General features: G+C 72.1%; 50 protein-coding genes and 3 tRNA genes (1 of these 53 cut by a window edge). 22 read left to right on the top strand and 31 right to left on the bottom strand.

All coding sequences use genetic code 11. The annotated features are described in order from the left end of the window. Nucleotides 1-204 carry the 5' portion of a YtxH domain-containing protein gene (locus ACZ7J0_RS06900; protein WP_469118409.1) on the bottom strand. 96 nt of this gene lie to the left of the window's left edge, so 204 of the gene's 300 nt are visible here — the first part of the coding sequence; its start codon is at nt 202-204; the stop codon falls past the left edge of the window. Nucleotides 205-394: 190 nt separating this feature from the next. On the opposite strand from ACZ7J0_RS06900, the gene ACZ7J0_RS06895 reads away from it, so the two are divergent. From ACZ7J0_RS06895 to ACZ7J0_RS06885, 3 genes are all read left to right on the top strand, one after another. Then, nucleotides 395-467 (top strand) — tRNA-Asn (locus tag ACZ7J0_RS06895). Nucleotides 468-472: 5 nt separating this feature from the next. Next, nucleotides 473-545, top strand: a tRNA-Asn gene (locus ACZ7J0_RS06890). 166 nt (nt 546-711) lie between these two features. Next, nucleotides 712-785 (top strand) — tRNA-Ile (locus tag ACZ7J0_RS06885). 134 nt (nt 786-919) lie between these two features. On the opposite strand, the gene ACZ7J0_RS06880 is transcribed toward ACZ7J0_RS06885, so the two are convergent. Next, the gene (locus ACZ7J0_RS06880; RefSeq protein ID WP_468705609.1) at nt 920-1,333 is read right to left on the bottom strand and encodes an organic hydroperoxide resistance protein; all 414 of its coding nucleotides are present in this window, start codon (nt 1,331-1,333) and stop codon (nt 920-922) included. A gap of 100 nt (nt 1,334-1,433) precedes the next feature. On the opposite strand from ACZ7J0_RS06880, the gene ACZ7J0_RS06875 reads away from it, so the two are divergent. Both ACZ7J0_RS06875 and ACZ7J0_RS06870 read left to right on the top strand, forming a co-directional pair. After that, nucleotides 1,434-1,934, top strand: coding sequence for a MarR family winged helix-turn-helix transcriptional regulator (locus ACZ7J0_RS06875; protein ID WP_470884709.1), 501 nt, complete (start codon nt 1,434-1,436; stop codon nt 1,932-1,934). Between the two features lie 315 nt (nt 1,935-2,249). After that, entirely contained in the window at nt 2,250-3,500 is a 1,251-nt protein-coding gene (locus tag ACZ7J0_RS06870; RefSeq protein ID WP_470884708.1) for an MFS transporter, read from the top strand. 148 nt (nt 3,501-3,648) lie between these two features. Here the strand turns inward: ACZ7J0_RS06870 and ACZ7J0_RS06865 are convergent, their stop codons facing one another. Next, nucleotides 3,649-4,992 carry a carboxyl transferase domain-containing protein gene (locus tag ACZ7J0_RS06865; protein ID WP_470884706.1) on the bottom strand — a complete coding sequence of 448 codons (1,344 nt, stop codon included), beginning with the start codon at nt 4,990-4,992 and terminating at the stop codon, nt 3,649-3,651. Then, nucleotides 4,985-6,433: an acyl-CoA synthetase gene (locus ACZ7J0_RS06860; RefSeq protein ID WP_470884704.1), complete on the bottom strand. Its 1,449-nt coding sequence runs from the start codon at nt 6,431-6,433 to the stop codon at nt 4,985-4,987. The genes ACZ7J0_RS06865 and ACZ7J0_RS06860 overlap by 8 nt, the downstream gene beginning before the upstream one ends. A 121-nt stretch (nt 6,434-6,554) precedes the next feature. Between ACZ7J0_RS06860 and ACZ7J0_RS06855 the strand changes: the two genes are divergently transcribed. After that, nucleotides 6,555-7,244, top strand: a complete 690-nt coding sequence (locus tag ACZ7J0_RS06855) for an esterase/lipase family protein (RefSeq protein WP_470884702.1) — start codon at nt 6,555-6,557, stop codon at nt 7,242-7,244. 13 nt (nt 7,245-7,257) lie between these two features. Here the strand turns inward: ACZ7J0_RS06855 and ACZ7J0_RS06850 are convergent, their stop codons facing one another. The 4 genes from ACZ7J0_RS06850 to ACZ7J0_RS06835 form a co-directional block, all read right to left on the bottom strand. Continuing rightward, complete coding sequence (locus ACZ7J0_RS06850) at nt 7,258-8,478, bottom strand: MFS transporter (RefSeq protein ID WP_470884700.1); 1,221 nt, start codon at nt 8,476-8,478, stop codon at nt 7,258-7,260. A gap of 58 nt (nt 8,479-8,536) precedes the next feature. After that, nucleotides 8,537-10,132, bottom strand: a complete 1,596-nt coding sequence (locus ACZ7J0_RS06845) for a GAF domain-containing protein (protein ID WP_470884698.1) — start codon at nt 10,130-10,132, stop codon at nt 8,537-8,539. A gap of 53 nt (nt 10,133-10,185) precedes the next feature. Further along, the gene (locus ACZ7J0_RS06840) at nt 10,186-11,235 is read right to left on the bottom strand and encodes a rod shape-determining protein (RefSeq protein WP_470884696.1); all 1,050 of its coding nucleotides are present in this window, start codon (nt 11,233-11,235) and stop codon (nt 10,186-10,188) included. Nucleotides 11,236-11,362: 127 nt separating this feature from the next. After that, nucleotides 11,363-11,932, bottom strand: a complete 570-nt coding sequence (locus ACZ7J0_RS06835; protein ID WP_470884694.1) for a hypothetical protein — start codon at nt 11,930-11,932, stop codon at nt 11,363-11,365. 122 nt (nt 11,933-12,054) lie between these two features. On the opposite strand from ACZ7J0_RS06835, the gene ACZ7J0_RS06830 reads away from it, so the two are divergent. Further along, nucleotides 12,055-12,867, top strand: a complete 813-nt coding sequence (locus ACZ7J0_RS06830; protein ID WP_470884692.1) for an SCO2400 family protein — start codon at nt 12,055-12,057, stop codon at nt 12,865-12,867. A 104-nt stretch (nt 12,868-12,971) separates the two neighbouring features. Here ACZ7J0_RS06830 and ACZ7J0_RS06825 read toward each other — a convergent pair whose 3' ends face one another. Then, complete coding sequence (locus tag ACZ7J0_RS06825) at nt 12,972-13,400, bottom strand: MarR family winged helix-turn-helix transcriptional regulator (RefSeq protein WP_470884690.1); 429 nt, start codon at nt 13,398-13,400, stop codon at nt 12,972-12,974. Between the two features lie 89 nt (nt 13,401-13,489). Between ACZ7J0_RS06825 and ACZ7J0_RS06820 the strand changes: the two genes are divergently transcribed. Next, on the top strand, nt 13,490-14,509 hold the full coding sequence (locus ACZ7J0_RS06820; protein WP_470884688.1) for an NADP-dependent oxidoreductase: 1,020 nt from the start codon (nt 13,490-13,492) through the stop codon (nt 14,507-14,509). Nucleotides 14,510-14,572: 63 nt separating this feature from the next. Further along, the gene (locus ACZ7J0_RS06815) at nt 14,573-14,995 is read left to right on the top strand and encodes an organic hydroperoxide resistance protein (RefSeq protein WP_468705584.1); all 423 of its coding nucleotides are present in this window, start codon (nt 14,573-14,575) and stop codon (nt 14,993-14,995) included. A gap of 177 nt (nt 14,996-15,172) precedes the next feature. Here ACZ7J0_RS06815 and ACZ7J0_RS06810 read toward each other — a convergent pair whose 3' ends face one another. Continuing rightward, complete coding sequence (locus tag ACZ7J0_RS06810) at nt 15,173-17,710, bottom strand: M14 family zinc carboxypeptidase (protein ID WP_470884686.1); 2,538 nt, start codon at nt 17,708-17,710, stop codon at nt 15,173-15,175. An 89-nt stretch (nt 17,711-17,799) separates the two neighbouring features. On the opposite strand from ACZ7J0_RS06810, the gene ACZ7J0_RS06805 reads away from it, so the two are divergent. Beyond that, nucleotides 17,800-18,597: an EI24 domain-containing protein gene (locus ACZ7J0_RS06805; RefSeq protein ID WP_470884685.1), complete on the top strand. Its 798-nt coding sequence runs from the start codon at nt 17,800-17,802 to the stop codon at nt 18,595-18,597. A gap of 172 nt (nt 18,598-18,769) precedes the next feature. On the opposite strand, the gene ACZ7J0_RS06800 is transcribed toward ACZ7J0_RS06805, so the two are convergent. From ACZ7J0_RS06800 to ACZ7J0_RS06790, 3 genes are all read right to left on the bottom strand, one after another. Then, the gene (locus tag ACZ7J0_RS06800) at nt 18,770-19,486 is read right to left on the bottom strand and encodes a carbon-nitrogen hydrolase family protein (RefSeq protein WP_470884683.1); all 717 of its coding nucleotides are present in this window, start codon (nt 19,484-19,486) and stop codon (nt 18,770-18,772) included. A 170-nt stretch (nt 19,487-19,656) separates the two neighbouring features. Then, nucleotides 19,657-20,898: a pyroglutamyl-peptidase I gene (locus ACZ7J0_RS06795; RefSeq protein WP_470884681.1), complete on the bottom strand. Its 1,242-nt coding sequence runs from the start codon at nt 20,896-20,898 to the stop codon at nt 19,657-19,659. A 75-nt stretch (nt 20,899-20,973) separates the two neighbouring features. After that, nucleotides 20,974-21,561, bottom strand: coding sequence for a TetR/AcrR family transcriptional regulator (locus tag ACZ7J0_RS06790; protein ID WP_470884679.1), 588 nt, complete (start codon nt 21,559-21,561; stop codon nt 20,974-20,976). Nucleotides 21,562-21,664: 103 nt separating this feature from the next. Between ACZ7J0_RS06790 and ACZ7J0_RS06785 the strand changes: the two genes are divergently transcribed. After that, nucleotides 21,665-24,163: a glycoside hydrolase family 3 protein gene (locus ACZ7J0_RS06785; protein WP_470884677.1), complete on the top strand. Its 2,499-nt coding sequence runs from the start codon at nt 21,665-21,667 to the stop codon at nt 24,161-24,163. A 47-nt stretch (nt 24,164-24,210) separates the two neighbouring features. Here the strand turns inward: ACZ7J0_RS06785 and ACZ7J0_RS06780 are convergent, their stop codons facing one another. After that, a complete protein-coding gene (locus ACZ7J0_RS06780) occupies nt 24,211-25,140 on the bottom strand; it encodes an aldose epimerase family protein (RefSeq protein ID WP_470885163.1) in 930 nt (309 codons plus the stop codon). 8 nt (nt 25,141-25,148) lie between these two features. Further along, nucleotides 25,149-26,060, bottom strand: coding sequence for an SGNH/GDSL hydrolase family protein (locus tag ACZ7J0_RS06775; RefSeq protein ID WP_470884675.1), 912 nt, complete (start codon nt 26,058-26,060; stop codon nt 25,149-25,151). A 260-nt stretch (nt 26,061-26,320) separates the two neighbouring features. Here ACZ7J0_RS06775 and ACZ7J0_RS06770 point away from each other — a divergent pair, with 260 nt between their 5' ends. Beyond that, entirely contained in the window at nt 26,321-26,815 is a 495-nt protein-coding gene (locus tag ACZ7J0_RS06770; protein ID WP_468705566.1) for a DUF3145 domain-containing protein, read from the top strand. Between the two features lie 204 nt (nt 26,816-27,019). Here ACZ7J0_RS06770 and fabF read toward each other — a convergent pair whose 3' ends face one another. From fabF to fasR, 5 genes are all read right to left on the bottom strand, one after another. Next, a complete protein-coding gene (fabF, locus tag ACZ7J0_RS06765) occupies nt 27,020-28,282 on the bottom strand; it encodes a beta-ketoacyl-ACP synthase II (RefSeq protein ID WP_470884673.1) in 1,263 nt (420 codons plus the stop codon). Between the two features lie 63 nt (nt 28,283-28,345). Then, nucleotides 28,346-28,594 (bottom strand): acyl carrier protein, encoded by a 249-nt coding sequence (locus ACZ7J0_RS06760; RefSeq protein ID WP_468705563.1) that lies wholly within the window; start codon nt 28,592-28,594, stop codon nt 28,346-28,348. Between the two features lie 68 nt (nt 28,595-28,662). Continuing rightward, entirely contained in the window at nt 28,663-29,664 is a 1,002-nt protein-coding gene (locus ACZ7J0_RS06755) for a beta-ketoacyl-ACP synthase 3 (protein ID WP_470884672.1), read from the bottom strand. A 16-nt stretch (nt 29,665-29,680) separates the two neighbouring features. Then, a complete protein-coding gene (locus ACZ7J0_RS06750) occupies nt 29,681-30,643 on the bottom strand; it encodes an ACP S-malonyltransferase (RefSeq protein ID WP_470884670.1) in 963 nt (320 codons plus the stop codon). Between the two features lie 89 nt (nt 30,644-30,732). Further along, nucleotides 30,733-31,914 (bottom strand): fatty acid biosynthesis transcriptional regulator FasR, encoded by a 1,182-nt coding sequence (gene fasR, locus ACZ7J0_RS06745; RefSeq protein WP_469118378.1) that lies wholly within the window; start codon nt 31,912-31,914, stop codon nt 30,733-30,735. A gap of 85 nt (nt 31,915-31,999) precedes the next feature. Between fasR and ACZ7J0_RS06740 the strand changes: the two genes are divergently transcribed. Further along, on the top strand, nt 32,000-32,653 hold the full coding sequence (locus ACZ7J0_RS06740) for a pirin family protein (RefSeq protein WP_470884668.1): 654 nt from the start codon (nt 32,000-32,002) through the stop codon (nt 32,651-32,653). A gap of 5 nt (nt 32,654-32,658) precedes the next feature. Here ACZ7J0_RS06740 and ACZ7J0_RS06735 read toward each other — a convergent pair whose 3' ends face one another. Further along, nucleotides 32,659-33,849 (bottom strand): L,D-transpeptidase, encoded by a 1,191-nt coding sequence (locus ACZ7J0_RS06735; RefSeq protein WP_470884666.1) that lies wholly within the window; start codon nt 33,847-33,849, stop codon nt 32,659-32,661. A 197-nt stretch (nt 33,850-34,046) separates the two neighbouring features. Here ACZ7J0_RS06735 and ACZ7J0_RS06730 point away from each other — a divergent pair, with 197 nt between their 5' ends. The 5 genes from ACZ7J0_RS06730 (at nt 34,047) to ACZ7J0_RS06710 (ending at nt 39,962) form a co-directional block, all read left to right on the top strand. Then, nucleotides 34,047-35,243: a lipid II:glycine glycyltransferase FemX gene (locus ACZ7J0_RS06730; RefSeq protein ID WP_470884665.1), complete on the top strand. Its 1,197-nt coding sequence runs from the start codon at nt 34,047-34,049 to the stop codon at nt 35,241-35,243. Further along, a complete protein-coding gene (murJ, locus tag ACZ7J0_RS06725) occupies nt 35,240-36,952 on the top strand; it encodes a murein biosynthesis integral membrane protein MurJ (RefSeq protein WP_470884663.1) in 1,713 nt (570 codons plus the stop codon). Before ACZ7J0_RS06730 ends, murJ begins: the two co-directional genes overlap by 4 nt. A gap of 75 nt (nt 36,953-37,027) precedes the next feature. Continuing rightward, a complete protein-coding gene (locus ACZ7J0_RS06720; RefSeq protein ID WP_470884661.1) occupies nt 37,028-37,711 on the top strand; it encodes a response regulator in 684 nt (227 codons plus the stop codon). Further along, complete coding sequence (locus tag ACZ7J0_RS06715) at nt 37,708-39,312, top strand: ATP-binding protein (protein ID WP_470884659.1); 1,605 nt, start codon at nt 37,708-37,710, stop codon at nt 39,310-39,312. Before ACZ7J0_RS06720 ends, ACZ7J0_RS06715 begins: the two co-directional genes overlap by 4 nt. A gap of 11 nt (nt 39,313-39,323) precedes the next feature. Then, nucleotides 39,324-39,962, top strand: coding sequence for a hypothetical protein (locus ACZ7J0_RS06710; protein WP_470884657.1), 639 nt, complete (start codon nt 39,324-39,326; stop codon nt 39,960-39,962). Between the two features lie 2 nt (nt 39,963-39,964). Here ACZ7J0_RS06710 and ACZ7J0_RS06705 read toward each other — a convergent pair whose 3' ends face one another. Further along, nucleotides 39,965-40,783, bottom strand: a complete 819-nt coding sequence (locus ACZ7J0_RS06705) for a serine hydrolase domain-containing protein (RefSeq protein WP_470884655.1) — start codon at nt 40,781-40,783, stop codon at nt 39,965-39,967. Nucleotides 40,784-40,835: 52 nt separating this feature from the next. On the opposite strand from ACZ7J0_RS06705, the gene ACZ7J0_RS06700 reads away from it, so the two are divergent. Next, nucleotides 40,836-41,282, top strand: a complete 447-nt coding sequence (locus ACZ7J0_RS06700; protein WP_470884653.1) for a MerR family transcriptional regulator — start codon at nt 40,836-40,838, stop codon at nt 41,280-41,282. Nucleotides 41,283-41,287: 5 nt separating this feature from the next. Then, on the top strand, nt 41,288-42,307 hold the full coding sequence (locus tag ACZ7J0_RS06695) for an aldo/keto reductase (RefSeq protein ID WP_470884651.1): 1,020 nt from the start codon (nt 41,288-41,290) through the stop codon (nt 42,305-42,307). 128 nt (nt 42,308-42,435) lie between these two features. Here ACZ7J0_RS06695 and ACZ7J0_RS06690 read toward each other — a convergent pair whose 3' ends face one another. The 7 genes from ACZ7J0_RS06690 to ACZ7J0_RS06660 all read right to left on the bottom strand — a co-directional run bounded on the left by ACZ7J0_RS06690 (nt 42,436) and on the right by ACZ7J0_RS06660 (nt 50,060). Beyond that, a complete protein-coding gene (locus ACZ7J0_RS06690; RefSeq protein ID WP_470885161.1) occupies nt 42,436-43,632 on the bottom strand; it encodes an acyltransferase family protein in 1,197 nt (398 codons plus the stop codon). 11 nt (nt 43,633-43,643) lie between these two features. Continuing rightward, entirely contained in the window at nt 43,644-44,639 is a 996-nt protein-coding gene (locus tag ACZ7J0_RS06685; protein WP_470884649.1) for an alpha/beta hydrolase, read from the bottom strand. Between the two features lie 226 nt (nt 44,640-44,865). Further along, a complete protein-coding gene (locus ACZ7J0_RS06680; protein ID WP_470884647.1) occupies nt 44,866-45,546 on the bottom strand; it encodes a response regulator in 681 nt (226 codons plus the stop codon). Continuing rightward, complete coding sequence (locus ACZ7J0_RS06675; protein WP_470884645.1) at nt 45,543-46,919, bottom strand: sensor histidine kinase; 1,377 nt, start codon at nt 46,917-46,919, stop codon at nt 45,543-45,545. Before ACZ7J0_RS06675 ends, ACZ7J0_RS06680 begins: the two co-directional genes overlap by 4 nt. Nucleotides 46,920-47,070: 151 nt before the next feature. Beyond that, on the bottom strand, nt 47,071-47,925 hold the full coding sequence (locus ACZ7J0_RS06670; RefSeq protein WP_470884643.1) for a DUF4429 domain-containing protein: 855 nt from the start codon (nt 47,923-47,925) through the stop codon (nt 47,071-47,073). A gap of 106 nt (nt 47,926-48,031) precedes the next feature. Further along, on the bottom strand, nt 48,032-49,243 hold the full coding sequence (locus tag ACZ7J0_RS06665) for an alpha/beta hydrolase (RefSeq protein WP_470884641.1): 1,212 nt from the start codon (nt 49,241-49,243) through the stop codon (nt 48,032-48,034). A gap of 88 nt (nt 49,244-49,331) precedes the next feature. Then, nucleotides 49,332-50,060: a TetR/AcrR family transcriptional regulator gene (locus ACZ7J0_RS06660; RefSeq protein ID WP_470884639.1), complete on the bottom strand. Its 729-nt coding sequence runs from the start codon at nt 50,058-50,060 to the stop codon at nt 49,332-49,334. 116 nt (nt 50,061-50,176) lie between these two features. Here ACZ7J0_RS06660 and ACZ7J0_RS06655 point away from each other — a divergent pair, with 116 nt between their 5' ends. Next, the gene (locus ACZ7J0_RS06655) at nt 50,177-51,787 is read left to right on the top strand and encodes an MFS transporter (protein ID WP_470884637.1); all 1,611 of its coding nucleotides are present in this window, start codon (nt 50,177-50,179) and stop codon (nt 51,785-51,787) included. A gap of 150 nt (nt 51,788-51,937) precedes the next feature. Next, entirely contained in the window at nt 51,938-52,315 is a 378-nt protein-coding gene (locus tag ACZ7J0_RS06650) for a peptidase inhibitor family I36 protein (protein ID WP_470884635.1), read from the top strand. Here the strand turns inward: ACZ7J0_RS06650 and ACZ7J0_RS06645 are convergent. Both ACZ7J0_RS06645 and aceE read right to left on the bottom strand, forming a co-directional pair. Continuing rightward, complete coding sequence (locus ACZ7J0_RS06645; RefSeq protein WP_470884633.1) at nt 52,296-53,072, bottom strand: potassium channel family protein; 777 nt, start codon at nt 53,070-53,072, stop codon at nt 52,296-52,298. The two genes, ACZ7J0_RS06650 and ACZ7J0_RS06645, sit on opposite strands and share 20 nt — an antisense overlap. A 41-nt stretch (nt 53,073-53,113) precedes the next feature. Continuing rightward, complete coding sequence (gene aceE, locus ACZ7J0_RS06640; protein WP_470884631.1) at nt 53,114-55,861, bottom strand: pyruvate dehydrogenase (acetyl-transferring), homodimeric type; 2,748 nt, start codon at nt 55,859-55,861, stop codon at nt 53,114-53,116. Between the last annotated feature and the right edge of the window lie 285 nt (nt 55,862-56,146).

Here is a 56,146-nt window from a genome sequence, read left to right as displayed (position 1 = left end):
GACCTTGTCGCTGACCGCGTGGAACGCCTTGCCGGCCACATCCCGGCTCGTGTGCGCCGCCGTCTCGGCGGCATTGCGGACGGCCGGGTTGTGCGAGAGCTCCCGGGCCGACTTCTTCAACTGCTCGTAGCGCTCGCGCCCGGCCCGTGTGCCGAGGACGTAACCGAGGGCCAGTCCGGCGACGAACGTGAGCTTGTACCGCATGGCTGCCACCCTTCCCTGATGTCGGTGCAGGTGCAGGCCGCCTACCCTGCGGGGCCCGTGATCACCCGGGCTGAAACCCATGGGGATACCGATTGGCGGAGCACCCCCCTGCTTGCGCTAATGTATGTGTCGCAGCGAACGCGCGCCGCCCGGGACACCGGAGATGAGTGCGTTCGAGGCAATGCAGCAATCCCCTGTAGCTCAATTGGCAGAGCAGCCGGCTGTTAACCGGCAGGTTACTGGTTCGAGTCCAGTCGGGGGAGCGCGGTCCCCTGTAGCTCAATTGGCAGAGCATTCGGCTGTTAACCGGAGGGTTGCTGGTTCGAGTCCAGCCGGGGGAGCGGAAAAAAAGAGGACCCTTCGGGGTCCTCTTTTCTATGCCCGGGAACCGCCCGGCGCGCAACGGCAGTCCTCTTGGGCGTGCGTTGCCACATCCGGAGCAGGAGATCGTATGAGCGGCTATGCTGCGGCAGACGGCGCGCACACATGTACGCGCCACGCCGTAAAGGGGCGGTAGCTCAGCCGGTTAGAGCAGCGGACTCATAATCCGTCGGCCGTGGGTTCGAGTCCCACCCGCCCCACTGCGGGTCGCGCATGCAGGAACGTTTCCACCTGCCGCGACAAGAATGCCCCCGGAGTGACGTACACCACGTACGACACGCCGGGGGCATTCGTGTGACCGTGGCGCGTCCGAAGTGACACGCCCGACGGCTCGTTACTCGACGACGAGCTCCACCTGGATGTTGCCGCGGGTGGCCTTCGAGTACGGGCAGAAGGCGTGCGTCTTCTCCAGGAGGTCGCGGCCCGCCTCGCCCTGGAGGTGGTCGGGGAACTCCGCGCGCATGACGACCGCGAGGCCGAAGCCGCCGTCGGTGTCCTTGCCGATGCTGACCTCGGCAGTGATCGAGGCGTCCTTGACGTCGATCTTCTCCTGGCGGGCGACCAGGCCCATCGCGCTGGCGAAGCAGGCCGCGTAGCCGGCGGCGAAGAGCTGCTCGGGGTTGGTGCCCTGCCCGTTGCCGCCGAGCGCCTGGGGGTGGGCCAGCGGCAGGTCGATGTGGCCGTCGGAGCTGACGGCGCGGCCCTCGCGGCCGTTGGCGGTGGCGACGGCGGTGTACAGCGCGTTCATGGGATTCCTGTCCTCTCGTCCTGCGGTGCGACCCTCTATTGGTACCGCACAATTCAGTTGTGCACAACTGAATGGCTCACGTGTGACGTAACCTGGAGGCATGGAGACGACGCTCGGCACCGTGCGGGACGAGGACTTCCTCCGTCTCGACCACCAGATCTGCTTCTCGCTGCACGCCGCGTCCCGCGCCTTCAACGGCGTGTACCGCGGCGCGCTCAGGGACCTCGGCCTCACCTATCCGCAGTACCTGGTGATGCTGGTGCTCTGGGAGCACGGCGAGCTGCCCGTCAAGAAGATCGGGGAGCATCTGCGGCTGGACTCCGGCACCCTGTCCCCGCTGCTCAAGCGGCTGGAGGCGGCCGGGTACGTCGAGCGGCGGCGCAGCGCCGAGGACGAGCGGTCCGTGAGCGTGCGGCCCACGGAGGCCGGGGTGGACCTGCGCGAGCGGGCCCTCGGGGTGCCGCGCAGGATCGCCGCCGCGACGGGTATGCCGCTGGAGGAGATCCGCGAGCTGAGGGACCGGCTCAACGCGCTGTCCGCGCGGCTCGACGCCGTCGACCTCGACATCGAGTGCCTGGCGGACGGCGACGGGACCGCATGACCGAGCGCCCCTCCACGGGTGCCGGTGTCCCTCGCGGTCGGCGCGTGGGAGTGCGGGGTGGCGGGGGCCGGCCTCTGGCGGGGAGCGTGGGCCCTTGGCCGGGAGCCGGATGGCGGGTGCGACCGGGAGCCGTTTGGCGTAGGTGGAAGCCACTCGTCGGGAGCCGGGGCCGGGAGCCGGATGGCGGGTGCGGCGCGGGTGGAGCCCGGCCGGGCGTGGGCACCGTGGCGGCGTAAATGTAAGGGACCGCTCCAGCGAACGCTCCTATACTGCGCGCATGTCCATACCCTTCAGACGCGCCGGCCGGGTCGGCCGGTGACCGCCGCCGACGCGCCCGCGCGGCGGCGGGTCCTCGCCGATCTCACGCCGCTCAGAGGCTCCCTGCACTACCGGCGGCTCTGGTTCGGGAACACCGTTTCCTGGGTCGGCCAGGGCATGACCGCGCTCGCCATTTCCCTCCAGGTCTACGCGATCACCCGGTCGCCCTTCGCCGTCGGGCTCGTCGGGCTCTTCTCGCTCGTACCGTTCGTCGTCTTCGGGCTCTACGGCGGCGTCATCGCCGACACCGTCGACCGCCGCAAGCTCGGACTCGCCAGCGCCTCCGGATCCGCCACGCTCTCCGTCGCGCTCGCGGCCGCCGCGTTCGCCGGGTTCCACCAGGTCTGGTTCCTGTACGCGATCGTCACCCTCCAGGCGGTGTGCGCCGCGCTCAACTCCCCGGCGCGCAGCTCGATGATCCCGCGCCTGCTGCCGCCCGAGCAGCTGCCCGCCGCCAACGCACTCAACTCCATGACGGTCACCTTCGGCATGCTCGTCGGCCCGACCCTCGGCGGCGTGATCGTGGGCCTCGGGGGCTATCAGATCGCCTACTCCATCGACGCCCTGGCCTTTGGCGCCGGGCTGTACGCGATGTGGCGGCTGCCCTCCATCCGGCCGGACCGGACCACCGCGAAGCGTCCCTCCGTACTGGACGGGCTGCGCTTCCTCGCCGGGCGTCCCAATCTGCGGATGACGTTCTTCTCGGACCTCTGCGCCATGATCCTGGCGCAGCCGCGTTCGCTGTTCCCGGTCGTCGCCGTCGTCTGGTACGGCGGCGACGCCCGCACCACCGGCCTCCTCGTCGCCGCCCCGGCCGCGGGCGCGCTGCTCGGTGGAGTGCTGTCCGGATGGCAGGGCCGGATCCACCGGCAGGGCCTGGCGGTCGTTCTCGCCGTCGCCGCCTGGGGCGCGGCCATCGCGGTCTTCGGTCTGACCCGGAACGTCTGGCTCGGGGTGGTCTTCCTCGCCCTCGCCGGATACTCGGACACCGTTTCCATGGTCTTCCGCAACACCATGCTCCAGGCCGCGGTCCCCGACGAGATGCAAGGGCGGCTCCAGGGCGTCTTCATCGTGGTGGTCGCGGGCGGGCCGCGCCTGGGCGAGTTCCTCGCCGGCTCGGCCGCCGACCTCACCTCCCCGACCGTCGCCCTGACCGGCGGCGGCATCCTCTGCGCCTTCACCGTCTGGCTGCTCGCCCTGCGCTTCCCGGGCTTCGTCCGCTACGACGCGCGCACCCCCACGACCTGACTGGTTTGTTGGGCTCAGTTCGCCTTTGGGGGCTTTCAGCGTTCGCCGACGGTCGATCGTGCTCGACTGCTCGTTCCTCGCAGTCGCCGCGCCGCCCCCGCCTTCGGCGGGGGGACCCCCATCCTCTCGACACCGCGCCCCCTTCGGCTCACTCGCCGGGCGTCACGATTCCGCGGACGACCCCCAGCTCCAGCAGGTCCTGAGGCCGCAGCCGGAGTTGTCCGGCGGTTGCCGGGGCCTCCTCGGGCGGGCGCTTGAGGATGGCCGCGGCCAGCTCCGGTGCGATTACCGAGAAGTAGCTGTCCGGCGTGGCCCAGGTGTTGCCGGGGGCCGCCAGTGCCAGGGCGCCGCCCGAGCCGCCCTCGCCGATCAGCAGCGTGGTCACCGGGACCCGCGCCGCCGCGACGGCCGCGAACGTCTCGGCGATCGCGGCGCCCGCGCCGGACCGCTCGGCCTCCGCGTCGTTGGCCGCTCCCGGGGTGTCGACCAGGGTCAGGACCGGGATGCCGAGCCGGTCGGCGAGCCGCAGCAGCCGGGCGGCCGTCCGGTAGCCCGCGGGGCGCGTCGCCGTCCCGCACTGGGCGGCGTACGCGACGACCTGCCCGCCCCGCAGACCGAAGCCGCAGAGCATTCCCTCGTCCGTGCCACCGCAGCGGTCGCCGCGGATGTCCCGCCGGACGTCGAAGTACGCGTCCAGATACGCCCCGGCGCGGGGCCGTCGCGCGTCCCGGGCCCGCTCCACGGCCTCCCACCCGGTGCCGGGCGGGGGAGTGTCGGCGAGCGCGGCCGGCGGGGGCGCGGGATGGGCCGCGCCGCCCGTGAGCAGCGTCAGCCACAGCCCGGCCGTCTCGCGCAGCTCCCGCGGCTCGACGATCGCGTCGATGTGGCCCGCCGCCCACTGGCCCTCCGCCGTATAAGCCGACGGGTCCGCGTCGGCGGGCCGCACCCGGGACCCGGCGAAGCCGATCTGGGCGCCGGGCAGGGCGATGACCACATCGGCGCCCGCCCCGACCGTCGCCCAGCCGCCGCCGGTCGCCGGATCGCGCAGGATTGCCACATGCGGCAGGCCCGCGTCCCGCAGCAGTACCGACTCCCGTGCCACGCGCTGGAGTTGGGTCAGTGCGATCATGCCCTCCTGCATCCGGCTGCCGCCGGTCGCGACCAGCGACACCAGCGGGAGCCGGCGTTCACGGGCCGTGCGGTAGGCGGCGACCAGCAGATCACCGGCCCGCTCGCCCAACGAGCCGCCGAGGAAGCGGAATTCGAAGGCGACGATCACGCACGGCCGGCCGCCGACGACGGCGGTGCCGTGGACCACGGACTCCTCCTCACCCGTGCGCTCCACCGCCCGGGCGTGCGAAGTGTCGTAACCCGCCCAGGCCACCGGCCCGTCCGGGGCCGCGGCCGGGGCGGTGACCCACGGCGCGTCCGTGAAGTCGTCCGTGAGCAGCGCGATCGCCTCGCGCGCGGTGAGCCTCGGCACGTCAGCCATGGAGATCCCGCTTCATGATCTTGCCCATGTCATTGCGCGGCAGGGAGTCGAGAAAACGCACCGTCCGGGGCCGCTTGTGCGGCGCCAGCTGCGCGGCGACATGGTCCGTCAGCTCCGTCACGGTCGGCGGCGCCGCCGGATCCGCCGCCACCACCCAGGCGACGATCCGCTCACCGAGATCGGGGTCCGGTTCGCCCGTCACGGCGGCCTCCCGCACGCCGGGGTGGTCGAGCAGCGCGTTCTCGATCTCACCGGCGCCGATCTTGTAGCCGCCGCTCTTGATGAGATCGGTGGCCTTGCGGCCCACGATCCGTACGTACCCGTCGGGGTCGCGGACCGCCATGTCGCCGGTCCGGAACCAGTCGCCGTCGAAGGCCGCCGCGGTGGCGTCCGGCCGGTTCAGATACTCGGTGAAGAGGTTCGGCCCCCGCACCTGGATCTCGCCCACCGTCTCCGCGTCGTACGCCTCGATCGGCGTGCCGTCCTCCTCCACCAGCCGCAGTTCGACGCCGGGCAGCGGCAGCCCCACGGACCCGGGCCGGCGCTCCCCGTCGACGCGGATGCTCGTGTTCATGAGCGTCTCCGTCATCCCGTACCGCTCGACGACCCGCCGTCCGGTCGCCGCCGTGATCCGGGCGTGGTCATGGAGGGGCAGCGCGGCCGACCCCGACACCAGCAGTCGCGCCCCGGCCATCGCCCGGGCCAACTCCTCGTCGGTGTCCAGGACTTCAGCCAGCCGGTGATACATCGTCGGTACGCCGAAGAGCATCGTTCCGCCGTTCCCGAGCTCCCGTGCCACGCCCTCGGTGGAGAACTTGCCGAGGTGCCGCACCTCCCCGCCCCGGCGCAGCGGGCCGAGGACGCCCAGGATCAGGCCGTGCACATGGAACAGGGGAAGGGCGTGCACCAGGACGTCGTCGGCCGTCCACGCCCACGCGTCCTCCAGCGCGTCCAGCGAGGCGGCGACGGCCCGCCGGGGGAGGACCGTGCCCTTCGGCGGTCCCGTCGTCCCGGAGGTGTAGACGATCAGGGCGGGATGTTCGGGTCCGGGTTCCTCGGGAAGAGTGGCCGTGGCGGTCTCGTCCGTGTCCGTGACCTGCAGGTCCAGGCGCTTCAACTCCCCGAGACCCGCGGGTAGTTCGTCCGAGGGTCCGGCCAGGACCATGGACGGGGCGCTGTCCCCGAGGATGTGCGCCAGTTCCCGCTCGCCGGTCCTGGGGTTGAGCGGCACGGCCGGCACTCCGGCCAGCAGCGCCGCGACCACCGCGACCGCCGTCTCCAGTGTCGGCGTGGCCCAGACGGCGACGCGCCCCGCCCCGTCGATCCTGGCCGCGGCCGAGCCGGCCGCCGCGGCGAGTCCGCCGTAGGTCAGAGCGCGGTCGCCGAAGCGCAGGGCGGGCCGGTCCGACCCGGGGGTCAGGGCCGGGAAGAGTGAGCTCACCCGTCGTCCTCCTCGTGTCGCGGCAGAAGGTGCCGCATGGGGCTGTTCATTCGCACGCACAAGCCCCAGCATTCTCCCCACACCTCGCGTACTCGTGCGTAACTTCGCCGAAGGGGAAGCGATGCAGGCCCTGTCCAGACGATTGATCCCGCTCCTCGCCACGCTGCTGACTCTGCTGATCCCGGCCACCGTGGCGAGCGCCGCGGCGCCGCGTGCCGCCCGCAACCCCGTGGTCCTCATCCACGGCTACAACGCCGACCCGGGCGTCTGGGGCGGTCTGCGCGACGATCTGAAGGCGGACGGCTACACGGACGCGGAACTGTTCTCCTGGAGTTACGACACCCACCAGTCGGTCAACGAGACCCTCTCCGGCCGGCTCGCCGCCTATGTGGAGGAGGTCCGCCGGCAGACCGGGGCCGCCCGCGTCGACCTCGTCGCCCACTCCTTCGGCAGCCTCGTCGGCCGCTGGTACGTGAAGCACGGCGGCGGGTCCGCGACCGTGGACCGCTGGGTCTCGCTCGCCGGCCCCAACCACGGCACCAGTACGGCGTGGGCCTGTGCCCTGTGGGACCAGGCCTGCCGGGACATGACCCCCGGCTCCTACGTCCAGAAGGGCCTCGCGGAAGGGGACGAGACCCCGGGCGCGGTCCGGTACGCCACCTGGTGGTCGAACTGCGACGAGATCGTCAACCCGGACAACAGCGTCCCCCTGAGCGGCGCCGCCAACCACGCGGCCGGCTGCCTTGACCACAACGCCCTCCTCGGTGACGACGGGGTCTCCCAGGGCGTCCGCGCCTTCCTCAGGAGCTGAGGGCCACGGCTCCCTAGGACGCGCTCGGCCGGATGTTCCGCATCCGGCCGTACGCGTACACACAGCCGGCGAGCGCCAGGTCCGACAGCAGCATGAAGCCGATCGAGTACGAGTCCTTCGCGCTGTAGATCGCCCCCATCACCAGCGGCGGCACGAACCCGCCGAGCCCGCCCACCGCGCCGACGATGCCGGTCACACTGCCCACGCGGGGCTCTGGGGTCACCTGTGACACCAGAGCGAACACGCTGCCGCTGGCGGTGCCCAGACCCGCCGCCATGCAGAGCAGCGCGAGCGTCCCCACCGGGCCCAGGTCCGGGTCGAAGGCCTGGACGATGGCGAACAGCGCGACGAAGCCCAGCGCCGCGGCGGTGACGACCGCGGGATGGAGCCGGTCCGACAGCCAGCCGCCCAGCGGCCGGAACACCACGGTCACCAGCGCGAACCCGGCGGCCTTGGTCCCCGCGTCGGTCGGCGAGAGCGCGTACCAGGTCTTCAGATACGTCGGCAGATAGACGCCGAACGCGACGATGCCGCCGAAGCCGATCGCGTACAGCGCCGACAGCTCCCAGGTGACCCGCAGCCGCCCGGCCTGCCCGAGGCGCTCTCCCAGCGAGGCGGTCGGCACCGGCCGGTCGGGCCGGTCCGTGATCAGCAGCGCGGCGAGGGCGGCGTACGCGACGAGCGCCACAGCCACCACGAAGAAGGGGAGGTCGGCGCCGTGCTTGGCGATGCGAGGCGTGAAGTACCCGGACAGGGCCACACCGCCCATGCCCATGCCGAAGACGCCGAGCGCGAATCCCCGTTTGGCGGGCGGGAACCACGAGTTCACCAGGGGAATGCCGATGGCGAAGGTCGTCCCGCCGAGACCGAGCAGAAAGCCGACCACCAGCATCAGACCGTACGACTCCCCGGCCGGAACCAGCAGCAGGACCGGCACCACCGTCAGCGCGGAGACCAGCGGGAACATCAGCTTCGCTCCGAACCGGTCGGTGAGCGCGCCCACCGGGATCCGGCCCAGCGACCCGACGATCACCGGCACGGCGACGAGCAGCGACTGCTGGAAGGAGCTCAGCCCGAGCCGGTCCTTGTAGTCGCTGCCGAGCGGCGCGATCAGGGCCCAGGCCCAGAAGGTGAGCGTGAACCCGAGGGTGGCCACGGCGAGGTTGCGGTACGCGGTGGCGGAGGGCTTCGCGGCGGTGGGGTCGGCGGCGGAGGTTTCGGCGACGGTGTCCACGGACCCAGTGAAGAACCCCGTCGCCGCCCGAGCGCGCCGGACTGGGCCGTACGGGCGGTCAGCCCGGCAGCTCCCACGACCAGGAACCCGCGGACTCCCGCCCGGCGTCCCCGCTCGCCCCGCCATCTCCCTTCTCCCCGCCGTCCTTCTCGCCGTCGTCCGACACGCGCAGGTCGGCGCGCCCCGGGGCGGCCGTGATCTCGACGTCGATCAGGGAGACGCCCGGGCGCCGGTGCGCCGCCGCCAGCGCGCCGCGCAGGGCGGCCAGCAGTCGGCCGGCGACGGGCTCACCGATCAGCGTGTCCACCGCACCGGAGAAGTGCACGGACGGCTGGAAACCCAGCAGCGCCGCCGCGCCGCCCGTCTCCCGCAGGACCCGGCCCCGGAAGGAGGCCGGCGCCTCGGCCGGCGGCTGCTGGAGCGCGAAGATGGCGGTGCGGACCTCCTGGATGGTGGAGTCGAGCTCGTCCACCGCCCGGCCCAGCAGACCGTCGTCGGCGGACGGGGCGGCCGCCCGGCGCCGGGTGGACTCCAGCATCATCTCCGTGGCGAACAGCCGCTGGACGACGAGATCGTGCAGATCGCGGGCGATCCGGTCACGATCCTCGTACACCGCCAGCTGCTCCCGGTCGTGCTGGGCGTCCGCGAGGACCAGGGCAAGCGCGGCGTGGGAGGCGAACCGCGAGGCCAACAGCCGTTCCACGGCCGTGTAGGGCGCGCCGCCTCGCCGCCGGGGCAGGGCGAGCGTGCCGATGAGCTTCCCGCCGCTCTGCAGCGGCAGCATCATGGAGGGCCCGAACCGGGACCGTACCGCCGTCGTCATCCTGGGATCGGTCGCCGAGTCGTCGATGAACACCGGTTCGCCGCCGAGGAGTTGCTCCAGTACGGGTGAACCCGGTGCGATCGTGGTGCCGACCAGGTCCCCAGGATCGTCCTTCGTCGAGGCGGCGACGATCTCCATGCCGCCCTCGGCGGTCGGCTGGAGGACGACACCGGCCGAGGCGCCGGCCAGCAACCGGGCCCACTCGGCGACGGTCATCAGCGCGTCGGCGGCCGGCTCACCGGCGAGCAGCGCCGTGGTGACCGCGGCCGCGCCCTCGATCCAGCGCTCGCGCTGCCGGGCGGTCTCGTACAGACGGGCGTTGCCGATCGCGATTCCGGCCTGGGAGGCGAGGACCCGCACCATGGCCAGGTCCTCCTCGGTGAAGGCACCGTCGCGCTTGTCGGTCAGGTACAGATTTCCGAACACCTGGCTGTGGACCCGGATCGGGACGCCCAGGAAGGACCGCATCGCGGGGTGGCCGCTCGGCACGCCCGAGGAGCGCGGGTCCGCGGTCAGGTCGTCGAGCCGCAGCGGCCGGGGGTCCTGGATCAGCGCGCCGATGAGGCCGGTGCGGCCGTCGGGGAGCCGGCCGATCCGCTGCCGCTCGGTGTCCGTCATTCCGGCGGTGAAGAGCTCGGTGATCAGGCCGCGCTCGGGGTCGAGGACCCCGAGCGCCGCGTACCTCGCCGCGGTCAGCTCGGCGGCGGTGTCGACGATGTGCTGGAGGGTGGTCCGCAGTTCGAGGTCGCTGCCGACACCGAGGACCGCCTCCAGCAGCATCGGCAGCCGGGGGGCGAGGTCGGGTCCGTCCGGGGGGCCGGCCGGCTCCATCGCCCTCACCCCCTTCTCGAACACGTCGTACGTCGGGGGCGGGGCCGGCGGGGTCACTCCGGGGTTTCGGACTTGAGCGGGGCCAGCGTCATGGGCTGGATCCGGCCCTCCAGCATCGCGCCGAGCCCCAGGACGGCGCAGACGTCGGGCCGTTCCGCGATGTGCACCTCCATGCCGGTCGCCTCGCGCAGCATCTGGTCGAGGCCGGGGAGCAGCGCGCTGCCGCCGACCATCATGATGCCGCGCTCGCCGAGGTCGGCCACGAGGTCGGGCGGGCAGTCGCGCAGGATCTTGCCGATGCCGTCGAGGACGGCCGTCAGCGGGGTGTGGATGGCGTCGCGCACGGCGGCGGTGTCGACCCGGACCGAGCGGGCGAGGCCGGTGGCGACGTCACGTCCGTGGATCTCCGTCTGCTCGGGGCCCTGGACGGTGAGGCCGTTGCCCCGCAGCGCGAGCTGGAGCGGGCGCACGGACTGGCTGGGCAGCATCAGCTCGTGCTGGTGGCGCAGGTGCTGGATGACGGCGTGGTCGATGGCGTTGCCGCCGACCGGGATCCGCTCGGCGGTGACGATCGCCCCGAGGGACAGGACCGCGACCTGGGTGGTCGCCGCGCCGCACACCATGATCATCGTCGCGGTGGGCTGTTCCACGGGCAGCCCGCAGCCGACCGCGGCCGCGATCAGGGTGTCGACCAGTTCGACCCGCCGGGCGCCGAGCCCCACCAGCGTCTCGGTGGTGGCGCGCTGGGCGAGCGGGTCGGCGTCGTGCGGGGTGCAGGCGGCGGCGCGCAGCCGGGGCTTGCGGCGCAACTGACGGCGGAGCTTCTCGCCGAGAAGGTGGCGGAGCATGCGCTGGGCCATCTCGATGTCCACGACGGTGCCGCCGGAGACGGGGCGCACGACCCGGATGTAGTCCGGCGTACGGCCGGTCATCTTCTCCGCCAGCGCGCCGACGGCGATCAGCGCACCGGTGCGGGTGTTCACGGCGGCGACACTCGGCTCGTCCACGACAAGACCGGCTCCCTTGACGAAGACCCGGGTCCTGGCGGCTCCCAGGTCCACAGCGACATGGCAGCGGCGCAACTGCTCGAGACTGACGGTCACGGCGATCCTCCCAAGAGGCGGTAGTTGTTCGCATCGTCGGGTCGCGGAGCGCCGGGCGCGCGCTGGGCTGCGCCGGTCGGGGGTGCGGAGAGCTGACGGTGCGCCAGACGGGTTGTGGTCCCCCGGGTCACAGCACGCGCTGCAGCAGCCCCCAGGTGAACTCCGCGACGCAGGACGGCCCGTCCGGCGGGGTGAACGCCAGCCGCCACCGGGTGGGCGCGCTGCCCTCCATCGGCCGGACCGGCGCGAAGGCCTTCGCCACCTCGTCCACCGTGCACGACCAGGGCCGCAGATCCGCCGTTCCGCGCAGCTCGGGGCCGGGCACGCCCGGGGCCCTGACCAGCCATTCGTTCCATACGGCACCGCCCGGGGCGACCAGAACCTCGAAACGCAGATCCGGCCACAGCGGTACGGGCCACAGGAGCGCGTCGCACTCCAGGTCGCCGATCCGGCGGTGGGCGCGGGACTCGGGGTCGCCCAGGACCGAGCGGTACCGGCGGAGCGCCCCTCGGCCGCGCGGCGCACGCACCATGGCCTGCCAGCGGCGATTCGCCTCGCGCATGTCGGCGAGCGAGACGCCCAGTTCGTGCCGTGCGTCCTCGACGAGCCCCGCTTGGTGGTCGGCCATCCGGCGCAACAGGACCAGTTGGAAGTCGAGCGGTCCGAAAGGGGCCGGTTTCGGCGCGGCTGTGTTCATACGGCCATCCTGCCCGGCGCCCTGTCATCGAGTGGGCGCGCCGTGACGGAACGGAGTCCACACAGGATCCACACAGTCCCGGGTATCTCTGTTGTCCCGTGCCCGCATAACCTGCGGGCGCCATGGATTACTGCCTCCAGTGCCGACGGCATCTCAACGGAGCCCTGGCCTGTGCCGGGTGCGGTACCCCCGTAGAGGAGCTCCGGTACCACAGCCCCCTCGCGCCCGAGGCCGGCGCGGCGCCGTCAGGCCCGCCACCGGCCGAGGTCTTCGAGCTGGATCCGGTCGAGCGGCCGTCCGCCGGTCACCGCCGGCCCGTGTCGCGCGCCGACGCGCGCCGCGCCCGCGGCCCGGTGCGCGCCCGCCGTGCCCGGCGCAGACGCGGCCGCAAGGTACTCATCGGTACGGTCGGGCTGCTGATGGCGGCCGGTGCGCTGAGCCTGGCCGAGCTGGCCTTGGAGCATCCCGGCGAGGGCGGTCCCGCGACCGCCGTACGGCAGGAGGACGTCGTCGAGACGGAGCCCCTGCCGGAGCCGTCGGGCGACACGGACCTCCCCGAGGGTCCGAGCCCGGTGGACGAACCCGCCGCGGCGACCTCGTCGGCCGCCCGTCCCACGGCGACCGGCACGGCCCGCGCCGGCGCTACGGCCGAGGGTACGGGCGACCCGGGCACTGCCCCCGGCGCCGGAGACGGCAGACCCGGCGGGGACGGCCCGCCCGCCCCCGGCGGTGAGGCCTCCGGGCCGGCGGCCTCCGAGCCCGCCCCGGGCCCCAGCAGCTCGCGCCCCCCGGCCGGGAACCCCTCGTCCACGCCGCCGGGGAACCCGCCGCCGAACCAGCCCCCGCCGAGCCAGACCGCGGGCAACCCGCCGCCGCCGAACCCGCAGCCGAGCCCGACGCAGACGTGCAGCTGGTTCCTCTGGTGGTGCGTCTAGGCCTTCCTGGCCGGCGCACGCGGTCCGTCCCGGCGCCGAGGGGCTCCCCGCGCTTCGCGCCGCCCGCCACAGGTCCCGGAGCGTGTCTTTTGGATCTTGCCGGGCTAGCCCTCGCCCAGCATCCGCTTCAGCAGATCCCGCAGGACCGTCCGCTCGTCCTCCGAGAGCTGCGCGAGCGGCTCGCGGGCGAAGCCCAGTGATTCCCGCAGCTCCCGTGCGGTCCGGCGGCCCTCGTCGGTGGCCGCGGCGAGCTTCACCCGCCGGTCGGCGGGGTCCGGGCGGCGTTCGACCAGGCCACGGGTCTCCAGGCGGTCGACGATTCCCGTCACGTTCGACGGCTCGCACTTCAGCTTCTGGGCGATCCTGCGCATGGGGACCGGCTCCAGGGACAGAAGCCCGAGGACCCGCGCCTGCGCGCCGGTCAGGGCGTGCTGGGCGGCCGCCTGCTCGTACTCCTCGTAGTAGCGGGCCACGACTGCGCCGATGAGCTCGACGACCTCGAGGGTCAGGGGATCCGTACGTGTGCTGGCCATGGGTAGAGGATACCCAGATACTTGACAACATGAAATATCCAGGAGCATGGTTGTTTCAGGTAGTGAAGCTTTTTTAGGAGGCCCCGCACATGTCCGCACTTCCCGCGTCCAGCCGTGAATGGCACCTCGTCGCCCGCCCGCACGGCTGGCCCACGCCGGAGGACTTCGCCCTTCGCGAGGCGCCGGTGACCGCGCCCGCCGAGGGCCGGATCCTTGTTCGCAACCTGCACTTCTCGGTCGATCCGTACATGCGCGGCCGGATGAACGACGTGAAGTCGTACATTCCGCCCTTCAAGCTCGACCACCCCATGGACGGCGGAGCCGTCGGCGAGGTCGTCGCCTCCAACGCCGAGGGCTTCGCGGTCGGCGACCACGTCCTGCACGGCCTCGGCTGGCGCGAGTACGCGGACGTCCCGGCGCAGCACGCCACCAAGGTCGACCCCGACCTGGCGCCGCTCTCCGCCTACCTCGGCGTCCTCGGCATGACCGGTCTGACCGCCTACGCGGGCCTCTTCGAGGTCGCCTCCTTCAAGGAGGGCGACGCGGTCTTCGTCTCCGGCGCGGCCGGCGCCGTCGGCAGCCAGGTCGGCCAGATGGCCAAGCTCAAGGGCGCGTCCCGGGTGATCGGCTCGGCCGGCTCCGACGAGAAGGTCAAGCTCCTCGTCGAGGAGTACGGCTTCGACGCCGCCTTCAACTACAAGAACGGCCCGGTGCGCGACCAGCTCCGCGAGGCCGCCCCCGACGGCATCGACGTCTACTTCGACAACGTCGGCGGCGACCACCTGGAAGCCGCGATCTCCTCGCTCAACGTGCACGGCCGCGCCACCATCTGCGGCATGATCGCGCAGTACAACGACACCGAGCCGGTCCCGGGCCCGCGCAACATGGCCATGATCATCGGCAAGCGGCTGCGCCTCCAGGGCGTGCTCGTCGGCGACCACGCCGCCCTCCAGTCGCAGTTCGTCCAGGAGGTCGGCGGCTGGCTGCGCTCGGGCGAGCTGAAGTACCGCGAGACCTTCGTCGAGGGCATCGAGAACGGCGCCGAGGCCTTCCTCGGACTCCTCCGTGGCGACAACACCGGGAAGATGATCGTTTCGGCGACCAGCTAGTCTCGTTCCCAGCCGTCGCGATCGTGGGCGCGAGTCGCGGCGAACCACAGGAGGAAATCCCAGATGTCCATCCAGCACACCGACGTCCTGTACACCGCTGTCGCCACCGCGGAGAACGGCCGTGACGGCCGGGTCGCCACGGACGACGGCCAGCTCGACGTCGTCGTGAACCCGCCGAAGGCCATGGGTGGCTCGGGCGCGGGCACCAACCCGGAGCAGCTGTTCGCCGCCGGCTACAGCGCCTGCTTCCAGGGCGCGCTCGGTGTGGTCGCCCGCAACGAGAAGGCCGACATCTCCGGCTCGACGGTCACCGCCGAGGTCGGCATCGGCAAGAACGACGACGGCTTCGGCCTCATCGTCAAGATCTCCGCGACCATCCCGAACGTGGACGTGGAGACCGCCAAGAGCCTCCTCGAGAAGGCCCACCAGGTCTGCCCGTACTCCAAGGCGACCCGCGGCAACATCACCGTCGAACTGGCCGTCTGAGCCGGTCCGCCGAAAAGCGCCGAAGGGCCGCACCCCGACCGACCGGGGTGCGGCCCTTCGGCGTTCCCACCGTCTAGCGGTCGTGTCCGGAAAGTCTTGCCTGGCGTGCGACGCCCTGCACGCACCGGACGCCGTGCGCCCCGCCTTCGGGCGGACGGCCATACCTTCCGGACACTCCTAGCGGGCCAGCAGCGCCCGGCCCACCTGGGCGAACACGCCCTTCGGGTGGTCCCGGAACAGCGGCTCCGTACCGAAGAGCACCACCGGGACGCCCTTCGCCCGGCCGCTGATCACGGACGCCTTGCCGGCCGCGTCACGGGGACCGCCCTTCCCCTCGGCGTCCGCCCGCCAGTGCCCCGAGACGAGCGGGCTGCCCGAGCCGTACGACTGGTCGGCGCGCACACCGGCACCCAGACCCGTGAACCAGAGCGGCGAGTAGACGAACGTGTGCGCCGGAGCGCCACCCGTGACGAGGCCGCCCGCGTTCCGGACCCGTACGACACCGTTCGCGTCGCCGTTGCCCGCGACCGCCGTCGCCTTCAGCAGCCCGGCGGCCTCGTTGAACGCGGCGCCGGCCGCGCCGAGCCCCACGACACCGACCCCGCTCGCCCCGAACGCCTGCCGCGCGGCGGGCGTCAACTCCGCGTGGTCCAGGCCCTGCGACACGTACAGCACATCGGCCCGCGACCAGTCGAAGCCCGCGTTGAGGATCTCCGTCGACACCGGTACGACCTCGAACCCCATCTCCCGCAGCGCGAACAGCTCACCGGCCGTCACCGCCGCCGCGACCCTGGTCCGCCTCAGCGGTGTCACGCCGCGCTCCTTCGTGGCCGTGAAGGCCACTCCGAGCCGGTCGGCCAGAACCCGCGCCGCGCCGCGCGCCGACGCCGGCACGATCGCCGCCCCGTCCGCCGTGGCGCGCACCAACACACCCTGTGCGAGCAGGGAGTTGACGGCTGCCAGTTCCTTCGGGTCGTCGAGCCGCAGCCGCAGATCGCCACGCGGCGCCACGTACCCGGTCGGCGCGGCCGCCCGTACCCGCGGGCCCGTCACCTTCAGCTCACCGCGCGCCACCTTCTCGACGCTCGCGCCCCACAGCAGCCCGAGGGACCACCCGGAGATGTCGTACATCGTGGAGACGTCCGCGCTGATGTCCCGGCCCTCGGCCAGGATCACATTGGCCAGACCGCGCTTCGGCTGGCGCATGTCGACGACGTACGACCCGGCGGAGTAGGAACGCCCGCCCAGCGTGAAGCCCCTGGCCGCCCGGACCACCCGCACGTCGTTGGTGACCAGATGGTCCACGAGCCGGGCCGCCGCCGTCGCCGAACGCTGCGCGCGCCCGGCCGGAATCACGTACGCGCGCGGGAACGAGGTCGTGTACACATCCTCCGGACCGATCCCGGGCACGCCCGGAACGGTCTTCTCGGACACCGGCCGCTGGGCCTCGCCCGCCGCGGCCCGCCGGAACGTCTCGATCTGGTCGGCGACCACCGAGGCGCGGTGCGCGTACGTGTAGTCGAGGGCGGCCGTCATCGCCGCGCCCGCGATGGCCGTGTTGATGACGGCCCTGCGGCGCAGCTCGGCGACGGGCAGGGTGTCGTACTCCTCGTTGTTCACCGTCATCGGGAACTCGACGGTGTGCGCGGCCACCGCGCCCTGGAACGGCATGTACTGGGGCGTGAAGATCGGCGGCCAGTCGTCCCAGCCCTCCTTCTGGTCGCGGAACGGGATGATCGCCGGTTCGACGCCGTCCTTCGCGGGCGTGTAGCCGAGGCCGTTGACGGCCTTCTCCATGCCCAGCGCGTTCGCGTAGGAGTTCTTCAGGAAGAGGTCGTACTCGTAGTTCTCGCCGTGCGGCGGGGTCGTCGGCTCGATCAGGGTGCCGTTGACGTACCCGTGCAGATCCAGCATCACGGCGGGCTGCTTGTCGATGGCGATCCGCCGGATCGCGCGCGCCTCGGGCTGGGAGCCGGTGATGAAGTCCCGGTTGAGGTCGAAGCCGTTGCCGTTGGCGCGGGTGCCGGCGATGCGGCCGTCCGGGTTGGCCGTCACATTGAGATGGATCCGGGTGCGGCCCAGCAGGTCGGCCGTCCTGCGGTCCTTCGCCTTCGCCAGCCGCTCGATGAGCTTGAGGGCGGCGTCGGTGCCCTCCCACTCATTGCCGTGGATGTTGTTGTTGAAGAACACGGGTGTCTTGTACGCGGCCTTCACGCGCCGGTCCTTGGCAGCGGCCGCGGGCGCGTTCTCGATGAGCTCCCGCATCCGCTCCTGCTCACGCGCGGCGGCGGCGCTCTCCGGCGCGGTGACCGTGACCAGATACAGCTCGTGCCCGGCGGCCGAGTGCCCGGCGACCTCGACGCTGACCCGGTTGCCCAGCCGCTGCAGGGCGTTCAGCCGTGGGGCGAGCGAGTGGTACGGCGCGAGGCCCAGCTTGATGGACTTGTCGGCGGGGTTCACGGGCGGGGCGGTGAGAACCGTCCTGCGCGGATAGCCGGTGTCCTTGCGCAGGGTGGGCTCGGGACGTTCGGCCGCCCTGAGCGCGGAGGCGGACGGCGTCACCGGCGCGGCGGCGGTGTCGCGGCCGCCTCCTTCGCGTACGGGGTGCGGGGTGTCGCGGCCCGGTGCCGCCGTCGCGGGCAGCGGGGCGAGCAGCAGCGCGCCCACGACAGCGGTACAGGCTGTGGTGATCAGAACTGGTCTCTGTAACGCCATGTGTGCACAACCTCCGCATGTAAGTGATCAGTACGGAGGGGTCTACCGTGTCGACTCCGGAACAACAAGAGGGCCATAGGATGAGTCGCATGCGTGATCTTGGGGTGGGCTTCGGCTATCTGATGAAGGGCCAGCGGTGGGTCGCCGGGCACGGTCGGTGGTTCGGCTTCGGGCTGCTGCCCGGCCTGATCACCCTGGTGCTGTACGCGGGCGCGCTGATCGGCCTCGGCTACGGCGCCGACGACCTGACGGCCTGGGCGACGCCGTTCGCCGACGACTGGTCCTCGCCCTGGCAGGGGTTCTTCCGGGGGTTTCTCACCGGGCTGGTCTTCGTCTTCGGCCTCTTCCTCGCGGTCATCACCTTCACCGCGGTGACCCTGCTGGTCGGGCAGCCCTTCTACGAGTCGCTCTCCGAGGCGGTCGACCGCAGCGAGGGCGGCGAGGTCCCCGAGTCGGGGCTGCCGCTCTGGCGGGAACTCTGGATCTCCGCGCGGGACAGCCTGCGGGTGGTCCTGATAGTCGCCCTCTACGGGATCGTGCTCTTCGGCCTCGGCTTCATCCCGGTCCTCGGCCAGACCGTCGTCCCGGCGCTCGGTTTCTGCGTCTCCGGGTTCTTCCTCGCCGAGGAGCTGACGGCGGTGGCGCTCCAGCGGCGCGGCATCGAACTGAAGGAACGCCTCGGACTGTTGCGCGGGCGCCGGACGCTCACCCTCGGCTTCGGGGTCCCGCTGGCCCTCGCCTTCCTGGTGCCGTTCGTCGCGGTCTTCCTGATGCCGGGTGCCGTGGCGGGCGCGACGCTCCTGGCCAGGGACCTGGTGGCGCCGCCGGAGCCGGCGCCGCCGCAGGCTCCGTACACCCTCGACAAGCACGAGCCGGACCGGGCCTAGGTCGTGTCCGGAAAGTCTTGCCTGGCGTGCGACGCCCTGCACGCACGCTCGCCGCGTTGCCGACATGCCCGAGTAGCTCCGCTACGAGGGCATCCCGGCGCCTTGCGATCGCACGCACCGGACGCCGCGCGCCCCGCCCTTCGGGCGGACGGCCATACTTTCCGGACACTCCCTAGAGGGGCAGCTCCACGATCACGAGGCCCGGCGTCTCCGCGCCCGCGTCGGCGAGCACCGTGCCGTCCGGGCCCCAGACGGCGCTGCCGCCGCGGCATTCGCCCTCCTCGCTGCGCCCGACGGCATTGCCGAGCACGACATACAGGCCGTTGTCCCGGGCGCGTACGGGATAGACCTTCTCGAACGAGTCGTTCTCGGTGTCCAGCACCGAACTCGCCAGATACACCCGGCAGCCGTCGGCCGCGGCCCGTTCGGCGAGCTCCGGGAAACGGTTGTCGTAGCAGGTCGCCAGGGCGAAGCGGACGCCGTCCAGGGCGAAGCGGCCGTCCTCGGAGCCGGCCGCGAAGATGTCGTGCTCGATCCCGTGCAAACGCGCCTTGTCGTAACGGGCGAGGAGCCCGCCGTCCGGCCCGATGACGAGAGTGGTGATGCCGGGGCGCCCCTCGCGGGTGCGGACGGCGCCATTGACGACCGCCGCGGCGGAGGCGGTCCGGCACGCCTCGCGCAGCGGTTCCAGACGGGCGTCGTCCTCCGCCAGCCACAGCGTCGGGTCCTTGCCGATCAGCGTCGGCTCATACCCGGTCGTCGCCAGCTCGGCGAAGACGACCACCCGGGCGCCGCGATCGCCCGCGGCCCGGATCAGGCCCTCCATCTGCCGGACATTGGCCTCGATGTCACCCGCTACGGACGTGAACTGAGCTGCCGCTACCTTCATGCGCCCATCATCGCCGTCTCACCGGCCGGGAGAAAAGCCCGTCGAGCAGCGCGGCCGCCGTGGTCCGCGCCGGGGCATCCCTCCGCCGCGCCACCTGGTGGTGGCGGGGGTGAGAGGCCCGTCGCGCGGACCTGTCGCCGGCCCGGGAAGGACCTGCCGGTGATCGCCCGTTAGGACGCGGCCGCCACCCCGATGACCGCGCGGACCTGGGCGATGATGTCCAGCCGGTTGCGGACGAACTCCGGGTCGGTCACCACGCCCGTCGCCGGGTCCGTGTTCCCCGCGCCGAACTCGAGCACGGGCGTGTGGACATGACCGCCGGGCAGGGTCGTCAGACCCAGCTGGTCGCGCAGCAGGGTGGCGCGATAGGCGATCTCGTTGGAGAGGTAGTTCCCGCCGCCGCCGGCCCGCGCCGCCGAACCCGCCGTCGGCCCGTCGGGCCGGGTCACCGGCGCGCCGCCACCCGCCGGGATCTCGGTCACCGCGGTGTTGTCGTACACCGGGAAACGGCCGGTGTCCGCGGCGACGATCGCGCGGTACGGAAGCGTCGTCACCGTCCACTGTGGCTGCGACGCCGGATCGGCGACCGGGACCGTCTCCGTACGGCTGAGGTTGGCGTTGTCGGGGAACCCGCCCCGCCACGCTCCGTTGAACCGCTCGATGTCGAACCGGCCGGCCCGGCCCTGGCTCACCGTGGTGAAGAGATCCGCCCGGGGCAGCTGCGGGCGCAGGGTCCGCTCGACCGTGCCGTCGGCGAAGTCCTCCCAGCGGACCGGGAAGACCGCCGTCTCGATCCGCGCCAGGGCGCCGTCGGCGGTACGCACGAGGGTGCCGTCCAGGGCCAGTGCGGTCGCCCCCGACGGGTTGCTGATCCGGACGTCCCGGTCGAGCGTGAAGGGGTCGAAGCCGGTCATCACGATCCGCTTGAGGCCCTTGCCGGCCGGGAAGTTCATCGTGTCCTGGCCGCGCGAGGTCACTTCGAGCCGGTCGATGAGCCGGGCCAGCGCCTCGTCGGTGAGGGTGAACCCGGCTGTCCAGGCGCGCAGTTCACGGGTCAGGGCGAGCCGCGCCCAGTACAGCGGACGGTCGTCGTCCCGGCTCAGATCGCCCCCGGCGGGTCCGCGGCCCTGCGCCCGGTCCACCGCGCGCCGCCACAGCCGCGCGCCCTGCCGTTCGACGGTCCGCTCGGCCTCCCGGTAGGAGTCCGCGTCCCTCAGCGCCCGCGCGAACCGGGGCGCGTCGGCGTCGAATCCGCTCCGCCGCAGGATCTCTCGCGGCGCGGCCCGGTCGAGCCGTGCCTCCTCGACCGTGGTGGCGGGCGCGGGAGCGGAGGCAGGAGCCGCGGCCGACGCCGGGAGTGTCCCGATCGCGAGGGTGGTGGCGGCGAGGGCGAGACCGAGCGCGGTGCGCATCCGTGACACGGGAGTCCTTCCGTAGCGGTTCCCGGGCAGTATCCTCGCCCGTCCGCAACTCCCGCTACACCGCCCTCACTTGCCCGGACGGTCTTCTTCGCCCCGCAGCAGGGCGAGGAAGTCCCGGAACGCCGCCGGCATGTCGACCGACTCCGGGTCGAGCAGCCACTGGTACTGGAGACCGTCCATCACCGCCGTCAGCAGCGGCGCCGCCCGCTCCGGGGTCAGGCCGCCGGGCAACCGGTCGCCGTACTCCGCGCGCAGGACGTTCGCCATCTCCCCGCGGACCTGGGCGTAGCGGCGGGTGAAGAACTCCCGCGCCGGATGGCCGTCGGTCACGCTCTCGCCGAGCAGCGCCGAGAAGGTCTGCACGATGCCCGGCCGCATCGCGTTGTACTCGACGAGGGAGTCGAGGAGGTCGAGCCGCCAACCCTCCCGGCCGCCGGTCCCGCCGCCGCCCGTGTCCCACTGGTCGCGCTCCTCCAGGACCGCGACGAGCAGGGCCTCCTTGGTCGGGAAGTAGTGGAGCAGTCCCTGCTGGGTGAGGCCGACCCGCTCGGCGACCGCGCCCAGCGAGGCGCCGCGGTAGCCGCGCTCGGCGATCACTTCGAGGGCCGCGCGCAGGATCTCCGCCCGCCGCTCCTCGCTCCTGGCCCTCGCCATCACCCCTGTGCCCCTTCCCTGAGTCCTGCCCGAGGACCGTACGCCATGCCAAGATAACGACATTGTAACGACGCCTACCGCTCTACAGGTAAATGGGTCCACCATGGGCCCACCCGCAGCACAGCCCACCCCAGCGGGATATCCACGAGGAGGCACGGCCGTGGCAGACACGAACCAGGAAGACGTCCGCGAGCAGGCCGTCGAGGCGGCCCTCGGCAAGCTCGACCTCGACACCAAGGCGCGGCTGCTCGGCGGCCAGGACATGTGGTCGCTCACGGCCCTCCCGGAGATCGGCCTGAAATCCCTCGTGATGTCCGACGGCCCGATCGGCGTCCGGGGCGTGCGCTGGACCGCCGACGACCCCTCCATCGCCCTCCCGTCCCCGACCGCCCTGGCCGCCACGTGGGACACGTCCCTCGCCCGCCGCGCCGGCCGTCTCCTCGCCCAGGAGGCCCGCCGCAAGCGGGTGCACGTGCTGCTCGCGCCGACCGTGAACCTGCACCGCTCTCCGCTCGGCGGCCGCCACTTCGAGGCGTACAGCGAGGATCCCCACCTCACCGGCGAGATCGGCACCGGCTACGTCCGGGGCGTCCAGGACGGCGGCGTCGGCACCACCGTCAAGCACTTCGTCGCCAACGACGCCGAGACCGACCGCTTCACCGTCGACAACGTGATCGCCCCGCGCCCCCTGCGCGAGCTCTATTTCGCCCCCTTCGAGGCGATCGTCAAGAACGCCCACCCCTGGGGCATCATGACCGCCTACAACCAGGTCAACGGCGTGACCATGACCGAACACCGGTACCTGGTCAACGAGGTCCTGCGCGGCGAATGGGGCTTCGACGGCTACAACGTCTCCGACTGGATGGCCGCGCGCTCCACGATCGGTGACATCGAAGGCGGGCTCGACGTCGCCATGCCCGGACCGCGCACCGTCTACGGCGAGGCCCTCGCCGCCGCCGTCAGGGACGGCGAGGTGGAGGAGTCCGTCGTCGACGACGCCGTGCGCAACGTGCTGCGCCTCGCCGCCCGCGTCGGTCTGCTGGACGGCGCCCCGCCGGCCGTCACCGAGGCCCCGGCCCCGATCGACGGAGAGGCCCTCGCCCGCGAGATCGCCCGCCGCGGATTCGTCCTCGTACGCAACGAGGGCGAGACCCTGCCGCTGCGTCCCGGCGGCACGGTCGCCCTCATCGGCGCGGCCGCCCGCGACGCCCGCGTCCTCGGCGGCGGCTCCGCCCAGGTCTTCCCCGACCACACCGTCTCCCCCCTCGACGGGCTCACCGCCGCGCTGCCCGAGGGTGCGCTGACCTACGCGACCGGAGCCGACCCCAGCGACGAACTGGCCCCCGCCGGCCAGGGCTTCGTCCTGCGCGCCGTGTGCCGCGACGCCGAGGGCGGAATCCTCGGCGAGGGCACCCTGCCCAGCGGTCAGCTCCAGTGGATCGGCGACGACCTGCCCGCCGGTGTCACCCACGAGACCCTGCACTCCGTCGAGATCACCGGCGCCTTCACCCCGCGCGAGTCCGGCGAGCACGCCTTCGGCACCCGCGGACTCGGGGCCTTCACCCTCACCGTCGACGGCGAGACCCTCTATGAGGGGGTCCAGGAGATGGGGGAGGAGAGCGACCCCTTCGAGGCGTTCTTCGGCGCCCCGGTCGAGCGCGCCCGGGTCACCCTCACCGCGGGCGAGACGGTCGAGGTGTCCCTGCTCCACCCGCTGGACGAGGAGTTCAGGGCCCCGCTGCCCGGGGTGATGTTCTCCCTCGTCCACCTCGGTCCGCGCCGTGACCCCGACGAACTGATCGCCGAAGCCGTCGGGGCCGCCCGCTCCGCCGACACGGCCGTCGTCGTGGTCGCGACCACCGAGCGGGTCGAGTCCGAGGGCTTCGACCGCAAGGACCTCGCCCTCCCCGGTCACCAGGACGCACTCGTCCGGGCCGTGGCCGCCGTCAACCCGAACACCGTCGTCGTCGTCAACTCCGGCTCCCCGGTGGAAATGCCGTGGCGCGAGGACGTCGCCGCCATCCTGCTGAGCTGGTTCCCCGGCCAGGAGGGAGGCGCCGCGCTCGCCGACGTCCTCCTCGGCGCCGAGGAGCCCGGTGGCCGGCTGCCCACCACCTGGCCGGTCTCGCTGGCCGACGTCCCGGTCGCCGGGGTCACCCCGACGGACGGCGAACTCATCTACGACGAGGGCGTGTTCATCGGCTACCGGGCCTGGGACAGAGCGGGCACGGCCCCCGCGTACGCCTTCGGGCACGGCCTGGGCTACACCACCTGGTCGTACGAGTCCCTGGAGGCCACCCCGGCCGCGGCCACGGTCACCGTCCGCAACACCGGCACCCGTACCGGCCGCGAGGTCGTGCAGATCTACCTCGCCCCGCGCTCCGACACGGCCGAGCGCCCCGCCCGCTGGCTGGCCGGCTTCGCGAGCGTCGAGGCGGGGCCGGGCGAGAGCGTGGAGGTCGAGATCCCCCTCGCGCGCCGGGCGTTCGAGATCTGGGACGAGGAGGCCGGCGACTGGGCCTTCGTCGCCGGCACGTACGAGGTCAGGGCCGCGCACTCGCTCGCCGACGAACGGCTGAGCGTCACGCTGACGGTCGTCTGACCCGGTGAACCGGCCCCGGGGCGGTCCCTGACAGCCGCCCCGGGGCCCTACCGCACGCCGAAGGCGTACGTCGTCTCCGACGTGTACACCTCGCCCGGCCGCAGCACCGTGCTCGGGAACTCCGGACGGTTCGGCGAGTCGGGGAAGTGCTGCGTCTCCAGCGCGATGCCGGGGAGCCCCTCGGCCGCGTACACCTGGAGCCCCGGCTCACTCGTGGAGAGTGTCAGCACCCGCCCCGACACACCGGAGTACAGCTCCGCCGCCGGGCCGTCACCACGGTCCTCGTCCAGGACGAAGTTGTGGTCGAGGCCCACGCCGACCGGGCGCCTCTCACGGAAGTCCAGCCGCGTTCCGTCCACGGGCGACAGCTCGCCGGTGGGGATCGCCCGCCCGTCCACCGGCGTCCACCGCGCGGCCGCCACCCGCATCTCGTGCCCGCCCCCGAGGTCCCAGTACGAATGATTGGTCAGGTTCACCACCGTCGGCGCGTCCGTCACCGCCCGGTACGCGATCCGCAGCGCGCCCTCCGTGTCCACTGTGTAGGTCGCCGAGACCTCCAAGCGGCCCGGGAAGCCCTCTTCGCCGTCCTCGCTGACCCGGGACAGCCGCACGCCGTGCTCGACCGGCTCCGCGTCCCACACGCGCTTGTCGAAGCCACGCGGGCCGCCGTGCAGCGTGTTCGGCCCGGTGCCGCGCTCCAGCCGGTGGCGGCGGCCGTCGAGGGAGAAGGAGCCGCCCGCTATCCGGTTCGCGTAACGCCCCACCAGCGCACCGAAGTACGGGTCCGGATTCTTCAGATAGCCCGTCAGGTCCTGGAAGCCGAGCGCCACATGGGACACCGTGCCGTCGCGGTCCGGAGTGGTGACGGACTGCACGATCCCGCCGTAGGTCAGCACGCGCACCCGTGTACCGCCCCGTTCCAGCGTCCAGCGGTGCACGACCGTGCCGTCGTCCAGCTCTCCGAAGAATTCCATGATCAATAATCCTAGGCCGGGGGCTGCGCGGCCGTCACGTTGCGATAGGCGATCTCGGCCAGCCGGCGCTGGCCGTTCCTGCTCGGATGGAACCAGTCGATCTGGCTCAACTGCTCGCCGTCGAACCGGAACTCGAAGACCGCCCCACCGTCGTACCGGCAGCGCGTGTCCCGCGCGCAGATGTCCTTCAGCGCCTTGTTGTACGCCACCACCCGATCGTGCACCAGCGCCCGCCGGCGCTCGGCCGCTTCGCTCAGGTCGTCCGCGTCCCCCAGCATCGACGCGCAGATCCCCAGCTTCCAGATCTGCTTGCCCAGCGGGTTGTCCCGCCCGGTCGCCCACAGGCGCTTCAGGTCGGGCACGCTCGACACGTACACCTGGGCCTTCGGCGCCGACGCCCGCAGCCGCTTCATCGCCGCGGTGAACGCTGACGTGAACTCCGCGACGGGTGTCATCAGTTCGGTGCTGTCCCTGCAGGCGTCGTTCGCCCCGACCATCACCGCCACCAGCTCGGGCCGCATGGCGCCCGCCCGCTCCATCTGGTCGGGCAGATCCGCCATCCGTGCCCCGGTCCGCGCCAGGTTCCAGCTGCGCTCCGCCGCGCCCGACGTGCCGAGCAGCCGCAGGGCCAGGCTCTTGACGCCGGTGTCCGTCCCGGTCGCCCAGGAGACCTCCGGGCAGTCGGCGAGCAGCGTGCAGGCGTCGAAACCCCTGGTGATGGAGTCGCCGACGGCGGCGACCGAGCCGGGGGAGCGGTCCCAGAGCGGGGTGGGCCTCGGGGACGGCGAGGCGGACGCGGACCCGCCGGTGGCCCCGGTGCCCGCAGCCGTGCAGCCGGAGAGCGCGGTCACCGCCAGCAACGCCGCCGCGGTGAGAGCGGTGACCGTCCGTGAACGGCGACGCTCCCCTCGGCTCTTCCGCATTCCCCGGCCCCCTCCATCGGCTCTTCCGGCGTCCTGGCGAGTGAAAGCTTGGTGTCTACCGGCCCCTGGAGCGGTCGTACGTCACCCCAAGGGCGGCGCAGCACGGTAGCTTTTCCCCCGTCGAACCAGAGGCACCTTTGCCGGCCGGCTCCGGTAAATTACATCACGTCACATGCTGTCCCTTTTGCGGAGTTTTGCTCCCGATGCTGTTTACTGAGGCCGCTGGGAAAGGCGAACCTCGTCCCACACTGGAGGTCCCGGTGACGACACGTGGAGTCCTGTACGTACACTCCGCACCGCGCGCGCTGTGCCCGCACGTCGAATGGGCAGTGGCGGGTGTCCTCGGTGCGAGAGTCCAGCTCGACTGGATCCGTCAGCCTGCCGCCCCGGGCACCTGGAGAGCCGAGTTCTCCTGGAAGGCCGAATCGGGGACCGCCTCCAAGCTCGCCTCCGCCCTGCGCGGCTGGCAGATGCTGCGCTTCGAGGTCACGGCGGAGCCCTGCCCGGCCGCCGAGGGGGAGCGCTACAGCGCCACGCCCGAGCTGGGCATCTTTCACGCGGTCACCGGCATCCACGGCGACATCCTGATCCCCGAGGACCGGCTGCGCGCCGCCCTGGCGCGTTCCGCGCAGGGCGAGACGAACCTGGAGGCCGAGATCGCCAAACTCCTCGGCAAGCCCTGGGACGACGAGCTGGAGCCCTTCCGCTACGCGGGCGAGGGCGCGCCCGTGCGCTGGCTGCACCAGGTGGTGTGACCCCGGCCCTGTCCACCGTCGCTCGCCGCCGCCGCCGGCCTGGCCGCGGCCGCGCCGTCGGCTTCGGCCGCCTCCGCGGGACGCCTCCCCCCCGGGGGGCGACCCCGTACGAACACGCCGAAGGCCCCGCCGGGATCCCGACGGGGCCTTCGATCACGCTCACCCGCGGCCGTCCGCGCCGGACGGTGCGGGGCGCGTCGGGAATCAGACCGTACGGAAGGCGAGAACCACGTTGTGGCCGCCGAAACCGAACGAGTTGTTGATCGCCGCGATCGTCCCCTGCGGCAGCTCGCGAGGCTCGTCGCGGACGATGTCCGCGTCGACCGTCTCGTCGAGGTCGTCGAGGTTGATCGTCGGCGGAGCGGTCCGGTGGTGCAGCGCCAGGACCGTCGCGACGGTCTCGATGCCGCCCGCGCCACCGAGCAGGTGACCGGTCATGGACTTGGTCGCGGAGATCGCGACATGGTCGAGGTCGTCGCCGAGCACCTTGCGCAGCGCCTTCAGCTCCGCGATGTCACCCTGCGGGGTGGACGTGGCGTGAGCGTTCAGGTGGACGACCTCCGACGGCTTGAGGTCCGTAGTGTCCAGCAGGTTCTGCATGGCTGCGGCGATACCGCGGCCGGTCGGCTCGGGCTGCGCGATGTGGTGGCTGTCGGCCGACAGGCCCTGGCCCAGCACCTCGCAGTAGACCCGGGCACCGCGCGCGGCGGCGTGCTCGGCCGACTCCAGGACGACGACACCGGCGCCCTCGCCCAGGACGAAGCCGTCACGGGCCTTGTCGTAGGGGCGCGAGGCCTTGGCCGGCTCGTCGTTGTTCTTGGACATCGCCATCATGTTGGCGAAGGCCGCGATCGGCAGGGGGTGGATGGCCGCCTCGGTACCGCCGGCGATGACCACGTCGGCACGGCCGGTACGGATCATCTCGACGGCGTAGCCGATCGCCTCGGCACCCGACGCGCACGCGGACACGGGGGTGTGGACGCCCGCGCGGGCGTTCACCTCCAGACCGACGTTGGCGGAGGGGCCATTGGGCATCAGCATGGGCACGGTGTGCGGGGAGACGCGGCGTACGCCCTTCTCCTTCAGCACGTCGTACTGGTCGAGCAGGGTCGTCACGCCGCCGATGCCGGAGGCGATGACGGCGCCGAGCCGCTCGGGCAGGATCTTGTCGTCCTCACCGGCGGGGGCGTCGTAACCCGCGTCCGCCCACGCCTCGCGGGCCGCGATCAGCGCGAACTGCGCCGAGCGGTCCAGCTTGCGCGCGAGGGGCTTGGGCAGCACCTCACCGGGGTCGACCGCGGCGAGCGCCGCGATCCGGACGGGCAGTTCGGCGAAGCGTTCGCCCTCGAGTGGCCGGACGCCGGAGCGCCCCGCCATCAGACCTTCCCAGGTCGATGCCGTGTCGCCACCCAGCGGTGTGGTTGCGCCGATACCGGTGACGACCACGGTGCGATTGGTCGAGCTCACAGGAATTTTCTCCACGTGTGTAATGGTCGAATGCCGGCGCCACCGCTGGGTGGCGGACCGAGATCAGGCCTGGTGCTTCAGGATGTAGTCCGCGGCGTCGCCGACCGTCTTGAGGTTCTTGACGTCCTCGTCCGGGATCTTGACGTCGAAGCGCTCTTCGGCGGCGACGACGACCTCGACCATGGACAGCGAGTCGACGTCCAGGTCGTCGGTGAAGGACTTGTCCAGCTGGACGTCCTCGGTCGGGATACCGGCGATCTCGTTCACGATCTCGGCGAGACCTTCGACGATCTGCTCCTGCGTGGCGGCCATGTTGGCGCTCCTTCGGTGTGTATCAGAGGGTGAAACGGCAAATCCGTCCGGAAGATCCGTACGGCTGCCTAGGGGAGGGTAACGACCGTCGCGGCGTAGACGAGACCCGCCCCGAAGCCGATGACGAGTGCGGTGTCGCCGCTCTTCGCCTGTCCGGTCGCCAGGAGCCGCTCCATGGCGAGCGGAATCGAGGCGGCCGAAGTGTTGCCCGTCGTCTCCACGTCACGGGCGACCGTGACGTGCTCCGGCAGCTTGAGAGTCTTCACCATCGAGTCGATGATCCGCATGTTGGCCTGGTGCGGAATGAAGACATCGAGGTCGTCCGCCGAGATCCCGGCGGCGTCCAGGGCCTGCTGGGCGACCTTCGCCATCTCGAAGACGGCCCAGCGGAACACCGCCTGGCCCTCCTGCGTGATGGCCGGGAACTTCTCGGGACGCCCCGAACGGTAGTCGTCCCACGGCACGGTCTGCTTGATCGTCTCGGACTTGTCGCCCTCCGAGCCCCACACGGTCGGGCCGATTCGCGGCTCCTTCGAGGGGCCGACGACGACCGCGCCCGCGCCGTCACCGAACAGGAAGGCCGTGGCACGGTCCTCCAGGTCGGTCAGGTCGCTCAGCCGCTCCACACCGATCACGAGCACGTACTCGGCGGAACCTTCCACCACCATGCCCTTGGCGAGCGTCAGGCCGTAGCCGAAGCCCGCGCAGCCCGCCGAGATGTCGAACGCGGCCGGCTTGTTCGCGCCGATCTTGTCCGCGATCTCGGTGGCGACGGCCGGGGTCTGCTTGAAGTGCGAGACGGTGGAGACGATCACGCCACCGATCTGGGCCGGTGTGATGCCGGCGTCCGCGATGGCCTTGCCCGCCGCCTCGACGGACATCGCGGCCACGGTCTCCTCGTCGGAGGCCCAGTGGCGGGTCGCGATGCCTGAGCGGGAGCGGATCCACTCGTCGGAGGAGTCGATCGTCTCGAGGATCACCTCGTTCGGCACGACCCGGGTCGGCCGGTAACCGCCGACGCCCATGATCCGCGCGTACGGGGCGCCCTGACTGGGCTTGATCTTCGACATGCTCTACGGCTCCTTGTCAGGCGCCCGCCGCGTCAGCGGCAGGTGCACCGGTCTCGGCGAGCAGCGTGCGGGCCGCGTCGAGGTCGTCGGGGGTCTTCAGCGCGAGCGTCTTCACGCCCGGCAGAGCGCGCTTGGCGATACCGGTCAGGGTGCCACCGGGGCACACCTCCAGGAGAGCGGTCACGCCCAGTTCCTTGAACGTGTCCATGCACAGGTCCCAGCGGACCGGGTTGGCGACCTGGCCGACCAGGCGCGAGAGCACCTCGGCGCCGGTGGCGACGGTCCGCCCGTCCTTGTTGGAGACATATGTCACGGCGGGGTCGGCGAGGGAGAGACCCGAAGCGGCCTCCTCCAGCGCGGCGACCGCGGGAGCCATGTGGTGCGTGTGGAACGCGCCGGCCACCTTCAGCGCCACGACCCGGCGGACGCCCTCGGGCTTGTCGGCCTCCAGCGCGGCGAGCTGCTCCATCGTGCCGGCGGCCACGATCTGCCCGGCGCCGTTCACATTGGCGGCGGTCAGACCCAGCTTCTCCAGGTGCGGAACGGTCACCTCGGGGTCGCCGCCCAGCAGCGCCGACATACCGGTCTCGGTGACGGCGGCGGCCTCGGCCATCGCCATGCCACGGGTACGTACGAAGCGCAGCGCGGCGACGTCGTCGAGGACGCCCGCGAAGGCGGCGGCGGTGATCTCGCCGACGCTGTGGCCGGCGACGGCGCCGGGCGTGCCCGCCGCGTCAGCGGCAAAGGTCACAGTGCCGAGCGCCGCGGCGGACAGCAGACCGGCGGCGACCAGCAGCGGCTGGGCCACAGCGGTGTCGCGGATCTCGTCCGCGTCGGCCTTCGTGCCGTAGTGGGCGAGGTCCAGTCCGATGGCCTCGGACCACGCGGCGACGCGGTCGGCGGCGCCGGGGAGTTCGAGCCAGGGAGTCAGGAAGCCGGGCGTCTGAGCGCCTTGGCCGGGAGCGACGAGTACGAGCACCCTCACACTCTCTCTTGTGGACGGTCCTGGGCGCCCGTGGGGACTGGGACGAAGAACCGTCAGGGGAATTGTCGATGTCCAACAAAAGTCTAGGACTGCGAATCCGCGTCGGCCAAGCGCCCCAGGATCAGCGCGATCCGGAGCGTGAAGGCGGAGCGCACATCGGAGGGTGACCAGCCGGTGACGTCGGTCACACGTCGGAGCCGGTAGCGCACGGTGTTGGGGTGGACGAAGAGCATCCGCGCGGCGCCCTCCAGGCTGCTGGCCTGCTCCAAATAGACGCTCAGTGTTTCCAGGAGCGCCGAGCCCGCTTCCTCCAGTGGTCTGTAGATCTCCTCCACCAGCTGCTCGCGCGCCGCGGGGTCGGAGGCAATCGCGCGCTCCGGCAGCAGATCGTCCGCGAGCACCGGCCGGGGGGCGTCCTGCCACGCCGAACACGCCTTGAGCCCGGCGGCGGCGGCCTGGGCGGACCGGGTCGCGGCCAGCAGGTCCGGAACCACGGGACCGGCGACCACCGGACCGGCCGCGTACGGCCCGATCAGCGACTTCGCCACGTGCAGCGGGTTGTCGCTGCCGCCCGCGATGACGACCAGCCGGTCGCCGAGGACCCCGGTCAGCACCTGCAGCTTGGCGTGCCGGGCGGCCCGCCGGATCGCCTCCACGGTCAGTTCGCTGTCCCCGTCGGGGGCGGTGCCGAGCACCACACACACGTGCTCCGGCGAGTTCCAGCCGAGGGCCGCCGCGCGCGAGACGGCGCCCTCGTCGGCCTCGCCCGACAGCACCGCGTTCACGACCAGCGACTCGAGCCGGGCGTCCCAGGCACCGCGTGCCTCGGCGGCCTGCGCGTACACCTGGGCGGTCGCGAACGCGATCTCACGGGCGTACACCAGCAGCGCCTCGCGCAGCACCGACTCGTCACCCGGAGCGGCGACCTCCTCGATCGCCGACTCCATGACCTCGATGGTCGTGCGGACCATCTCGACGGTCTGGCGCAGGGTGATCGCCCGGGTCAGCTCGCGGGGAGCCGTGCCGAAGACGTCGGTGGAGATCGCCTGCGGGGTCTCCGGGTGCCGGAACCACTCGGTGAACGCGGCGATACCGGCCTGGGCGACCAGGCCGATCCAGGACCGGTTCTCGGGAGGCATCGCCCGGTACCACGGAAGCGTCTCGTCCATGCGCGCGATGGCGTTCGCGGCGAGCCGCCCGGAGGACTGTTCCAGGCGCTTGAGAGTGGCGGCGTGCGGATGGGCGGCGTTCACGGGTTCTGGCACGGGGACAAGACTGCCTTATCGGGACGGTGCCATGTCCGGGCGGGGCGGTTTGTCCGCGCCCCCGGCGGGCTACGGTGGGCCGGTGATGTCAGTGCAGCGTTCAGCGGACCGCTATGCCGGGGGCGACCCGGCCGCCGGGATCGAGACCCGGCACGCCTTCTCCTTCGGCCGGTTCTACGACCCCGACAACCTCCGCTTCGGCGCCGTCCTGGCCTGCAACGAGGAACGGCTCGCGCCGGGCGCGGGCTTCGACGAGCACCCGCACAGCCACACCGAGATCGTCACCTGGGTCGTCGAGGGCGAGCTCACCCACCGCGACTCGGCCGGACACGCCACCGTGATCCGCCCCGGCGACGTCCAGCGGCTCAGTGCCGCCTCCGGAGTGCGGCACGTGGAACGCAACGACGGCGACGTCCCGCTGGTCTTCGTCCAGATGTGGCTGGCCCCGCTGGACCCCGGCGGGGAGCCCGCGTACGAGGTCGTGCGCGGCATCGCGGACGCCACCCCCTACGCCCTGCCGGAGGCCGGCGCGATGCTGCACGTCCGGCGCCTGGCCCCCGGCGAGCGGACCGCCGTCCCGGACGCGGCCCTGCTGTACGCGCATGTCGTGGGCGGCGAAGTCTCCCTGGCCGGAGAGCACCTGGGGCCGGGCGACGCGGCACGCGTCACGGCGGCGGAGGGCCTGGAGCTGCGGGCCGACACCTCCGCGGAGGTACTGCTCTGGGAGATGAAGGGCTGAGCCCCTCAGCCCCGCACGGCGCTCTTGGCCCGCCACTGGTCCCAGCTGAGGTTCCACGCGCCATAGCCGTTGCCCTCGGCGACGGTCCCCTTGGTGTCCTCGCCCTTGATCTCGAACGGGTCGCCGACCCGTACCTGCCCGTAGAAGTACGCGGCGTTCGCATCGCTCATGCCGATGCAGCCGGAGCTCTTGTTGGCCCGGCCGAAGTAGGCGGAGTTCCACGGCGCCGCGTGGGTGTACATCCCCGACCAGGTCAGCCGCATCGAGTAGTCGACCATCTTGTCGTAGGCGTCGCCGAGACCCACCGTCTCCGAGTTCATGTTGATCGTCCCCTCCTTCGCCATCAGGACCGCCGTGCCCCTCCAGGACCGCTTGTCGCCCCCCGGAGTGCCGCCGGACACCGGTATCTCGCGCACCTGCCTCCCGTCCCGCTCCAGGGTCAGCCTCTTGCGGTCGAGGTCGACACGGACGATCTGCCGGGCGCCGACGGTGAAGCCGGTCCGGTAGTCGCGCACGAACCAGCCCCCGCTCCCGCCGGAGTCGGTGCCGTTCAACCGGGCGTCCAGCGTCACCTTCGTGCCGGACTTCCAGTACTCCCTCGGCCGCCAGTCGACCCTGTCCTTGCCTGACCAGTCACGCACCCAGCCCCACGAGCCCACGGTGTTGTCCGAGGTGGTCACCCGCAACTGCCTCTCGACCTCCGCCTTGTTCGCGACCGGACGGTCGAAGACGATCGACAGCGGCTGGGCGACACCCACCGTGGTGTTCTTGCCCGGCGCCAGCGTCAGTCTGTTGACCCTCTCCGCCTCGGCGGTGGAGAACGTCGCCCGGGTCGTGTCGGTGCGGCCGCTGCCCGTACGGGTCGTCACCTGGACCGTGTACGAGGCGCCGGGCGCCGCCTTCCGGTCCGACGTCCAGGTCGTCCGGTCCGCGGAAGGACGCCCGGAGAGCGCGGCGCCCCGAGCGTCGACGACCGTCACCGTGCCCAGCGTGCCGCCCTTCGCCGTGACGACCACCGGCCTCCCGGCGGCGACGCCCTTCCCGGCCGGTGTCACGGTCACGGTGGCCGGAGCGCCACCGCCGGGCTTGGCGTCGTCCGGCGCGGCACCGGCGCCGCCGCCCCCGCCCGAACAGGCACTGAGCGCCGCACCCAGAACGACGGCCACGACTGCCGGGCGCATGCGGACAGGACTCATGGAGACCTCCAGAAAGTGGGGAATTGCCGGGACTCTAAGCGGCGGGAAGCGCCGGAAACCGGCTCGCGCGCCATGTGACGACGGCTGCAGAGGAACGGTCATCGTCCGGTCACACACGCCGCGCGGCACGGTCACGGACGGCTGTGAACCTCCTGTGCGTCCCACCAACGAGGGGGCGGAACACGGAGGCTCACGTTGTGTCAGCGCTGCTCGTGACGGCCGGCCGCGGCCAGGAAACGCGGCTGGGTCCCATCACCGCCGAGACCTACCGCGCGTACATCGCATCCCGCGCGTCGGCGCCCGGAGGCCCCAGCTTTCTGCAGTGCCCGTCCTGGGCCGAGGTGAAGGAGGGCTGGCGTCCCCACTTCGTCGGCTGGGAATCCGCCGGCGATCAGGAGAGGCCCGGCGTGCTCGCCGGGGCCGCCCTCGCGTTGCTGCGGCCCTTCCCCGGCACCCGCAAGTACTTCGCCTACCTGCCCGAAGGGCCCGTCGCCGACTGGTCCGACCCGGACATCGACGGCTGGCTCACCCCGCTGCTGCGGCATCTGCGGGCGGCCGGCGCCTTCGCCGTCCGCATTGGCCCCTCGCCGGTCTTCCGGCGCTGGGACGCCGCCCGGCTCAAGTCCCTCGCCGGCAACGGCCGGCGGCTGTCCGACGTCCTCGCCTGCGAGGTGGACCCTCTCGGCACCGCCGTGGCCGAACGGCTCCGGGCCCGCGGCTGGCGGCGCTGCGGAGGCGACAGCCCCGACGGGCCCGCCGACGGCGATGCCCAGCCCCGCATCGTCTTCCAGGTCCCGCTGGCCGGACGCACCGCCGACGACCTGTGGAACGGGCTCAACCAGGAGTGGCGGCGCAACGTCCGCCGCGCCCGGAAGTCCGGCGTCGAGGTGGTCGTCGGGACCGCCGCCGACCTTCCCGACTTCTACCGGCTGCTGCGTGTCACCGAGGAGCGCGACGGCTTCCGGCTCGGCCGCACCCTGGCGTACTACCAGCGGCAGTACGAGGCTCTCAACGCCGAGGAACCGGGCCGGATGAAGCTCTACCTCGCCCGCCACCAGGGCGAGACCCTCGCCGCGCACACCATGATCACGGTGGGCCGCCGGGTCTGGTACCAGACGGGCGCCTCCGCCGACCACCGCCGCGAGGTGCGCCCCTCCAACGCCCTGCAGTGGCGCATGATGCTCGACGCCCACGCCCTTGGAGCCGACGTCTACGACATGCGCGGGGTACCCTCCACCCTCGATCCGGACGACCGCGGATACGGGCTGACGCGCTGGAAACTGGGCACCGGGGGACAGGTCGTCGAGACGCTGGGGGAGTGGGAGACACCGTTGGCAGGCACGACCAACCACACGCTGTACCGGGCGTTCCAGGCCTATCTGGCCCGTCGATGAGCGGGCGTACGGGCACCGCCCCGGAGACGGGTCCGGGGAGCGCCGCCACGGACACCGGCCCGCAGGCCGCGGCGGCGGATGCCGGCGCCCCGGAACAGGCAGCCCCCGCCGCTTCCGCGCTGCGCAGCGGGGCAGTGATGGCCGCCGGGTCCGTGGTCTCCCGCGCCACCGGGTTCGTGCGGTCCGCCACCGTCGCCGCGGCTCTCGGGACCGGGCTCGTCGCCGACGGCTACGCCGTGGGCAACTCCGTCCCCACGATCGTCTACACCCTGCTCATCGGCGGCGCCCTCAACGCCGTCTTCGTGCCCGAACTGGTCAAAGCCGCCAAGGAACACGCCGACGGCGGCCGCGCCTACACCGACCGGCTGCTCACGCTCAGCGTGAGCGCCCTGCTGCTGATCACCGCGACCGCGGTGCTCGCCGCCCCCGCGCTCGTGGACGCCTACACCGACTACACCGGAGCGCAGGAGACCATGACGGTCGCCTTCGCCCGCTTCTGTCTGCCGCAGATCCTCTTCCTCGGCGTGTTCACGCTGCTCGGCCAAGTGCTCAACGCCCGCGGCCGGTTCGGCGCCATGATGTGGACCCCCGTCCTCAACAACATCGTCGTCATCGCCGTGTTCGCGCTCTACCTGACGACCGTCGCCACCTCGCCCGACGGCACGCTCACCCCCGCAGCCACCGCGCTCCTCGGCTGGGGCACCACCGCCGGCATCGTCGTCCAGGCACTCGCGCTCCTGCCCGCGCTGCGCGCCGCCCGCTTCCGCTTCCGCCCCCGGTTCGACTGGCGGGGCAGCGGACTGACCCGGCCCATGCGCGCGGCCGGCTGGCTGGTCCTCCTCGTCCTCACCAACCAGGCCGTGTACTGGGTCACCACCCGTCTGGCGACGGCCGCGGGCCAGCACGCGGCGACTCAGGGCATCGACGGCGGCGCGGGCTTCAGCGCGTACAACAACGCCTATCTGCTGTGGATCGTCCCCCACGGGATCGTGACGGTCTCCCTCGTCACCGCGCTGATGCCGCGCATGAGCGGATCGGCCGCCGACGGGGACACCGCGGCCCTGCGCGGCGACGTCTCGTACGCGCTGCGCACCAGTTCCGCGGCCGTCGTCCCGGCGGCCTGCGCGCTGTTCGCCCTCGCCGGACCCGTGATGGCGCTGGTCTTCCAGTACGGCCGGACCGACGCCGACGCCATCGCCGTGATGGCCCCCATCCTGATGGCCTTCGCGCCCGGACTGATCGCGCTGTCGGGCCAGTACGTCCTCTCGCGGACCTTCTACGCCCTGCGCGACACCCGCACGCCGTTCCTCCTCAACCTGGTGATCGCCGCCCTCAACGCAGGGCTCTCGGTGGTCGCGTACCACCTGCTGCCCGCGCGCTGGTCGGTCACCGGCATGGCCGCGGCGTACTCGCTGGCGCTCTGGGCGGGTTGGGCGCTCACCGCCCATGTCCTGACGCGGCGGCTCGGCCCGGGGGAAGGCCGTGCCCGCTCCTCGCTCACCCGGCTGCTCGCCGCCGCGCTGCCCGCCGCCGCGCTCGGCCTGCTCGCCGCCGCCCGGTCGTCGGGAGCCGGCCCCCTCGTGTCCGCGGCCGCCGGCGCGGCGGTGATCCTCGCCGTCTTCGCGCTCCTGGCCCGCCCCCTGCGGCTGACGGAGGTCGACGCCCTGCTCTCCGCGGCGGTACGCCGTCTGCGCCCCGCGCGCCGCTGACCCTCTTCCTCGCCGACCACCGCGAACGACCCCGACGACCCCGACGACCCCGACGACCCCTGGGATACTGCGCCGATGCCACGCGTGCTGCTCATCGAAGACGACCCCTCCGTCCGGGAAGGAGTCGAACTCGGGCTGCGCCGCCGCGGTCACGAGGTACGGACCGCCGCCACCGGCGAAGCAGGGCTCGCCGCCCTCCGCGAGTTCCGGCCCGACCTGCTCCTCCTCGACCTCATGCTCCCCGGCATGAACGGCGTCCAGGTCTGCCACCGGGTCCGCGAGACCAGTCAGCTGCCGATCATCATGCTCACCGCCCGCGGTGACGACTTCGACGTCGTCGTGGGTCTGGAGGCGGGCGCCGACGACTACATCGTCAAGCCCGCCCGTACCGAGGTCATCGAGGCGCGGATACGGGCCGTCCTGCGGCGCATCGAGGAGCCGGGCGGCGGGCGGCCCACCATCGAGTTCCACGGCGAACTCGCCCTCGACCGCACGGGACTCACCGTCGCCAAGTCCGGCGAACGGATCGCGCTCGCCCCCTCCGAGCTGAAGCTGCTGCTCCACCTCTCCGCCGCCCCCGAGCAGGTCTTCAGCCGCCAGCAGCTCCTCGAACACGTCTGGGAGCACAGCTACCACGGGGACGCGCGTCTCGTGGACGCGTGCGTCCGCAGACTGCGCAACAAGATCGAGGACACACCCGGCAGCCCCCGCTACATACAGACCCTGCGCGGCTTCGGCTACCGCTTCGGACCGCTGTGAGCACCGTCGGACGCGGGACGGGCACCCGCGCCCGGCGCAGACCGCGGCTCACGCTCGCCGGGCTCCGCCGGCGGTGGCGGCTCGCGCGGTCCGGGCTGCGCACCCGGCTCGTCCTCGCCTTCCTGCTGGTCGCCGCCGTCGGCTGCGGCACCACCGCCGCCCTCACCTACCGCGAGGCCCGCAACTCCATCCTCGAACACGCCCAGGACACCGCCGTCTCCTCGTTCCGCGACCAGATCGAGAGCCACGCCGTGGTCCTGCCCGTCGACCGCGCGGCCCTCGAGACATCGGTGCGGCAGATCGCCCGGCAGGGGAAGCCACGCCCGTGGAGGGTCTTCGCCGAGTACGGCTCGCTCCGCGTCTCCTCCAGCAGCAGCCCGACGTCCACGGTGATCACGCCCGAGCTCCGCCGCGCCGCCCTCGGCGAGCCGCACGGCAGCTTCCAGCGGGTGATCAGTGGCGGCAGACCGTATCTGACCATCGCCGTACCGGCCGTCTTCTCGCCCCGGGGCAAAGCGGACGTCGACACCCTGCGCACCGGTCTCGTCATGTACGCGGTGATGGAACTGGACGCCGAGGAGGCCAACGTCCGGGGCATGGTCCTGGCCGCCCGGGACGGCGCCCTGCCCGCCCTCGCGGTGGCCCTGATCCCCGCGCTGCTCGCCGCCCGCAGTGTGCTGCGCCCCGTACGGGACCTGCGCCGCGCCGCGCACCACATGGGACAGGGCCGGCTCGACACCCGCATCCAGGTCCGGGGAGGCGACGAACTCGCCGACCTCGCCCACACGTTCAACGAATCCGCCATCGCGCTCGAACGCTCCGTGGAGGAGCTCCAGCGCGCCGAGGCCCGGGCCCGCCGCTTCGCCTCCGACGTCTCCCACGAACTGCGCACGCCGCTCGCCGGGATGCTCGCGGTCACCGAACTCCTCGACGAGGACGCCGAGGGGCTCGACCCGGACACCGCCGCCGCCGTGCGGCTGATCAGCGCCGAGACCGGCAAGCTCGCGGTCCTGGTCGAGGACCTGATGGAGATCTCCCGGTTCGACGCCCGCGCCGCCGAGCTGAACACCGACGAGATGGACGTGGCCGAGACCATCCGCCGGACCCTGCTCAACCGTCGCTGGACCGACCCCGGGAAGGTGGTGACCGACCTGCCCGACGGCATCCGCGCCCGGCTCGACCCCCGCCGCTTCGACGTGATCGTCGCGAACCTCGTCGGCAACGCGCTCCGGCACGGCCGGCCCCCGGTCACCGTCCGGCTGCGCGTCGGGCGGCGGCCGCAGGACTCGGCCGGTGTGCTCGTCATGGAGGTCATCGACCGGGGGCCGGGGATCAGGCCCGAGGCCCTGCCCCATGTCTTCGACCGCTTCTACAAGGCCGACCTGGCCCGCACGCGTTCGGTGGGCAGCGGGCTCGGCCTCGCGATCACCCACGAGAACGTACGGCTGCACGGGGGCACGGTCCGGGCCATGAACGATCCGGGCGGGGGCGCCGTCTTCCTCGTGGAGATCCCCCTGACCCGTCATGAGCCGAACGGCCCTGAGCGGGGGGAACAGGGGCCGGCCGGCCACGCACCGACCGGAGACGAGGTGCCCGGATGAGACGGGCCGCCATGAGACGGATCGGTACGAGGCGGACGGGAACCCGGGCCGCGCTCGCCGGGACGCTGCTGCTCACCGGAGCCGTCGTCCTCACCGGCTGCGGGATCCAGGAGAGCGACGTGGTGGAGGCCGGAGGCGCCGCGACCGTGGACGTGTTTCCCCAGCGGTCCGACCGCATGCTGCTCTTCTTCGTGGACGAGAACGGCACCGTCCTCCCGGTGGCGCGGCCGGTCGGCGACCGGGCGACGCCCACCGACGGGGGCCCGGCCGGCCCCGGGGAGGACGGGACGACGGGCGGCAGCGCTCTTTCGGGCCCGCGGGTGGCGACCGCCAAGGTGATCGCCGCGCTGACGCACGGCCCGACCGAGGCCGAGCGGGAGGCGGGCTTCTCCACCCGGCTGCCCGCCCGCGTCTGGGCCGGTCAGCTCCTGGACGTCGAGGTCGTCGACAGCGCACGCGAAGAGGCCCCGGACACGGCCGGCACGGCCCCGGAGATCAGGATCGGCACCGGATCCGCCGTCATGGACCTGCCCGCGGCAGCCGTCCGGCAGATCGTCTGCACGGCGGTGTACGCGGAGGACCCGTCGGGCCTCGCCTCCGTCGTCCTCACCGGCCCCGACGGCAGGCTCCCGGCGAGCCGCTGCACGTAGCTCTAGGCAGCCCGGAGCTCCGCGAGCACCGCGTCCGTGAACGGCGGCCACGCCTCGATGGCCCACGGGCCGAACGCCCGGTCCGTCAGCGCGACGCACGCCGCCCGCGCGTCCGGGTCGATCCACAGGAACGTGCCGGACTGGCCGAAGTGCCCGAAGGTACGGAGGGAGGACGAACCGCCCGTCCAGTGCGGCGACTTGGAGTTCCGGATCTCGAAGCCCAGGCCCCAGTCGTTGGGCTTCTGGTGCCCGTAGCCGGGGAGGACCCCGGTCAGGCCCGGATGAACGACCGACATGGCCTCCAGGACGGTACGGGCGTCGAGGAGCCTGGGGGCCTGCACCTCCGCGGCGAACCGCACCAGATCGTCGACGGTCGAGACGCCGTCCTTCGCGGCCGAGCCGTCCAGCGTCGTCGACGCCATCCCGAGCGGTTCCAGAACGGCCTGGCGCAGATACTCGGCGAACGGAATGTCCGTCGCCTTCGTGACATGGTCGCTCAGCGCCTCGAAGCCGGCGTTGGAGTAGATCCGCCGGGTGCCCGGCGCCGCCATGACCCTCGGCTCCTCGGGGGCGAGCCCGGAGGTGTGGGCGAGGAGATGACGGACCGTGGACCCCTCCGGCCCGGCCGGCTCGTCGAGATCGACGGCGCCCTCCTCGTACGCGACGAGGACCGCGTACGCGGCGAGCGGCTTGGTGACCGACGCCAGCGGGAAACGCCGGCCGGTCGGGCCGTGCGTGCCGGCAACGGTGCCGTCCGCGCGTACGACAGCGGCCGCCGCGGTGGGGACCGGCCAGTTCTCGATCATCGCCAGGCTCTGCATGCGGACGAGCCTACTTGCTTGGAGTGCACTCGAAGGTTCTAGCGTGGTGGTCATGACGGTGATCGAGAGCACCCCGCTGGCCCCGGCCGCCATCGACGTCTGCGCCGCCCCGCCGCCGGCCCATCCGCGACCCGACGGGCAGGACAAGTACACGATCAGCGAGGTCGCCGCGTGGACCGGGCTCTCCGCCCACACCCTGCGGTGGTACGAGCGGATCGGGCTGATGCCGCACGTCGACCGGTCGCACACGGGGCAGCGCCGCTTCACCAACCGGGACCTCGACTGGCTCACCTTCGTCGGCAAGCTGCGGCTGACCGGCATGCCGGTGGCCGGGATGGTCCGGTACGCGGAGCTGGTCAGGGAGGGCGACCACACCGTCGGGGAGCGGCGTGAGCTGCTGGAGGCAACGCGGCGGGACGTACGGTCCCGGATCGCGGAGCTCCAGGACACGCTCGCCGTTCTCGACCGCAAGATCGACATGTACTCGGAGAGGGCTTGACACCGATGAGCACGCAGAGGATCGACACAGCACGGCTCGGTACGGACGGCCCCGAGGTGGGAGTCCAGGGCTTCGGCGCCATGGGCATCAGCGAGTTCTACGGCGACACCGACGAGGCCGCCGCCCGGGACACCCTGGAGGCGGCGCTGGAGGCGGGCGTCACCCTGATCGACACGGCGGACGTGTACGGACGGGGCGCCAACGAGGAGTTCCTCGCGCCGTTCGTCGCCGCTCACCGCGACGAGATCACCCTGGCGACCAAGTTCGCCATAGAGCGCACCGACGACCCGCACTACCGCAGGGTCCGCAACGACCCCGCGTACATCAAGTCGGCCGTCGAGGGCAGCCTGCGCCGCCTCGGCGTCGAGACCATCGACCTCTACTACATGCACCGCCACGACCCGGCCGTACCGTTCGCCGAGTCGGTGGGAGCGATGGCGGACCTCGTCAAGGAGGGCAAGGTCCGGCACCTCGGGCTGAGCGAGGTGACCGGCGCGGAGCTGCGCGAGGCGCACGCCGTGCACCCGATCACCGCCCTGCAGTCGGAGTGGTCCCTCTTCTCCCGTGACGTGGAGCGCAGCGCGGTCGGCGCCGCGGCCGAGCTGGGCGTCGCCTTCGTGCCGTACTCGCCGCTCGGCCGGGGCTTCCTGACGGGGGCCTTCGCCGACGCGACGAAGGACTTGTCCGGCGGGGACTTCCGCCAGTTCCAGCCCCGCTTCTCCGGCGAGAACGCGCGGCGCAACGCGGCGCTCCTGGAGCCGGTCCACAAGATCGCGGCGGCGCACGGCGCGACGGCCGCGCAGATCGCCCTGGCGTGGGTGCAGCAGCGGGCGGCGGTGCACGGACTGACCGTGGTGCCGATCCCCGGCACCCGCAAGCGCTCCCGGCTCCTCGAGAACGCGGCGGCGACCCGGATCACGCTGAGCGAGTCGGAGCTGGCGCTCCTGGAGCCGATCGCGGAGCAGGTGACGGGGGACAGGTACCCGGACATGTCGTCCACCTCGGCGGCGCGCGAGAACGTCTGAGGCGGACCGTCCGACGGAAGCGGCCCGAAGCCCGTCCGTCCGAGGCGCGTCGGTCCGAAGCCCGTCCGTCCGAGGCCGGGACATCTCTACCGGGAGGAGCGCCGACTCGCCCGGAGGGATGTCCCGGCCTAGGCCAGCCCGAGTGCGAAGACGGCGAAGCCCGCCGCGAGCAGCCCCGCCGCTGCCCGGAGGGCTCCGCCCGCCGTCGTCCAGGGCGACTCGAACCCGCGCGCGTACCGTCCGACGAGGACGAGCAGTCCGGCGAAGAGCGGCATCCAGGCGAGCCGCGCCAGGATCCAGCCGAGACTGTCCGGGCCGGTCGTCAGCCCCGGGACGGTGCCGAGCGTCAGCGACGCCGGGATCGCCGCCGCGAGCATCGCCGTCTGGTGCCAGCACAGGATCGTCATGGCGAAGAGGTTGACGACGACGACCGGCGCCCACAGGGCGGGACGCCTGAGGAGCGTGCCGATGCGGTCCCGCAGCAGGATCGCGGCGCCGCTCTGCGCGGCGGCCAGCGCCAGGACCAGCAGCGACGGCGGGTGGGAGTTGGTGCGGGCCTCGCCGGGGACGCCGACCATGGACGAGGGGTATCCGAAGACGGCGAGGAGCGCGGTGAACAGCGCGGCGCCGCCGATCAGCAGCGCCCAGGCGTGACGCCTGCCGAGCCGGCCCTCTCCCCAGGAGACACCGATCTGATAGGCGAACATCCAGCCCGGAAGGATGTTGATGACGCTCAGCCAGGACGGCATGGCGTCGGCGTACGGGCCGTAGCGCAGGAAGTCGACGACCGCGACCGAGCCGAGCAGCGGGGCGGCGGCCCAGACACCGAGGCGCCGTGCGGCGCGGACGCAGTACGGAGTGAGCGCGGTGACGACCGCGTACACCCCGACGAACCAGAGAGGTTGGACGACCAGCGTCGAGGCGGTGCGCAGTGTGTCGCCGGGGACGCCGAACCCGTACTGGAGGAGGGGGATCAGGGCGGCCCAGACGGCGGTGACCCCGAGCACGGGCCGGCCGAGCCGGGCCAGCCGACCCTTCAGCCAGTCGCCCGTCGAACCCTTGCGCCGGTGGTACGAGAGGACGGAGGCGTACCCGCCGACCAGAAAGAAGATGCCGAGCATCTGGAGCACCCAGCTGACCGGCGCCAGGGAGCCGAAGGCCGAGAGCGGGCTGGCGTTGTGGAGCGCGCCGCCACTGTCGAGGGTGAACCCGCCGAGGAGCCAGTGCCCGGTGGGGACCGCGAGCAGGGCGAGGGCGCGGAGCCCGTCGACGGCGCGGTCCCGGTGGGCCGGCGTGCGGGCCTCGATCGCGCCGGCGGCCGTCATCAGCCGGTGTTTCACTGGTTGTCTCCCTGCGCGATCGCGGCGAAGGTGCGGAGGGACGCGGTGCCGGGCGTGAAGTAGCCGTTGTGGCCCTGCGCGTCGGCAGCGGGGACGGCCCGGGCGCCGAAGTCCGGGGCGGTGGGGTCGGTGCCGTGGCCGAGGCCGAGGAACCGGACATGGGGGACGCGCGAGATCCAGTCGGAGGGGTTCCTGGCCGCCCAGACGCGCGCTCCGGTGCGCAGATCGGCGACGTTCTCGGCGCGCATCCCCGGAGATCCGAAGACCACCAGGTCCTTCGCCTTGAGCTGCGGGGCGGCGAGTCCGCACACCACGGAGCCGTAGCTGTGGCAGAAGAGCGACGGCTCGGGGGCGCCGGTCGCCACCAGCCCGTCCGCGAACCGGACCAGCCGGTCCGCACCCGCCTCGGCGAGGCCCCCGGTGGCGGCGTCGAGCCCGACACCGACGGGCGTGGTGTAACCGGCCCACGCGACCACCGCCGTCCGGCCGTGGGTGGCGACCCGCAGCGCCTCGGCCTGGGCGTTCAGCGGTGCGCTGTTCCCGGCGTCGATGTCGGAGCCCGGCACGACGACGGCCACGTGCGCGGCGCCCTCCAGGTCCCCGAACACCTCGGCGACCTGGCCGCGGCCGCGGGGGTCGAAGGCGAGTATCCGATGCCCGGCGAGCCGGCTGTACCGCGCGTCCCCCTTCGCCGCGAGGGAGTTGGCCGCGTACCGCAGAGCCACCGGAGCACCGTCGAGGTTTCCGACGACCCCGGGGTGGCGCCGCACGAGCTCCCGCTGCCGCTCCCCGGAGAGCCCCCGGAAGAACCGGCCGATCTCCTGCGGCGTACTGCTCCCCGGATCGGGCAGCCCCTCCGCCACCCACGCACCGCTCCCGGGCGGCGGCCCGGTCACCGCCTGCTGCGCGTCCCCGGACGCCCAACCGACCGTCCCCGCGACCATGGTGGTGGCGAGCGCGACGGCGGTCAGGGTCCTCTTGTAGCGGCGCATGGGGTGCTCCCTCTTCGTGTTCCTCGGCTGCGGCGAGAGGAAGGTAGGAAGAGGACACCCGGCGACACGTCACACCGGGGGGCCAACCGGCGGGTGGTACCTGGGTAGGGGGCGTACTGCGTACGGGAGTTGGCGGGGTCGGCGCTTCCGCGGCCCGGCGTCGATCGCGGAGCCGCGCGGCCGACGGACGTGCGGAGCAGGACCGGACGCCGCCCGGCCCCGGCCGCTACGCCGTGTCGCCCGGGGTCACCACGCCCGACTCGTAGGCGAAGATGACCACTTGCGCCCTGTCGCGGAGGTCCAGCTTCGCCAGCACTCGGCCGATATGGGTCTTCACCGTCTGTTCCGCGAGGATCAGGTGGTCCGCGATCTCCTGGTTGGACAGGCCCCGGGCGATCAGCTCCAGGACTTCCGTCTCACGGGGCGTCAGGCCGTTCAGCCGAAGGGAGCGGTCCTTGCGGGGAGCCGGGCGCCGCGCCGCGAAGTCCGCGATCAGGCGACGGGTCACCGACGGGGCGAGGAGCGCCTCGCCGCCCGCCACCACCCGTACCGCCCCGATGAGATCGGCCGGCGGCGCGTCCTTCAGCAGAAAGCCCGACGCGCCCACGCGCAGCGCCTCGTACACGTAGTCGTCCACGTCGAACGTGGTCAGCATGAGCACCTTCGGCCGGTGGACCAGCCCCGGCGGGGGGTTCAAGATCTCGCGCGCCGCCGCGAGACCGTCCATCTCCGGCATCCGTACGTCCATCAGCACCACGTCCGGATGCGTCGACCGCGCCACGTCCACACCCTGCCGCCCGTCCGGCGCCTCACCCACCACATCGATGTCGGCCTGCGCCGACAGCAGCGCGGCGAACCCCGCCCGTACCATGGCCTGGTCGTCGACGATGATCACGCGGATGGTCACAAAGCGTCCTCGGAGGTCAGGGGGAAGCGGGCCGAGACCCGGAATCCGCCGTCGGGCAGCGGCCCGGTGTCCAGCGTGCCGCCGGTCAACCGTACGCGCTCCCGCATGCCGACCAGCCCATGACCCGTCCCGGTCGTCTCCAGCGGCGAAGTGAGCCTGTCCGACGGCTCGTTGACGACCAGGATTAGCAGCCAACTTTCACCCGTGGTCACCGAGACCCGCGTCCGCGCCCCCGGAGCGTGCCGCACCACGTTCGCCAGCGCCTCCTGCACGATCCGGTACGCGGAGAGGTCCACCGCCGGTGGGACATGGCCCAGTTCGGCCGGAATCGACAGCTCGGCCGGCACCCCGGCCCGTACCGTCGCCTCCACCAGCTGCTGCACCCGGTCGAGTCCGGGCTGCGGCGCCCGCTCGCCCTCCGTCCCCTCGCTGCGCAGGACGACGAGGAGCCGTCGCATCTCGGCCAGCGACTCCCGGGCGCTCGCCGCGATCGTGGAGAACTCCTCGCGTGCCGCGTCCGGCAGCCCCTCGATCCGGTAGGGCGCCGAGTCGGCCTGCACGGTGATCACCGACATGTGATGGGCGACGACGTCGTGCAGCTCGCGGGCGATCCGGGCGCGCTCCTCCAGCAGGGTGCGCCGGGCGCGCTCGGCTTCGCTGATGGTCTCCTGCTCGACGAGCCGGCGCTGCGCGTCGCCGCGCTCCCGCAGGGTCGCCGTGATCAGGAGGACGACACCGGACAGGACGAAGAGGAGGAGGTGGATGCCGTCGCTGTGCTCCTGCGAGAGCAGTTCGCACAAGAAGCCGGCGAGGCCGGTCACCAGCCAGACGCCGATCAGGGTCCGTCGCGGCTCGCGCAGGCCCAGGGCGAGCATCAGGGCGAGATAGCCGACGATGATCATCGGCGTCCATGGCCAGGACCTGTCGACGACACCGTCCGAGCCCAGCAGGACCACCGCGCCCAGGACGTCGGCGCTCAGGATGATCCACCAGGCCTGGAGCGGCCGGGTCACCGCGACGAGCAGCGGCGCGGTCTGGGCGGTGGCCAGCGCACCCGCGAGGGCGCCGTTGACCTTGTAGTCATTGACGAGGACGCTGACCGTGACCGGCAGCAGCGCGCAGACGAAGCAGAACGCGAGGACGTACGGGAGCCTGCGCAGCCACCGCGACGAGGCCTGCGCGAGCAGCGGCGCGCCCGGCTCGGTGGGGGTGGCGAGCGCGACCCCGAAGGCGTGCAGCGAATCCCGTGTCTCGGGCGACGGCAGCATGAACCGCCAGGTGGCGCGGACGGGCGCGAGACGGGCGAAGCGCGCGAGGCGGTCGCCGAGCCGGGAGGGACCGGAGGACTCGGGGGAGGGGGTATCGGTACGCATGGCGCGCTCAGCGTAGGCAGAGCCGTACCGGGTGGTCGTCATACCCGGGGGTCGGGTGCCATGTCATACCGGGGTATGAACGCCGGAACGTGTGAACTCAGGACCGCATGGGCGCCGATCCGGGGACGCGTCAGCCCGGGGGACGCGCGAACTAGAGCTCGGCCAGCAGCTCCGCCTTCTTCGCCGAGTACTCCTCGTCCGTCACCAGCCCCGCGCTGTACAGCTCCCCGAGGTGATGCATCCGCTCCGCGATCACCGCCGGGTCGCGGCGCCCGTGACCCTGCTGCACCACCGGTGCGGGAGAGGCGCCCCGGGACGCCGCCAGGACCGCCGCCGCGAACGGCAGCGACTCGTGCACCGGGCCGTAGCCGAGCCCGAAGACCACCGCGGACGGGTCCTGGTCCGCCTGGGCCGGCTGGGGGCCGCCATCCCGGCGCAGCAGGCGCAGATAGCCGTCGAAGACGTCCGGCGAACGCCACTCGACACCGCTGAGCTCGTGCACCGGGAAGCTCTGGTCGCCCGCCTTCCACTTGGCCGACGACGCCCCCGTCCAGAACCAGCGGAACGCCACGCGCTTCCCGTCGAACGACGCCTTGGCGTCGTACGCCTTGAAGTGCAGCGGGGTCGGCGGAGCCGTCACCAGGAACCGTTCGGAGGGCTCTCCGGCCCGTGGCCCGAGGACAGCCCGCAGCTCGTCGGCGTAGTACTCGGCGAGGGTCTCGCGCTCGGCGGGCAGCACCAGCCGGTACGGATCGCACCCTTCCTTCAGCTGCCCCGCCGCGGCCTCCATCAGCGGATCCGCACCGGGTCTCGGCACCGCGCGCAGGACCACCGTGCCCCGCTTGCCAGGGGAGAGGGTCACCGACGCCAACGCCTCGTGGGGGACGCGCCGTTCGCGCAGGGACTGAAACAGCTTCGGCGTGCGGATCCCCCGTTCGAAGCGGATGAGCACGGCGTCGGTCTCGAACTCCCAGGTGGCATGAATTCCGGCCAGCACATCACCCATACGCCTCATCGTATGCGGCGAGGGCCCGCGCGTCGCCCCTCGAATCCGGGCGAAGACGCCCGAAGAAGTACGCAGGGGGAGGTCGCCGCGCGACGCTCTACGCGTGTCAGGTGTCCGCTCCACCGGAAATTCCACTGCGACAGGCGCTCCCGGCGCCCGCGCACGTGAGGTCGCCGTAGGAACCGACCCCTATCTCGGCGAAGTTGCTGAGGCTCTCCGTACCCGGCTCGAAATAGCCGGCGTGACCGACCGCGCCGGCCGCCGAGAGCAGCCGCGCCCCGAACTCCGGCGTCACCGGGTCCGCCCCGTGCCCGACCCCGCCGACCGCCACGTACGGCACGTCCTGGATCCAGTCGTCGGCGTCCCGCATGGCCCACACGCGCGCCCGGGTCCGCAGCTCCGCCGCGCTCCCGACCCGCATCCCGGGGCTGCCGGCCACCGCGACATCGGTCACCCGGGCGGGCAGCCGGGGCGCCGCGACGCCGCACACCACGGAGCCGTAGCTGTGGCAGAACAGCGAGACGGGCGCCGCGCCGGGCAGCGCGTCGGCCAGGGCGAGCAGCCGCAGGGCGCCGAACGCGGCGAGTCGGCCGGTGGCCGCGTCCATGCCGACCCCGACGGGCGCGGTGTAGTCGGCCCAGGCGATGACAGCGGTGGGGGTACGGGGCGAGGCCCGGCGTTCCGCCGCGTACAGCGACTGGGCCATCCCGACGGGGGCGCTGTACTTGCGGTTGGTCTTCTGGAAGGTGAGCAGGTTCGTGTCCACGCCCGGCACGATCACCGAGACCCTCTTCGCCCGGTCGAGGTCGCCGAACACCTCGGCGGTCCTGCCCGTGCCGGACGGGTCGAAGGAGAGGATCTGCCGTCCCTTGCGCAACAGCGACTCGAAGCGGTTCATCCGGCGGACGGCCTCGTGGTGGCCGTCGGCGCTGAGCCTGCGGTCCTCCACACGGCTGCGCTCGGTCCGCAGAGCCCCGTCGAGGGCGTGCCGGTTGGCGCGGTAGCGCAGCGTGACGGGGGCGCCGTTCAGGTTGCCGACGACGTACGGGTGCTCGTCGGCGAGCCTGGTGCGCTGGGCGCGGCTCAGCGAGTCGAAGAACGCGGTGAGCGTACGCGGCGGGGAGGCGGGATCGGGCAGGGACCGTCCGTCGACCCGGCCGAGGCGCCACGCGGTGAGCGCGGCCTGCGGCGAGCCGTCCGACCCGCGGTGTTCTCGCAGCGCGGTCCAGCCGGTGGTGGCCAGCATGACGAACACGACGGCGAGTGCGAGCAGCATGCGCCAGACGGTGAGTGTGGGGGATGAGTCGAAGGAAGTCACTGCGGGACACCCTAGGAGACCGGCGAGGGGCGCCGCGAAGACAGTGACGGGGATCACGTCCGTTCGCGGGAATGTGGTCGGAGAGTGATTACTTTCCGTGCTCGCGCCGGGTACCCTCCGGCGCGCCGGGAGGGAGTGGCGAGCCGGTCGAGCCCACGCGCCGCGTCCGGGAAGACGGGCCCTGGGCCCGCGTGCGCCAGTCCGCCGCCAGCGACGGCCCCAGGTGGTCCAGATACCGTTCGGTCAGATCCCGGATCGCGTCGAGCGTGAGGTCCTCGCCCCGGCCCCACAGCTGTCCCGTCACCCGCATCACCCCGCTGAACGCCGCCACCGCCACCCTTGGTCGGGGGTCCGCGTCCAGGTCCAGGCCCTCGCGTTCGGCGATCAGGCGGGCGATGCGCTCCTCCATCTCCGTGGAGCGGCGCAGATGGACGGCGAGCAGGGCGGGCGTCGACTCGATCATCCGGAACGTCCGCAGATACAGCTCGACGGGCACGACCTCCATGATCGCCTCGCCGATGGTGTCCCAGGCGCTCAGCACCGCGTTGCGCATCGCGTCGAACGGGCCCTCCTCCGGAGGGCGTTCGCACAGAGCGTCGAAGAAGCGCTCCTCCACCATCTCCTGGACGGCGAAGGCGACCTCCTCCTTGCTGGCGAAATACCGGAAGAACGTGCGCTGGGAGACATCGACGGCTTCGGTGATCTCGTCGACGGTCGTCCTCTCGTATCCCTTGCTCGTGAAGAGCTCCAGGGCCACCCGCAGCAGCGAGTCGCGGGTGCGCTGTTTCTTCCGCTCGCGCAGGCCGGAAACCGTCACTTCATGGTCCTCTTTCCGCCACCTCGACCCGCTCAGCGTACCTGTGAGCTACGTGACAGTTACCGACGTGTGAATTGCTTTGTCAATTGTCAGTGACTGACATTAGCCTCGACGGTATGACTAGTCAGACCACCGTCGACAAGGTGTCGCAGGACCGGAGCACCGTCCCGGCGCCGCCCAAAGGACTGCGCGGCCACCCCTGGCTGACGCTCTTCTCCGTGGCCATCGGCGTGATGATGGTCGCGCTCGACGGCACGATCGTCGCGATCGCCAACCCCGCCATCCAGAAGGACCTCGGCGCCTCGCTCGCCGACGTCCAGTGGATCACCAACGGCTACCTCCTCGCGCTCGCCGTCGCACTGATCACCGCCGGCAAGCTCGGCGACCGCTTCGGCCACCGCCAGACCTTCCTGATAGGCATCGCGGGCTTCGCAGCCGCGTCCGGCGCGATCGGACTCTCCGACTCCATCGCCCTGGTCATCGCCTTCCGCGTGCTCCAGGGCCTCTTCGGCGCCCTGCTCATGCCGGCGGCGCTCGGCCTGCTGCGCGCCACCTTCCCCGCCGAGAAGCTGAACATGGCCATCGGCATCTGGGGCATGGTCATCGGCGCCTCGACCGCGGGCGGCCCGATCGTCGGTGGTCTGCTCGTCGAGCACGTCAGCTGGCAGTCGGTCTTCTTCATCAACGTGCCGGTCGGCGTGCTCGCGCTCGTCTTCGGCCTGGTGATCCTCAAGGACCACCGCGCGGAGAACGCGCCGCGCTCCTTCGACCTGCTCGGCATCCTGCTCCTCTCCGCCGCGATGGCGTCCCTCATCTGGGGCATCATCAAGGCCGGCGAGTCCTGGGGCTGGGCGAGCGGCAACACCTGGGGCTTCCTGGGCGGCGCGGTCGCCCTCTTCGTGATCTTCGCCTTCTGGGAGACCCGGGTGAAGGAGCCGCTCATCCCGCTGGGCATGTTCCGCTCCGTCCCGCTGTCGGCCGGTGTCGTACTGATGGTGCTGATGGCCTTCGCCTTCATGGGCGGGCTCTTCTTCGTGACCTTCTACCTCCAGGGTGTGAAGGGTCTCAGCCCCGTCGACAGCGGTCTGCACCTGCTGCCGCTGACCGGCATGATGATCGTCTCCTCGCCGCTGGCGGGCGTCCTGATCACCAAGTTCGGTCCGCGCATCCCGCTCGTCGGCGGCATGGTCTGCACGGCGGTGGCCATGTTCGGCATGATCAGCCTCACCGCCGGAACCGGCACGCTGGCCATGTCGCTCTGGTTCGGCCTCCTCGGTCTCGGCCTCGCACCGGTCATGGTCGGCGCCACCGAGGTCATCGTCGGCAACGCCCCGCTGGAGCTCTCCGGCGTGGCCGGCGGTCTCCAGCAGGCCGCGATGCAGGTCGGCGGCGCGCTCGGCACGGCCGTCCTCGGCGCCGTCATGTCCTCCCGCGTCAGCGGCGAATTCGCGGACAACTGGCAGAAGGCCGGCATCCCCGTCCCCGCCGACCCGAAGCTGGAGCAGGCCGCCGAATTCGGCATCGTCCCGGCCGAGCTGGCCAAGGCGCCCGGGATGACGCCGGAGCTGTTCGCCAAGATCGGCGGCGTCATCCACGACACCTTCATGTCGGGCATGGGCCTCGCCTTCACCGTCGCCGGTGTCGTGGCGGTCGTCGCGGCGCTCGTCGCCACGCTCACCAAGCGCGGCGCCAACGCGGAGGCCGGCGCCGGCGGCGCCCACATCTGACGTCAACCGCGTACGCGCCACAGCCCCGCCGGACCCTCCGGCGGGGCTGTCACCTATCCGGGTGGATCGCCCGGGACCCCCTTCCCGGCGGCCCGCCCGGGCCCCCAGGCTCACGCCAAGTGATCAACAACGACACGGGGGTTCACCGACATGCGTACGAAGACCGTCCTCGCCACGACCGCCATCGCCGCCCTGGCCGCCACCCAACTCCTCACCGGGACGCCCGCCGCCGCCGCGCCTCCCCGCCTCGGCTCCTGCGAGGCGGGCCAGCTCTGCCTCTGGCCGAGGAACGACTTCCGGGGCGCGGCCCTGGTCCATGAGCTGACCGACACCGACATCGAGAGCTGTGTCGTCCTGCCGGCCGGCACCACCGCCCTGGCTCTCGCCAACCGCACCGGCCGTCCCGTCACGACCTACCAGTCCGCGGAGTGCGGCGAGACCGGCGAGTTCGAGACCTATCCCGGCGGTGGCACCTGGGTGCCCCGGTCCCCGTACCAGGTACGGGCGTTCAAGATCTGGGAGACATAGGAGCGGGCCCGTCCTGCTCGGGGACGACCGCGCCCGCCGTCGTCCCCGACATCCGCGCGACCTCCGCCCTCAGCTCCCTCACCTCATGCGTCAGCGCTTCGAGGAGCGCCGTCTGCCGGCGCTCCGCCTCGTCGTCCCGGTCGAAGCGGGAGATGAACCAGGCGGCGATGTTCGCGGTGACCACACCGAGCAGAGCGATCCCGGAGAGCATCAGGCCCACCGCGAGGACCCGCCCGAGCCCGGTGGTCGGCGCGTGGTCCCCGTACCCGACGGTCGTCATCGTGGTGAAGGACCACCACACCGCGTCACCCAGCGTCTTGATGTTCCCGTTCGGCGCGTTGCGCTCCACGTGGAGCACGGCGAGCGAACCGAACATCATCAGCCCCACCACCGCGCCCGCCACATAGGTGGTGAGGGTGATCTGCGGCGCCATCCGGGCCCGGCGTCCCACCAGCAGCAGGGTGGAGACCAGCCGCAGCAGCCGCAGCGGCTGCACCAGCGGCAGCAGTACGGCCACCAGATCGAGCGGATGGCTGCGGACGAAGGGCCACTTGGCGGGCGCCAGAACCAGCCGCACGAGGTAGTCGACGGCGAACGCGGCCCACACCACCCACTCCACGGCGGTGCAGACCGTACGCACCCAGGGCTCCGCGTCGGGCGCGACGACCGGCACGGCGTAGGCAAGGCCAAACGCCACTGCCAGGATCAGCAGTGGCGTTTGCACGCGCTCTTCCCAGCGTTCCTTCATGCCGGGCATGTTAGGGGGGTGCGGGGGGTCGAAATTCCCCCGCACCTTCACTACGCGTCGCCGCCGGCGGCGCCCGGGTCGGCCGCCGCCACATCGAGCAGCTGGTAGCGGTCCACGGCCTGCTTCAGGACCGAGCGGTCCACCTTGCCGTCCCGCGCGAGCTCCGTGAGCACCGCGAGGACGATCGACTGGGCGTCGATGTGGAAGTAGCGACGGGCCGCGCCCCGCGTGTCCGCGAAGCCGAAGCCGTCCGCGCCCAGCGAGGTGTACGTCCCCGGAACCCAGCGCGAGATCTGGTCCGGCACCGAGCGCATCCAGTCCGAGACGGCCACGAACGGCCCCTGGGCGTCGGAGAGCTTCTGCGTGATGTACGGGACGCGCTGCTCCTCCTCCGGGTGGAGCAGGTTGTGCCGGTCGGCCTCGACGGCGTCGCGGCGCAGCTCGTTCCAGGACGTCGCCGACCAGACGTCGGCCTTGACGTTCCACTCCTCGGCGAGGATCCGCTGGGCCTCGACGGCCCACGGCACGGCCACGCCCGACGCCATGATCTGCGCGGGGATCGCGCCGGCCTCGCCCGCCTTGAAGCGGTGGATGCCCTTGAGGATGCCGTCGACGTCGACGTCGGCCGGCTCCGCCGGGTGCTGGATCGGCTCGTTGTAGACGGTCAGGTAGTAGAAGACGTCCTCGCCGTGCGGGAATTCGGCGGTCGAGCCGTACATCCGCTTCAGGCCGTCCTCGACGATGTGCGCGATCTCGAAGCCGAAGGCCGGGTCGTACGAAACACAGCCCGGGTTCGTCGAGGCGAGCAGCTGGGAGTGACCGTCCGCGTGCTGGAGGCCCTCGCCGGTCAGAGTCGTACGACCGGCGGTCGCGCCCAGCACAAAGCCGCGCGCGAGCTGGTCGGCCATCTGCCAGAACTGGTCACCGGTCCGCTGGAAACCGAACATCGAGTAGAAGACGTACACCGGGATCAGCGGCTCGCCGTGCGTGGCGTACGCCGAGCCGGCGGCGATCAGCGAGGCGGTACAGCCGGCCTCCGAGATGCCGTCGTGCAGCATCTGGCCGGTCGGCGACTCCTTGTACGCGAGCAGCAGCTCGCGGTCCACGGCTTCGTACTGCTGACCCAGCGGGTTGTAGATCTTGGCGCTCGGGAAGAACGCGTCCATGCCGAAGGTGCGGTACTCGTCGGGGGCGATCAGCACGAAGCGCTTGCCGATCTCCTTGTCCCGCATGAGGTCCTTCAGGATGCGGACGAACGCCATGGTCGTGGCGATCGACTGCTGGCCCGAGCCCTTCTTGGCCGCCGCGTAGGTCTTCTCCCCGGGCAGGGGGAGGGGCTTCGACCGCACGACACGGGTCGGGACGTACCCGCCGAGCGCCTTGCGGCGGTCGTGCATGTACTGGATCTCCTCCGAGTCGCGGCCCGGGTGGTAGTACGGCGGAGCGCCTTCCTCGAGCTGCTTGTCGGAGATCGGGATGTGCAGCCGGTCGCGGAAGCGCTTCAGGTCGTCGACCGTCAGCTTCTTCATCTGGTGCGTGGCGTTGCGGCCCTCGAAGTTCGGGCCGAGCGTCCAGCCCTTGACGGTCTGGGCGAGGATCACCGTCGGCTGGCCCTTGTGGGCCTTGGCCGCCGCGTACGCCGCGTAGACCTTCTTGTGGTCGTGACCGCCGCGGCCCAGGTGCTGGATCTGCTGGTCGGTCATGTTCTCGACCATGGCGCGCAGCCGGTGGTCGTCACCGAAGAAGTGGTCGCGGATGTAGGCGCCGGTCTCCGTCGCGTACGTCTGGAACTGGCCGTCCGGCGTGGTGTTCAGCTTGTTGACCAGGATGCCGTCGCGGTCCTGCGCGAGCAGCGGGTCCCAGGAGCGGTCCCAGACCAGCTTGATCACGTTCCAGCCGGCGCCCCGGAACTGCGACTCCAGCTCCTGGATGACCTTGCCGTTGCCCCGCACCGGGCCGTCGAGGCGCTGCAGGTTGCAGTTGACGACGAAGGTGAGGTTGTCGAGGCCCTCGCGGGCGGCGATGGAGAGCTGGCCGAGCGACTCGGGCTCGTCCATCTCGCCGTCGCCCAGGTAGGCCCAGACGTGCGACGCGGAGGTGTCGGCGATGCCGCGCGCCTCCATGTAGCGGTTCATGCGCGCCTGGTAGATGGCGCCGAGGGGACCGAGGCCCATCGAGACGGTGGGGAACTCCCAGAAGTCGGGCATCAGCCGCGGGTGCGGGTAGGACGACAGACCGTTCGGGAACTTCGACTTCTCCTGGCGGAAGGCGTCGAGCTGGGTCTCGCTCAGCCGGTCCAGCAGGAAGGCGCGGGCGTAGATACCCGGGGACGCGTGGCCCTGGAAGAAGATCTGGTCGCCGCCGTCGCCCTCGTCCTTGCCGCGGAAGAAGTGGTTGAAGCCGACGTCGTAGAGCGAGGCGGAGGACGCGAAGGTGGCGATGTGACCGCCCACGCCGATCCCCGGGCGCTGCGCGCGCGACACCATCACGGCCGCGTTCCAGCGGGTCGCGTTCAGGACCTTGCGCTCGATCTCCTCGTTCCCGGGGAAGAACGGCTCGTCCTTGGTGGCGATCGTGTTCACGTAGTCCGTGCTGCGCATCTCGGGCACGGCCACGCGCTTCTCACGGGCCCGCTCGATCAGCCGGAGCATCAGGTAGCGGGCGCGCTCACGGCCCCGCTCGTCAACGGCGGCGTCGAGGGAGTCGAGCCATTCCTGGGTCTCTTCGGGATCAAAATCCGGGACCTGACTGGGAAGGCCGCCAATGATGATCGGGTTGCGATCGGATCCGGAAGCCACGCTGTTCCTTCTGTTCGGTGGTGCCTACGGGGTGTCTGCGAGGGTTCTGCACAGCTGTCGCGCCGCCACCATCGTGTACCCCGGGGACGCAAACGTCATCTCTACCGAGGGGTAACCCTCGCGGTCGAGACATCCCGTCCGAACGCCGGTTCTGGGTTCGGCCAAATCGCAACCTTACGCCCAAGCCGACCATGTGTTCCGTCCGCCCGTTCGGCGCTCACCTGCCCGGGGGCGGCATACTGAAGCTGAAGAAGCGCGCAAAGCGGGGCAAGTGGAGTGGCATGG

It is taken from the genome of Streptomyces sp. NPDC038280 (genome assembly GCF_055600045.1).
The sequence above is the reverse complement of the archived record's forward strand: the minus strand, read 5'-3'. Positions and strand labels throughout refer to the sequence as shown.

Excerpts from the sequence above, each read along its gene's own strand:
- ACZ7J0_RS06670 (WP_470884643.1), bottom strand. The coding sequence starts at position 47,925 with ATGGGTGATGTGCTGGCCGGAATTCATGCCACCTGGGAGTTCGAGACC.
- ACZ7J0_RS06695 (WP_470884651.1), top strand. The coding sequence starts at position 41,288 with ATGAGCACGCAGAGGATCGACACAGCACGGCTCGGTACGGACGGCCCC.
- ACZ7J0_RS06735 (WP_470884666.1), bottom strand. The coding sequence starts at position 33,849 with ATGAGTCCTGTCCGCATGCGCCCGGCAGTCGTGGCCGTCGTTCTGGGT.
- ACZ7J0_RS06755 (WP_470884672.1), bottom strand. The coding sequence starts at position 29,664 with ATGTCGAAGATCAAGCCCAGTCAGGGCGCCCCGTACGCGCGGATCATG.
- ACZ7J0_RS06825 (WP_470884690.1), bottom strand. The coding sequence starts at position 13,400 with ATGGCCAGCACACGTACGGATCCCCTGACCCTCGAGGTCGTCGAGCTC.
- ACZ7J0_RS06740 (WP_470884668.1), top strand. The coding sequence starts at position 32,000 with ATGTCAGTGCAGCGTTCAGCGGACCGCTATGCCGGGGGCGACCCGGCC.
- ACZ7J0_RS06795 (WP_470884681.1), bottom strand. The coding sequence starts at position 20,898 with ATGCGCACCGCGCTCGGTCTCGCCCTCGCCGCCACCACCCTCGCGATC.
- ACZ7J0_RS06705 (WP_470884655.1), bottom strand. The coding sequence starts at position 40,783 with ATGCAGAGCCTGGCGATGATCGAGAACTGGCCGGTCCCCACCGCGGCG.
- ACZ7J0_RS06690 (WP_470885161.1), bottom strand. The coding sequence starts at position 43,632 with ATGACGGCCGCCGGCGCGATCGAGGCCCGCACGCCGGCCCACCGGGAC.
- ACZ7J0_RS06775 (WP_470884675.1), bottom strand. The coding sequence starts at position 26,060 with ATGCGGAAGAGCCGAGGGGAGCGTCGCCGTTCACGGACGGTCACCGCT.
- ACZ7J0_RS06865 (WP_470884706.1), bottom strand. The coding sequence starts at position 4,992 with ATGGCTGACGTGCCGAGGCTCACCGCGCGCGAGGCGATCGCGCTGCTC.
- ACZ7J0_RS06820 (WP_470884688.1), top strand. The coding sequence starts at position 13,490 with ATGTCCGCACTTCCCGCGTCCAGCCGTGAATGGCACCTCGTCGCCCGC.
- ACZ7J0_RS06720 (WP_470884661.1), top strand. The coding sequence starts at position 37,028 with ATGCCACGCGTGCTGCTCATCGAAGACGACCCCTCCGTCCGGGAAGGA.
- ACZ7J0_RS06650 (WP_470884635.1), top strand. The coding sequence starts at position 51,938 with ATGCGTACGAAGACCGTCCTCGCCACGACCGCCATCGCCGCCCTGGCC.
- ACZ7J0_RS06815 (WP_468705584.1), top strand. The coding sequence starts at position 14,573 with ATGTCCATCCAGCACACCGACGTCCTGTACACCGCTGTCGCCACCGCG.
- ACZ7J0_RS06685 (WP_470884649.1), bottom strand. The coding sequence starts at position 44,639 with ATGCGCCGCTACAAGAGGACCCTGACCGCCGTCGCGCTCGCCACCACC.
- ACZ7J0_RS06805 (WP_470884685.1), top strand. The coding sequence starts at position 17,800 with ATGCGTGATCTTGGGGTGGGCTTCGGCTATCTGATGAAGGGCCAGCGG.
- murJ (WP_470884663.1), top strand. The coding sequence starts at position 35,240 with ATGAGCGGGCGTACGGGCACCGCCCCGGAGACGGGTCCGGGGAGCGCC.
- ACZ7J0_RS06790 (WP_470884679.1), bottom strand. The coding sequence starts at position 21,561 with ATGGCGAGGGCCAGGAGCGAGGAGCGGCGGGCGGAGATCCTGCGCGCG.
- ACZ7J0_RS06800 (WP_470884683.1), bottom strand. The coding sequence starts at position 19,486 with ATGAAGGTAGCGGCAGCTCAGTTCACGTCCGTAGCGGGTGACATCGAG.
- ACZ7J0_RS06810 (WP_470884686.1), bottom strand. The coding sequence starts at position 17,710 with ATGGCGTTACAGAGACCAGTTCTGATCACCACAGCCTGTACCGCTGTC.
- ACZ7J0_RS06875 (WP_470884709.1), top strand. The coding sequence starts at position 1,434 with ATGGAGACGACGCTCGGCACCGTGCGGGACGAGGACTTCCTCCGTCTC.
- ACZ7J0_RS06880 (WP_468705609.1), bottom strand. The coding sequence starts at position 1,333 with ATGAACGCGCTGTACACCGCCGTCGCCACCGCCAACGGCCGCGAGGGC.
- ACZ7J0_RS06845 (WP_470884698.1), bottom strand. The coding sequence starts at position 10,132 with ATGGAGCCGGCCGGCCCCCCGGACGGACCCGACCTCGCCCCCCGGCTG.
- ACZ7J0_RS06835 (WP_470884694.1), bottom strand. The coding sequence starts at position 11,932 with ATGAACACAGCCGCGCCGAAACCGGCCCCTTTCGGACCGCTCGACTTC.
- ACZ7J0_RS06760 (WP_468705563.1), bottom strand. The coding sequence starts at position 28,594 with ATGGCCGCCACGCAGGAGCAGATCGTCGAAGGTCTCGCCGAGATCGTG.
- ACZ7J0_RS06855 (WP_470884702.1), top strand. The coding sequence starts at position 6,555 with ATGCAGGCCCTGTCCAGACGATTGATCCCGCTCCTCGCCACGCTGCTG.
- ACZ7J0_RS06700 (WP_470884653.1), top strand. The coding sequence starts at position 40,836 with ATGACGGTGATCGAGAGCACCCCGCTGGCCCCGGCCGCCATCGACGTC.
- ACZ7J0_RS06785 (WP_470884677.1), top strand. The coding sequence starts at position 21,665 with ATGGGCCCACCCGCAGCACAGCCCACCCCAGCGGGATATCCACGAGGA.
- ACZ7J0_RS06645 (WP_470884633.1), bottom strand. The coding sequence starts at position 53,072 with ATGCCCGGCATGAAGGAACGCTGGGAAGAGCGCGTGCAAACGCCACTG.
- ACZ7J0_RS06710 (WP_470884657.1), top strand. The coding sequence starts at position 39,324 with ATGAGACGGATCGGTACGAGGCGGACGGGAACCCGGGCCGCGCTCGCC.
- ACZ7J0_RS06830 (WP_470884692.1), top strand. The coding sequence starts at position 12,055 with ATGGATTACTGCCTCCAGTGCCGACGGCATCTCAACGGAGCCCTGGCC.
- ACZ7J0_RS06655 (WP_470884637.1), top strand. The coding sequence starts at position 50,177 with ATGACTAGTCAGACCACCGTCGACAAGGTGTCGCAGGACCGGAGCACC.
- ACZ7J0_RS06675 (WP_470884645.1), bottom strand. The coding sequence starts at position 46,919 with ATGCGTACCGATACCCCCTCCCCCGAGTCCTCCGGTCCCTCCCGGCTC.